At 47.8% G+C, this 57,671-nt stretch carries 52 protein-coding genes and 1 tRNA gene (2 of these 53 cut by a window edge); 29 read left to right on the top strand and 24 right to left on the bottom strand.

Annotation, left to right across the window (positions count from 1 at the left end; all coding sequences use genetic code 11):
* A protein-coding gene (gene lepA, locus LQ777_RS18500; protein WP_232559422.1) for a translation elongation factor 4 crosses the window boundary here: on the top strand, positions 1 to 181 show its end. 1,607 nt of this gene lie to the left of the window's left edge; 181 of the gene's 1,788 nt are visible here — the last part of the coding sequence; its start codon lies beyond the left edge, outside the window; the stop codon is at positions 179 to 181.
* 55 nt (positions 182 to 236) lie between these two features.
* Here lepA and LQ777_RS18505 read toward each other — a convergent pair whose 3' ends face one another.
* Positions 237 to 1,331: a 5-(carboxyamino)imidazole ribonucleotide synthase gene (locus LQ777_RS18505; protein ID WP_232562871.1), complete on the bottom strand. Its 1,095-nt coding sequence runs from the start codon at positions 1,329 to 1,331 to the stop codon at positions 237 to 239.
* Between the two features lie 145 nt (positions 1,332 to 1,476).
* Complete coding sequence (locus LQ777_RS18510; RefSeq protein ID WP_232559423.1) at positions 1,477 to 2,178, bottom strand: head GIN domain-containing protein; 702 nt, start codon at positions 2,176 to 2,178, stop codon at positions 1,477 to 1,479.
* Positions 2,179 to 2,456: 278 nt separating this feature from the next.
* On the opposite strand from LQ777_RS18510, the gene LQ777_RS18515 reads away from it, so the two are divergent.
* Positions 2,457 to 3,137, top strand: a complete 681-nt coding sequence (locus tag LQ777_RS18515; RefSeq protein WP_232559424.1) for an ABC transporter ATP-binding protein — start codon at positions 2,457 to 2,459, stop codon at positions 3,135 to 3,137.
* Between the two features lie 84 nt (positions 3,138 to 3,221).
* Here LQ777_RS18515 and LQ777_RS18520 read toward each other — a convergent pair whose 3' ends face one another.
* The 4 genes from LQ777_RS18520 to LQ777_RS18535 all read right to left on the bottom strand — a co-directional run bounded on the left by LQ777_RS18520 (position 3,222) and on the right by LQ777_RS18535 (position 11,905).
* Positions 3,222 to 3,608: a DoxX family protein gene (locus LQ777_RS18520; RefSeq protein WP_232559425.1), complete on the bottom strand. Its 387-nt coding sequence runs from the start codon at positions 3,606 to 3,608 to the stop codon at positions 3,222 to 3,224.
* A gap of 124 nt (positions 3,609 to 3,732) precedes the next feature.
* A complete protein-coding gene (locus LQ777_RS18525) occupies positions 3,733 to 7,059 on the bottom strand; it encodes a VCBS repeat-containing protein (protein ID WP_232559426.1) in 3,327 nt (1,108 codons plus the stop codon).
* 93 nt (positions 7,060 to 7,152) lie between these two features.
* Positions 7,153 to 8,706, bottom strand: a complete 1,554-nt coding sequence (locus tag LQ777_RS18530; protein ID WP_232559427.1) for a SusD/RagB family nutrient-binding outer membrane lipoprotein — start codon at positions 8,704 to 8,706, stop codon at positions 7,153 to 7,155.
* A 19-nt stretch (positions 8,707 to 8,725) separates the two neighbouring features.
* Complete coding sequence (locus tag LQ777_RS18535; RefSeq protein ID WP_232559428.1) at positions 8,726 to 11,905, bottom strand: SusC/RagA family TonB-linked outer membrane protein; 3,180 nt, start codon at positions 11,903 to 11,905, stop codon at positions 8,726 to 8,728.
* Positions 11,906 to 12,100: 195 nt separating this feature from the next.
* Between LQ777_RS18535 and LQ777_RS18540 the strand changes: the two genes are divergently transcribed.
* From LQ777_RS18540 to LQ777_RS18575, 8 genes are all read left to right on the top strand, one after another.
* On the top strand, positions 12,101 to 12,805 hold the full coding sequence (locus LQ777_RS18540) for a DUF1361 domain-containing protein (RefSeq protein ID WP_232559429.1): 705 nt from the start codon (positions 12,101 to 12,103) through the stop codon (positions 12,803 to 12,805).
* A gap of 80 nt (positions 12,806 to 12,885) precedes the next feature.
* Positions 12,886 to 13,251, top strand: coding sequence for a diacylglycerol kinase family protein (locus LQ777_RS18545; RefSeq protein ID WP_232559430.1), 366 nt, complete (start codon positions 12,886 to 12,888; stop codon positions 13,249 to 13,251).
* A 93-nt stretch (positions 13,252 to 13,344) separates the two neighbouring features.
* Positions 13,345 to 13,992 carry a hypothetical protein gene (locus LQ777_RS18550; protein WP_232559431.1) on the top strand — a complete coding sequence of 216 codons (648 nt, stop codon included), beginning with the start codon at positions 13,345 to 13,347 and terminating at the stop codon, positions 13,990 to 13,992.
* Positions 13,989 to 14,285 (top strand): winged helix-turn-helix domain-containing protein, encoded by a 297-nt coding sequence (locus LQ777_RS18555; protein ID WP_232559432.1) that lies wholly within the window; start codon positions 13,989 to 13,991, stop codon positions 14,283 to 14,285. Before LQ777_RS18550 ends, LQ777_RS18555 begins: the two co-directional genes overlap by 4 nt.
* 49 nt (positions 14,286 to 14,334) lie before the next feature.
* Entirely contained in the window at positions 14,335 to 15,210 is an 876-nt protein-coding gene (locus tag LQ777_RS18560) for a glycosyltransferase family protein (protein ID WP_232559433.1), read from the top strand.
* Between the two features lie 30 nt (positions 15,211 to 15,240).
* Positions 15,241 to 16,464, top strand: coding sequence for a low temperature requirement protein A (locus LQ777_RS18565; protein ID WP_232559434.1), 1,224 nt, complete (start codon positions 15,241 to 15,243; stop codon positions 16,462 to 16,464).
* A 25-nt stretch (positions 16,465 to 16,489) separates the two neighbouring features.
* The gene (locus tag LQ777_RS18570) at positions 16,490 to 17,851 is read left to right on the top strand and encodes a cytochrome P450 (protein WP_232559435.1); all 1,362 of its coding nucleotides are present in this window, start codon (positions 16,490 to 16,492) and stop codon (positions 17,849 to 17,851) included.
* Between the two features lie 214 nt (positions 17,852 to 18,065).
* Complete coding sequence (locus LQ777_RS18575) at positions 18,066 to 18,443, top strand: HPF/RaiA family ribosome-associated protein (RefSeq protein ID WP_232559436.1); 378 nt, start codon at positions 18,066 to 18,068, stop codon at positions 18,441 to 18,443.
* 63 nt (positions 18,444 to 18,506) lie between these two features.
* Here LQ777_RS18575 and metK read toward each other — a convergent pair whose 3' ends face one another.
* The 5 genes from metK to LQ777_RS18600 all read right to left on the bottom strand — a co-directional run bounded on the left by metK (position 18,507) and on the right by LQ777_RS18600 (position 23,369).
* A complete protein-coding gene (gene metK, locus LQ777_RS18580) occupies positions 18,507 to 19,784 on the bottom strand; it encodes a methionine adenosyltransferase (protein WP_232559437.1) in 1,278 nt (425 codons plus the stop codon).
* 263 nt (positions 19,785 to 20,047) lie between these two features.
* On the bottom strand, positions 20,048 to 20,215 hold the full coding sequence (locus LQ777_RS18585) for a hypothetical protein (protein ID WP_232559438.1): 168 nt from the start codon (positions 20,213 to 20,215) through the stop codon (positions 20,048 to 20,050).
* 101 nt (positions 20,216 to 20,316) lie between these two features.
* Positions 20,317 to 21,468 carry a lycopene cyclase family protein gene (locus tag LQ777_RS18590; RefSeq protein WP_232559439.1) on the bottom strand — a complete coding sequence of 384 codons (1,152 nt, stop codon included), beginning with the start codon at positions 21,466 to 21,468 and terminating at the stop codon, positions 20,317 to 20,319.
* Positions 21,469 to 21,556: 88 nt separating this feature from the next.
* The gene (lipA, locus tag LQ777_RS18595) at positions 21,557 to 22,435 is read right to left on the bottom strand and encodes a lipoyl synthase (protein ID WP_232559440.1); all 879 of its coding nucleotides are present in this window, start codon (positions 22,433 to 22,435) and stop codon (positions 21,557 to 21,559) included.
* 148 nt (positions 22,436 to 22,583) lie between these two features.
* The gene (locus LQ777_RS18600; protein ID WP_232559441.1) at positions 22,584 to 23,369 is read right to left on the bottom strand and encodes a hypothetical protein; all 786 of its coding nucleotides are present in this window, start codon (positions 23,367 to 23,369) and stop codon (positions 22,584 to 22,586) included.
* Between the two features lie 177 nt (positions 23,370 to 23,546).
* Here LQ777_RS18600 and LQ777_RS18605 point away from each other — a divergent pair, with 177 nt between their 5' ends.
* Positions 23,547 to 23,975 carry an OsmC family protein gene (locus LQ777_RS18605; protein ID WP_232559442.1) on the top strand — a complete coding sequence of 143 codons (429 nt, stop codon included), beginning with the start codon at positions 23,547 to 23,549 and terminating at the stop codon, positions 23,973 to 23,975.
* Positions 23,976 to 24,095: 120 nt separating this feature from the next.
* Here LQ777_RS18605 and LQ777_RS18610 read toward each other — a convergent pair whose 3' ends face one another.
* Positions 24,096 to 25,085 (bottom strand): GlxA family transcriptional regulator, encoded by a 990-nt coding sequence (locus tag LQ777_RS18610; protein ID WP_232559443.1) that lies wholly within the window; start codon positions 25,083 to 25,085, stop codon positions 24,096 to 24,098.
* A gap of 302 nt (positions 25,086 to 25,387) precedes the next feature.
* Here LQ777_RS18610 and LQ777_RS18615 point away from each other — a divergent pair, with 302 nt between their 5' ends.
* The 4 genes from LQ777_RS18615 (at position 25,388) to LQ777_RS18630 (ending at position 30,044) form a co-directional block, all read left to right on the top strand.
* Positions 25,388 to 25,966, top strand: coding sequence for a dihydrofolate reductase family protein (locus LQ777_RS18615; RefSeq protein WP_232559444.1), 579 nt, complete (start codon positions 25,388 to 25,390; stop codon positions 25,964 to 25,966).
* A 134-nt stretch (positions 25,967 to 26,100) separates the two neighbouring features.
* Entirely contained in the window at positions 26,101 to 28,386 is a 2,286-nt protein-coding gene (locus tag LQ777_RS18620) for a glycoside hydrolase family 20 protein (RefSeq protein ID WP_232559445.1), read from the top strand.
* 102 nt (positions 28,387 to 28,488) lie between these two features.
* A complete protein-coding gene (locus LQ777_RS18625) occupies positions 28,489 to 29,196 on the top strand; it encodes an SIR2 family NAD-dependent protein deacylase (RefSeq protein ID WP_232559446.1) in 708 nt (235 codons plus the stop codon).
* Positions 29,197 to 29,318: 122 nt separating this feature from the next.
* A complete protein-coding gene (locus LQ777_RS18630) occupies positions 29,319 to 30,044 on the top strand; it encodes an endonuclease III domain-containing protein (RefSeq protein WP_232559447.1) in 726 nt (241 codons plus the stop codon).
* Positions 30,045 to 30,100: 56 nt separating this feature from the next.
* Here the strand turns inward: LQ777_RS18630 and LQ777_RS18635 are convergent, their stop codons facing one another.
* The 6 genes from LQ777_RS18635 to LQ777_RS18660 form a co-directional block, all read right to left on the bottom strand.
* Positions 30,101 to 30,760: a hypothetical protein gene (locus LQ777_RS18635; RefSeq protein ID WP_232559448.1), complete on the bottom strand. Its 660-nt coding sequence runs from the start codon at positions 30,758 to 30,760 to the stop codon at positions 30,101 to 30,103.
* Between the two features lie 70 nt (positions 30,761 to 30,830).
* Positions 30,831 to 31,328 carry a hypothetical protein gene (locus LQ777_RS18640; protein WP_232559449.1) on the bottom strand — a complete coding sequence of 166 codons (498 nt, stop codon included), beginning with the start codon at positions 31,326 to 31,328 and terminating at the stop codon, positions 30,831 to 30,833.
* Positions 31,329 to 31,406: 78 nt separating this feature from the next.
* A complete protein-coding gene (locus tag LQ777_RS18645; RefSeq protein ID WP_232559450.1) occupies positions 31,407 to 32,393 on the bottom strand; it encodes an OmpA family protein in 987 nt (328 codons plus the stop codon).
* A 197-nt stretch (positions 32,394 to 32,590) separates the two neighbouring features.
* Positions 32,591 to 33,532, bottom strand: a complete 942-nt coding sequence (locus LQ777_RS18650; protein ID WP_232559451.1) for an ROK family protein — start codon at positions 33,530 to 33,532, stop codon at positions 32,591 to 32,593.
* A gap of 103 nt (positions 33,533 to 33,635) precedes the next feature.
* A complete protein-coding gene (locus tag LQ777_RS18655) occupies positions 33,636 to 35,249 on the bottom strand; it encodes a hypothetical protein (RefSeq protein WP_232559452.1) in 1,614 nt (537 codons plus the stop codon).
* A gap of 97 nt (positions 35,250 to 35,346) precedes the next feature.
* Complete coding sequence (locus LQ777_RS18660) at positions 35,347 to 36,219, bottom strand: carbon-nitrogen hydrolase (protein ID WP_232559453.1); 873 nt, start codon at positions 36,217 to 36,219, stop codon at positions 35,347 to 35,349.
* Between the two features lie 141 nt (positions 36,220 to 36,360).
* Between LQ777_RS18660 and LQ777_RS18665 the strand changes: the two genes are divergently transcribed.
* The 5 genes from LQ777_RS18665 to LQ777_RS18685 all read left to right on the top strand — a co-directional run bounded on the left by LQ777_RS18665 (position 36,361) and on the right by LQ777_RS18685 (position 41,218).
* Positions 36,361 to 37,455 carry a Gfo/Idh/MocA family protein gene (locus LQ777_RS18665; RefSeq protein ID WP_232559454.1) on the top strand — a complete coding sequence of 365 codons (1,095 nt, stop codon included), beginning with the start codon at positions 36,361 to 36,363 and terminating at the stop codon, positions 37,453 to 37,455.
* Positions 37,456 to 37,636: 181 nt separating this feature from the next.
* A complete protein-coding gene (locus tag LQ777_RS18670) occupies positions 37,637 to 37,867 on the top strand; it encodes a hypothetical protein (protein WP_232559455.1) in 231 nt (76 codons plus the stop codon).
* 187 nt (positions 37,868 to 38,054) lie between these two features.
* Positions 38,055 to 38,246, top strand: a complete 192-nt coding sequence (locus LQ777_RS18675; protein ID WP_232559456.1) for a cold-shock protein — start codon at positions 38,055 to 38,057, stop codon at positions 38,244 to 38,246.
* 153 nt (positions 38,247 to 38,399) lie between these two features.
* Positions 38,400 to 40,526 carry a Tex family protein gene (locus LQ777_RS18680; protein WP_232559457.1) on the top strand — a complete coding sequence of 709 codons (2,127 nt, stop codon included), beginning with the start codon at positions 38,400 to 38,402 and terminating at the stop codon, positions 40,524 to 40,526.
* Positions 40,527 to 40,588: 62 nt separating this feature from the next.
* On the top strand, positions 40,589 to 41,218 hold the full coding sequence (locus LQ777_RS18685) for a C40 family peptidase (protein WP_232559458.1): 630 nt from the start codon (positions 40,589 to 40,591) through the stop codon (positions 41,216 to 41,218).
* A 79-nt stretch (positions 41,219 to 41,297) separates the two neighbouring features.
* On the opposite strand, the gene LQ777_RS18690 is transcribed toward LQ777_RS18685, so the two are convergent.
* The gene (locus LQ777_RS18690) at positions 41,298 to 41,552 is read right to left on the bottom strand and encodes a GIY-YIG nuclease family protein (RefSeq protein WP_232559459.1); all 255 of its coding nucleotides are present in this window, start codon (positions 41,550 to 41,552) and stop codon (positions 41,298 to 41,300) included.
* A gap of 172 nt (positions 41,553 to 41,724) precedes the next feature.
* On the opposite strand from LQ777_RS18690, the gene LQ777_RS18695 reads away from it, so the two are divergent.
* A tRNA-Ala gene (locus LQ777_RS18695) sits at positions 41,725 to 41,798 on the top strand.
* A 459-nt stretch (positions 41,799 to 42,257) separates the two neighbouring features.
* Complete coding sequence (locus tag LQ777_RS18700) at positions 42,258 to 44,966, top strand: S8 family serine peptidase (protein ID WP_232559460.1); 2,709 nt, start codon at positions 42,258 to 42,260, stop codon at positions 44,964 to 44,966.
* 99 nt (positions 44,967 to 45,065) lie between these two features.
* Here the strand turns inward: LQ777_RS18700 and LQ777_RS18705 are convergent, their stop codons facing one another.
* From LQ777_RS18705 to LQ777_RS18715, 3 genes are all read right to left on the bottom strand, one after another.
* Positions 45,066 to 45,467: a DUF3299 domain-containing protein gene (locus tag LQ777_RS18705; RefSeq protein WP_232559461.1), complete on the bottom strand. Its 402-nt coding sequence runs from the start codon at positions 45,465 to 45,467 to the stop codon at positions 45,066 to 45,068.
* An 837-nt stretch (positions 45,468 to 46,304) separates the two neighbouring features.
* Positions 46,305 to 47,555, bottom strand: a complete 1,251-nt coding sequence (locus LQ777_RS18710) for an O-antigen ligase family protein (RefSeq protein ID WP_232559462.1) — start codon at positions 47,553 to 47,555, stop codon at positions 46,305 to 46,307.
* Between the two features lie 1,543 nt (positions 47,556 to 49,098).
* The gene (locus LQ777_RS18715; protein WP_232559463.1) at positions 49,099 to 49,599 is read right to left on the bottom strand and encodes a DUF3299 domain-containing protein; all 501 of its coding nucleotides are present in this window, start codon (positions 49,597 to 49,599) and stop codon (positions 49,099 to 49,101) included.
* A gap of 87 nt (positions 49,600 to 49,686) precedes the next feature.
* On the opposite strand from LQ777_RS18715, the gene LQ777_RS18720 reads away from it, so the two are divergent.
* From LQ777_RS18720 to LQ777_RS18745, 6 genes are all read left to right on the top strand, one after another.
* Positions 49,687 to 51,228: a sensor histidine kinase gene (locus tag LQ777_RS18720; RefSeq protein ID WP_232559464.1), complete on the top strand. Its 1,542-nt coding sequence runs from the start codon at positions 49,687 to 49,689 to the stop codon at positions 51,226 to 51,228.
* Positions 51,215 to 51,871, top strand: coding sequence for a response regulator transcription factor (locus tag LQ777_RS18725; RefSeq protein WP_483012342.1), 657 nt, complete (start codon positions 51,215 to 51,217; stop codon positions 51,869 to 51,871). Before LQ777_RS18720 ends, LQ777_RS18725 begins: the two co-directional genes overlap by 14 nt.
* A 158-nt stretch (positions 51,872 to 52,029) precedes the next feature.
* On the top strand, positions 52,030 to 52,665 hold the full coding sequence (locus LQ777_RS18730) for a peroxiredoxin (RefSeq protein WP_232559465.1): 636 nt from the start codon (positions 52,030 to 52,032) through the stop codon (positions 52,663 to 52,665).
* 171 nt (positions 52,666 to 52,836) lie between these two features.
* On the top strand, positions 52,837 to 53,082 hold the full coding sequence (locus LQ777_RS18735; protein WP_232559466.1) for a hypothetical protein: 246 nt from the start codon (positions 52,837 to 52,839) through the stop codon (positions 53,080 to 53,082).
* 116 nt (positions 53,083 to 53,198) lie between these two features.
* Positions 53,199 to 53,972 carry a glycoside hydrolase family 25 protein gene (locus tag LQ777_RS18740; RefSeq protein ID WP_232559467.1) on the top strand — a complete coding sequence of 258 codons (774 nt, stop codon included), beginning with the start codon at positions 53,199 to 53,201 and terminating at the stop codon, positions 53,970 to 53,972.
* Positions 53,973 to 54,050: 78 nt separating this feature from the next.
* On the top strand, positions 54,051 to 54,293 hold the full coding sequence (locus tag LQ777_RS18745) for a hypothetical protein (RefSeq protein ID WP_232559468.1): 243 nt from the start codon (positions 54,051 to 54,053) through the stop codon (positions 54,291 to 54,293).
* A 60-nt stretch (positions 54,294 to 54,353) separates the two neighbouring features.
* Here the strand turns inward: LQ777_RS18745 and LQ777_RS18750 are convergent, their stop codons facing one another.
* Positions 54,354 to 56,021 carry an ArnT family glycosyltransferase gene (locus LQ777_RS18750; protein WP_232559469.1) on the bottom strand — a complete coding sequence of 556 codons (1,668 nt, stop codon included), beginning with the start codon at positions 56,019 to 56,021 and terminating at the stop codon, positions 54,354 to 54,356.
* Between the two features lie 131 nt (positions 56,022 to 56,152).
* Positions 56,153 to 57,001: a 2OG-Fe(II) oxygenase gene (locus LQ777_RS18755; protein WP_232559470.1), complete on the bottom strand. Its 849-nt coding sequence runs from the start codon at positions 56,999 to 57,001 to the stop codon at positions 56,153 to 56,155.
* Between the two features lie 226 nt (positions 57,002 to 57,227).
* Here LQ777_RS18755 and pgi point away from each other — a divergent pair, with 226 nt between their 5' ends.
* Positions 57,228 to 57,671: the start of a glucose-6-phosphate isomerase gene (pgi, locus tag LQ777_RS18760; protein WP_232559471.1), read on the top strand. The gene runs 1,212 nt beyond the window's last position; the window shows 444 of its 1,656 coding nt (coding positions 1-444); it begins with the start codon at positions 57,228 to 57,230; the stop codon falls past the right edge of the window.

A 57,671-nucleotide genomic window follows, 5' to 3' on the forward strand; every position in this document is an offset into this window, starting at 1 on the left:
TATCGCCCGCGAAACGCTGAGCGCCCTTCGGAAAGACGTACTCGCGAAGTGTTACGGCGGTGATATTTCCCGGAAACGTAAACTGCTTGATAAGCAGAAGAAAGGAAAGAAACGGATGCGTCAGGTGGGTAACGTCGAAATCCCGCAGGAAGCATTTATGGCCGTCCTTAAGATTAATTAAAGCCGTAAAAAAAGCCCCGTTGATCGATCAACGGGGCTTTTTGTTTTTATTAGTGTTACTGACTTACTACTTTGATGGCTCCCTTCACGTCGGAGACTTTCTTGCGTAGTGCTTCCAGTGAGTTGTCCATAACAGTTACGTGCCCCATTTTACGAAATGGTTTGGTAATCGCTTTTCCGTAAAAGAATGGAAACACACCAGGCATAGCCAACAGATTTTCCAATCCTTCGTACACCGCTGGTCCCGTAAATCCATCTTCGCCCAGCAGATTGACCATAGCAGCAGGTTGATAATCCGCTGTATCGCCGAGCGGATAATTGAGAATAGCCCGCCAGTGCTGCTCGAATTGAGAGGTCACGTTGGCCCGGATGGTGTGGTGACCGCTGTTGTGCGGACGCGGGGCCACTTCGTTGATCAGCACATTGCCGGACTTATCGAGGAACAATTCAACGGCTAGCAAGCCAACGATTCCAAACGCTTCGGCCGTGCGACGGGCAATATCCTGTGCTTGCTGGTTTATCTCCTCCAAAATTTCAGCGGGTGCAAACAGGTATTCAACCAGGTTCAATTCAGGGTGAAAAACCATTTCAACGGTTGGGAACGTCTGCACGTCTCCCCGTTCGTTGCGAGCAACAATGACGGCTAGCTCTTTCTCAAAATCGACGGCTTTCTCCAATACACCGGGCGCGTCAAAGGCTTTACCGACATCGGCGACCGACGAAATGCGTTGCACTCCCCGTCCGTCGTACCCATCGCGGCCTAATTTGTGGAAGGCGGGAAAGAAATCAGGCTGGTGTATTTCAACCAACGCTACGTCAGCGCGGTTTTCGGTCAGGACAAAATCGGCAGTAGGCAGGTTGTGGTCGCGGTAGAACTGTTTCTGAAGCCGCTTGTCCTGAATAACCCGGATAACCGAAGGTTGCGGAAAAACTTTCTTTCCTTCGCGTTCGAGCGCTTCGAGTGCTTCCACGTTCACACGCTCGATTTCGATGGTCAGCACGTCAACCGTTTGGCCAAACTGGTAAACCGTGTCATAATCAATCAGCGATCCCTGCGTAAATTGCGTGCAAAGGTGGCGGCAGGGTGCTTCGGCGTCGGGGTCGAGAATATTGACGCGAAGATTCCAGTCGATAGCGGCCTGCAATAGCATCAGACCGAGTTGGCCCCCGCCAAGAATACCAATGGTAGGTGTCAAAAGAGTAATTGGTTGATTAGAAATTTATAGTGCAAAATTACCGCAATCAGCCAATTACCCTAATTACTCTGTACACACAAAGACGCTTTTAGGCGCTTTCTTAATTCTTTTGTGTAATATCAGATCCACCCGACTTGCTCTTTGCCAGCACTTTGGCAGACCCGTAATAGTATATATCTGAACCGCCCGATGCTTTCATACTTAACTCCCGAGAAGCATTAACGTACACGTCAGAACCACCTGACGAGATTGCATTGCAGGTTTCAACGGTCAGTTTACGCGCGTCGAGGTCAGCTCCGCCCGAGCCGTTTGCATTGAGCGTCCGCGCTGAACCCTGAATGATGGCATCGGCTCCACCCGATGCCGATACGTTCAGTTCATCGGCTTTAAGCTCTAGTTTTACGTCGGAGCCGCCCGACGCTTCCACGTTCAAATCATCAAACGACAACCTGCCTTGCCCAAATACGTCAGCCCCACCAGATGCGTGCAGATCCGTCAGCTGTTTAAACGTCAGGTGCGCTTTGACGTATGTATTCTTTCCAAAGCTCCAGTTCATCACACCTTTGCGGTCGATGTACAGTTTCAAAACGCCGTTTTTCACTTCTGACTTCACGTCCTCTTCATCAACCCCTTTGACATCAAAGGTTAGTTTTTCGGAACCGCCCTGGGAGAGATAAACATCAATACCGCTACTAACGCTCAACCCCGTAAACCCCGACACAGTGCGATCTTTTTTCCAGTCAGTGCTAGCCGAATGCATGCCAGACGCTATAACAAACAAGGATAGTACTATTGCTTTCATGCTTTAAGAAACGAGTTGGTTTATGTGAAGATGTAACAAAAGCGCATTAAGTTGCACAACTGCTCAGAAAATATGTCCGATTTCAAAAGTAGCTTTGTCCGCTGCCGGACGAGAAGTTAGAACGACCTAAACCTAATTTATTATTAGACAACCACTTACAAACGTGGCACGACAGTTGAGATTGAGTAAGACAGACGCAGACTTTGCAAGCGCAGGAATTATTCACGCAGGGCACCTAAATTCTCAACCTCGACTAACGCATTCAACGATAACCGATTATGATTCAGCTTAATAACGTCGCTAAATATTACCCCGCTGGCTTTGGCCGAATTTACGTACTCCGCAATATCAATCTGGAGATTGCTCAGGGTGAGTTTGTGTCTATCATGGGGCCATCGGGTTCGGGAAAGTCCACATTACTGCACATTTTGGGACTGCTCGAAGAACCGTCGGAAGGGGAATATTTATTTGATGACCAGCCGGTTCAAAAACTATCCGAGAAGAAACGAACGGAGCTTCACCGCACGCAGATCGGGTTTGTGTTTCAGGCGTACCATTTGATCGACGAACTGACCGTTTACGAAAACATCGAAACGCCCCTACTTTACAAAGGACTAGGTGGTTCAGAACGAAAAAGCCGGGTAGCTGAACTCCTCGACCGCTTCAATATCGTTGCAAAAAAAGACTTATTCCCCGCGCAACTATCGGGTGGCCAACAACAGTTGGTAGGTATTGCAAGGGCCTTAGCGGCTGAGCCGTCGGTAATTTTCGCCGATGAGCCAACCGGTAATTTGCACTCTGATCAGGCGCGCGACATCATGGAAATTTTCAGCGAACTGAACAAAAAGGATGGTGTTACCATCGTACAGGTAACCCACTCGGAAGCCAACGCGGCTTACGGTTCGCGGATCGTCCGGCTGAAAGATGGCTGGCTGGAACCTGAAGAAGCTAAAGTCTAGCTTGACAAAACAGGAAGACTACGGTGTCGGTTTTGAGAAACCGACACCATCACGATACCCGAAACTGACACGCAAGGCCGGGCTTTACTTTTCCGTACTTTTTAACGCCCAATAGATAAGCGCTGGCTGGAAAAGCAAACGAACAAAGCGTTTTCTGTCGGTATCTAAACCGAACGCACTTCGGTTGTTGACGTATTGAGAAATGTTTCCGGGAAAAACAGCCGCAAAGAACGCAGCCGCCACCTTACCAACCGTTTCCTGATGCTCTTCATCGGTGAAGATGAGGCTACTTCCCAGGGCGATTTCGGCGATGCCTGAATAAACAACTGTGTCATCTACATCAAGGGGAACCCAGTCCGGGACTTGTGCCCTGAAATCTTTTCTCAAAAAGGTCAGGTGGCCTATTCCGGCAAACAGCAGGTTTGCGCCAAGCAGAAGTCTCGCTGCTTTTTTTACGTTTTTCTCGGTCATAACGGTGAATTGTTTAGCACTGGTATTGAGCCGGTCATGTACCTGATAAGGCTACCACAAGGCTCGGTATGTTAACCGTACACTCTTCCGATTGTTGGCAGTCTCTAATGACAGCGCAATAGGTTTACTTCATAGTATACGTTTGCACGGGTTGACCCGTTACCCCTACCAAGAGCTCGGTTTGTCCAGCCACACGTACAACAGAGAGATCGCGAACATCACCGCTCCAACACAAACCCGACTGTGGCATGGGTACGTAAGCAAATAGGGGCTTTCCTGGTCGAGATCGGTTCAGAAACAGTTGCCCTCGATTGGCATCCGACCTACCCAGCCGAACCCGGTTGTACTCGCGGTTACCGCCAATGATCAGGTCGAGCAAACCGTCCTTATTAACATCAACAGCGGCCAATGCGTAAGCCGGAGTAACCTGCGCTTCTATGGGCAACGGTTGCGCAGTAAAGCGGTTCGACTCATTGTGAAACAGCACCGTTCGTAGCTCGGCAGCCTGAAGCTTTTGCGCCCTTTTTAGCTCATCTTCCGTAAACAAATCGGTAATCGTAGCTTTTGAGTAGCTCGTATAGTCGGTGAACTTCTTGCGTAGCGCAACTACCTGATCGAGCATTTCGTCGCGGGCGTTGAAAGGAAACGGTTCTTTGGGTGATTTAGCATTTCTATCATAACCGGCCAGCACGGGTAGCTGATTTCCGGTGATGCTTTCCATTCCGTACAAGGTTAACGGGTGGTTTAGGTCGGCCCGCAGTTGGCTATTTAAACCGGCATTAGCCGCTATAATATCGGGCTTTCCATCGTTGTCGAAATCGCCCACCAGCAGCCGGTTCCAGCAACCCGTTACAGCTGACAAACCGTTGTTCAACCGCTGCATCTGCCCTTTCTGAAACGTAAACGTCTGAATCGGTCCGAAGTCCGTCGCCACAATTAGTTCAGGTTTACCATCCGAGGTTAGATCGGCAAAAACAGCATCGGTGACCATACCAAGTTGCTTCAACGTGCCCTGTTGCGTCGTAATATCTGAGAAATTTCCTTTGCCATCGTTCAGCAACAAATGACTCACTGGCGATTCTGGATAGCGGCCCGACACAACCCGCGCGCCAATGAACAGGTCACGGTCGCCGTCGCCATCCACGTCAGCCGTGCGCACACACGATGCGCTAACGAGCACATCAGGGAAAGCATTAGCCTTCGTCAGTTTTCCAGTACCATCGTTCAGATACAAGCGCGCTTTCAGTCGAGCGTCATCGGCAGGCAATTCATAACCGGCGCTTGCGACAACCAGATCGAGGTCCCGGTCTCCATCCACATCTACCCATTCGGCTCCGGCATCTTCACAAGCCCGGTCTGCGACGAGCGCGGGCTGCGAAAGAGGAATAAAACGTCCCGCGCGTTGCACGAACAATTGTCCACCCTGTCCCCGTCCCCTACCAATGAATACATCATCGAGGCCATCGCCATTGGCATCACCAACCGCAAAACGGGGGCCTGTCTGCGACAGCATGTATGGTAATAATGGCTGAACTTTGAAATCATTGATCGTATCTTCCCGATGCAATGCGGGTAGATTTTGCGTAACGTCCCAGTACGGTTTAAGAGTAGCCATTAAAACAGTTTCCGTAGTAGGTTTGTACGAAATAATTAATTGCGGCTTTCCGTCGGACTGAACACGCTGCGTTTTCCCATCGGCCCACCGAACCGTGACCGAATCAACGCGTGTCGTATTTCCCAGGCCAAACAACAACGGTCCATACATCGCCGACTGGAATCCCCGAACCGGCATGAATTCCTGCATCTGCATCCGTCCACCCGCCCAGACACTCACGCGCGATCCGATCAGCTTAGCCGGATTAGCGCCCGTCAGTTGAACCGACAAATAATGATTTGATGCGTTTTTCTCCGCGTGATTCTCGTAAACAGTAGCTTCCGCGTTGACATTGTTGATGACTAAGTCCAGGTCACCGTCGTTATCCAAGTCCGCGTATACAGCCCCATTCGATAGTGAAGGCTCTTTAAATCCCCAGTCGGTAGTTTTGTTTTCAAACGTTAGCTGTCCTGTATTTCGAAAGATGTAATTAGACTCGTCAATGCTGGGCATTTTGGCAATTACCGCCATCGGGTCGGATGACTTGCCAGTTTCGCGCGTTTTCAACTGTTCATCCATCGTGAACTTCAAAAACTCCATGTTCGTGTAATCGCGGGCGTAGCCGTTGGTAACGAACAGATCTTTCCAGCCGTCATTGTCAAAATCAGCGAAGAGGCCAGCCCAGCTCCAGTCCGTGTTTGAGACACCCGCTAATTGCCCGATTTCGCTAAAAACAGGAACAGCAGGTTTCGTTTTTCCCTCACTATTCGCTTCTGGTTGATCACCCACGTTCAGTTGAAGCATATTACGCATCGTCTGGTGGTGAAATCCAGCGCGTAGCAGTTGCTCATATTTATCGTAATTATCGTCGCCCGACGTTAGTTTGATCCGCTCGTTGTTTTCCGGCAGCATGTCGAGCGTTAGCAGATCCGTTCGGCCATCGTTGTTGATGTCAGCCGCGTCGGAGCCCATCGAATACAGTGACGTGTGCCCCATCGCATTCCGCACCACTTCCTGAAAGCTTCCGTTCTGCTGATTGATGTACAAATAATCGTTTTCGTTGTAGTCGTTGGAAACGTACAGGTCGGGCCAGCCGTCGTTGTTGAAATCGCTTACCGCTACGCCAAGACCAAAACTAAGCACGTTGGAAACCATACCCGCTGAGGCTGATACGTCAACGAATTTACCGTTTTGATTTTGGTACAGTTTGCTTGAGTAGTTGGGGTTGTTCTGCTGTTTATAACTGCCGATCATACGACTGAATCCGGCAAACTCCTGCACCGAGTGGTTCAACAGAAAACAGTCCAGATCACCGTCGCGGTCGTAATCGAAGAAAGCGGCCTGGGTCGAATAGGCCGGATCATCTAACCCGTACTCGGCAGCTTTTTCCGAAAACGTTAAATTTTTGTTGTTGATGAACAGTAAGTTCCGGCGCAATCGAACATCGACAGCCGCTGACCGACAAACGTAAATATCGAGCCAGCCATCGGCGTTGATATCGACTAGCGAAACGCCGGTGTTCCATCCGTCGGCAGCACCAACGCCCGCTTTGTCGGTAATATCCTCAAAGGTTATTTCGCCGGAATCCGGTTCCGTCTTGTTTAGATATAGTTTGTTGGCATTGAGATTTCCGGTAAAATACAGATCCGTCAGACCGTCGTTGTTGAAGTCACCAGCGGCCACCCCGCCCCCGTTGTAGAAATAACCATACTTCAGGACGTTAAACTCGGGGGCTTCATCGAGTGTATTCTTGAAGGTGACGTTCGTTTGGGATGATGACAGTTTCTCGAACAACGTATCGTTTCCCTGACAACCAGCCAGCAACAATACAAGCAAACCTAGTTGATACGTCTTCATTGAATGCAATTTACAGTTACGGTTGGCCTTAAATCGTGAAAGCGGACGAGTTACCGCCCGCTTTCACGACCTATGCACTAAAGATAACGTCAATTAATTTTTATCCCACCATAATGGCGTAGTCACTTTATCGGGTCCGTTTAGCAATGACTCTGCTTTTTTGGCTTCGACGGCGTTGGTCTGCTGCTCGACGAGCAGAATAGGTATCCGGCGCAAGACACCACCCGCCGGAATATCCGGGTTGTCGGAGTTGGCGACCGGGTACAATTTCGGGAAACGCGTCCGGCGGTACTCGGCCCAGCCTTCAAACCCATCCGGGAAAATAGCCAGCCATTTCTGCGTACCGATCTGCTCCCGCTGGATAGCTTCGGTGCTGCCCCAGGCAACCGGAATGTTGCTCAACGGACTTGATTTCAGGTAGTCATTTGGCGCTACGGGCGTTTTGGTGCTATTCTGATAAGCTGTAATAGACGCGGCATCCGTTACACCCCACTGCTTTAAGGAGTTTTCGATTCCTTTGTTATACAGCTCCTTCGCGGTTCCGCCCATTTTCCAGCCGTTCAGGGCTCCTTCGGCCATCAGGAAATACGCTTCGGCAGTAGCCATCACGTTTTGAGCCGTTCCCAGACCGGTTGAAGTCCAGCGCTGGCCTACGTGCGAATTGTAATCAGCGGTATTGGTTGGATCGGTCAACTGAGTCGTCGTCAAACCGTTCCGCAGCCCTTCGTAGCTATTTGTTTTCACCGCCGGTAGAAAGTAGGTCGGCAGCCGTGGGTCTTCATACCCTTTGAGCACCGACTCCATAGCCGCACTCATCCGAAACTCGTTCCAGTCCGACATGATGGCCAAACCATTATTGTCGCCACCTTTCGTGCTACGCTGCACCAGGGCATCGTCGTCGGGGCTAGTCGTCAGGATTCCACCCGCAACGGCGGCTTCCGCTTCTGATTTAGCGCGGGTCGGATCAACTTTAGAGATCCGTAGCGCCAACCGCAACCGGAGTGTATTGGCAAACTTGATCCATTTGTTCACGTCACCGCCGTAAATCAAATCAAACGAGCCGTAGGGTTTCTCAGCTGTTTTCGCTTTCAGAACCGTTGTGGCAGCGGCTAATCGCTTGAAGAAATCGTCGTAAATCTTGTCCTGCGCGTCGTAAGCAACCGAGGTGGCCGGTTCGCCCGCTTTGAAATACGGAATAGGTCCGACATAATCTGTCCAACGGTGGAATGAATATACCCACCAGATGCTTGCCAGCGCATTTTCCGCCGAACTGGCATCGGTACTCGACAGAATAGTTTTCAACTGCGGGACAACCTCCGTGTACTGAGCGGTCCAGGGGCCTTGTAGCCAGTCCATGCGAATGACGAACCGATCTGATGGAAAGTACGTAGCGACGCAGGCAAAATACTGCGCGTACTGGTCAGAGAAAAGATTCTGCCCAACCTGGTAATTACCCGCCGGAAGCGTCGCTGCCGATTGCGCTTTGGAAAACAGGTAAGGAATTTCACCCGTACCAATGATGGTTACTTTTGTTTTGTTGGTATTGATCTCGTCAAAATTGTTGGTGCAGCCAACCGCCCAGAACAAAGGGGCTGAAAGAGCAGCTGCCACAACAGACTGACGTAGCCGTTTTTTATAGGAAGTCATAGTGACAATAGTTTCAAGTTTAGAAAGAAAGTTTCAGGTTTACGCCCAGACTGCGGTTGGATGGCAGCGTACCATACTCAACGCCCTGAAAGTTTCCGTTACCGATGTTAACGTCCGGATCAAACCACATCGTACGCTTGCCAACGCCGGGGATATCCAGTAGCGACTTACCCCGGTAAATCCAGAACAGGTTACGAGCGACAAACGACAGCTGTGCCGATTTGATGAAAATGTTCGACGGCACCGGAATTCGGTAACCCAGCGAGAGTTCGCGAACGCGGAAGTTGGTAGCATCGTAAGCGAAAAATTCACCCCAGCCGTAACGCTTACCCGATACGGTCTGCCAGAATTGCTCAGCCCGGATTGCCTGCGTGTTTTCTCTGCCGGCCCCTTCGATCGTTGTACCATCCGCACCCGTAACACCCCCTGTTACCGCTGGCAGTACCCAGTTTCCTTCCCGCTTCTGAGCGGTTGCTTCCGTGATACCGCTGAATGCGAGGTTCATTTCTGTACCCGACACCGCAATACCGCCTAACCGGCCATCGACCAGTACGCGGAGTGAAAAGCCTTTGAACGTGAAGCTATTCGTCAGACCCAGGAGCATCTTCGGGTTAAAGTTACCGATGTATTCCTGATCTTTCGTGGCAATTGGTAGTCCCGTAGACGTAATCGACCGGCTTCCATCAGCAGCCGTTATTGATTGAGAGGCAACCACGTAGCGGCCATTCGCATCACGCTGCCAGCGGTAAGCGATCAGATCGCCGTAAGAACCGCCTTCCTGCACGATTGGCGACGCTGACCGACCAAACCCACCCGACAGGAACGCCGTTTTGATATCGGGCGACAGACTAACGATTTTGTTGCGGTTCAACCCCATGTTGAACGTCAGGTCCCACGAGAAACGGTCGTTTTTGATAGCCGTTCCGTTGATTACAACCTCAAGTCCCATGTTGCGAATATCGCCCGCGTTGATGTACTGCTCTTTGAATCCGGATGCCGGAGCCAGACCCAGTTTCAGCAATTGGTTAATCGAGTTCGTTTTGTAGGCCGTAATCGTTGCCCCCAGGCGGTTACTCAGGAAACGGGCGTCAATCCCGATCTCCAAACTTTTCGTGATCTCCGGCTTGAGGTTACCAATAGCCTGCGTTCCGTCCCGGCTGATAAATCCAGAACCAGCCCCCTGCGAGTACGAGTAGTTTGTTTGCAGCAGGTAAGGATCTGCACTGTTACCCACTTGGGCGTACGATGCGTTTAGTTTCAGAAACGATAATGGTCCCGATAGCTTTAACAGATCGGACAACACGACCGAAGCACCGACCGACGGATACTGGAATGAGTACGGTTTAGGCAGCGTTGATGACCAGTCATTGCGCAAACTGGCATTGACGAAAATAGCATCCCGCCAGGCCAGCGATGCCTGTCCAAACAGCGACTGCGTCTGTACGCGCGTAAAATCGTCCGTCAAGCTCTGGTTCGTACCAAAGTTCAGGTTAAACCGGTTTGGTACATTCAAGCCATCCGCCAGCGCGTATGTCGACTGATAGCGGGTGTCTTGGATAATCGCACCAGCTTGATAATCGAGCGAAAAATCACCGCCGATTTTGTTTCTACCTTCGATCAACAAATCATACCAGCTTTGCGTATTGACAATGTTGTTGCGGGAGAATTTACCACCGGCCTGGTTAGCCCACAGGATTGTACCCTGCGAGTAGCTTTCTTCATTTTTATCGAAGTACTTGTCGAGGTTAGCCCGTCCCTGAATACTCAAGAAATCGGTCAGTTGGTATTTCGCCAGAACGAATCCGATAACACGGTCACGATACTGGTTGATAGCGGTCTGGTTCAGCATCCAGTACGGATTCTGGTAGATCGAGTTCAGCGTAGAAGGCCAGGCCGTTGGCGTCGGCTGGTCGAAGGCGTTGGGAGCCGCGTAATTCTGGGCATTAGCCAGACTAACGTTCCGGGGAATCTGGTAGATGTCCATGACCGGCGCGTTTTCTTCGCCCGTACGGGGCTTGTTCAATACCGACTGGTTGATGTAGGTCACTTTCGCGTCGGTCGACAACTTCGAGCTGATCTGGTTTGATAAGCGCAGGTTGATCGTGTGCCGCGTCAGGTTGTTGCCCGGTACCGTTCCCTGTAGCGCGTTGTTGGTGTACGACAAATACGTCTGCGATTTGTCCGATCCGCCCGTGATACCAACCGAATTGTTAAGGCTTACGGCGGTCCGGAAGAAATCACGGATGTTATTTGGCTGAGCCGAATACGTATCCTGCTGGCCGAGATAATTCGTGTACGACTGACCCGTCATGGCTGCTCCCCAGCTGTCGCCTTTTTCGGCGTTCAGAACACCACCCACACCTTGTCCATACTGGTTTTGTACCATGGGCAGGGCAAAGGGTTTGTCAACAGAAACGCCCGAGTTCAGATCGACCGAAACCCGCCCCGATTTACCTCGTTTCGTAGTAATCAGGATTACGCCGTTGGCCGCCTGGCTACCGTACAACGCGGCAGCCGAAGCACCACGCAGCACCGTTACGTTCTCGATGTCGTCGGGGTTGATGTTCGACGCACCGTCCGAATTGGCAACGCTACCAAAGTCGCTCGTTGCTTGTCCGAACGTGCTGTTATTGATTGGAACACCATCGACGACCATCAGAGCGTTGTTCGTTCCCTGGATAGAGCGGTTACCACGCAACACAATGCGTGAACCCGAACCCGGACCACCGGACCCCTGCGTAATGTACGCGCCCGCAATTTTGCCCTGCAATGTGTTCAGGACGTTACCGTCGCGCACTTCGTTGATTTGCGCAGGTTTGATGGTCTGCGTGGCATAACTCAGCGCTTTTGATTCCCGCTTAATCCCCAAGGCCGTTACGACTACCTCGCCCAGCACCCGGTCGTCAGACACCAACGATACCGTAATCTGCGATTGGCCGGGCGTCAACGCTACATCTTTCGTTACGTACCCTACCGATGAAACGGTTAACACGACATTTCCGCTCGGTACTGTCAGCCGAAAATCACCTGCCGCGTCGGTCGTTGTACCGCGTGTGGTTCCTTTGATGACTACGTTCGCTCCGGTGATGGGTTGCGTCTGATCATCGCGAAGTGTGCCGGTTATCTGCCTGTCCTGCGCTAACGCTATGCGCGTCGTGGCAACTATAAACAGCACACAAAAAAGTAAGTATTTTTGCATAGGACGTCAATCTGGTTTGGTTAAGTCAATATTTTAAAAAATATACAAAATGCATAGCTACAAATTTTAAAATTTTATTTTATCTGCAATCCATAAGAACCAAACTTTTTTATGCCGAAAAAAATATTTTCCATGTACTGCTTGACAGAGTGATATTTTCGCCCTTTACTTTGCAAAACAAAGTACTTTAAATACATGCAACAATCACTCTACCTCGCTGCTCGTCGGCCAGACGATCAGTACAGTCGCCCTAAAGTGGGTAAAGGTTTGACCGCACTAGCGGGCTTAACGGTAGCCGGTTTATGCTTAGTTGTCACGCGCGGGCTTCTCACTGGCAACTGGTGGTTTTTTATCATGCTGACCTGGAATCTGTTTCTCGCTTTTTTTCCATTAGGCGTGGTCCTTATCCTACGTGATTTGCGGTCGGCTGGCTTTACCAATCGTTGGCTACTCGGAAGTGGTTTGGCGCTCTGGCTGGCCTTCTTACCCAATGCTCCTTACATTATTACCGATCTTTTCCACATCAAACATGTGGATAACCCACTGCTTTGGTTCGACACGATGACGCTTTTTCTGTTCGCGCAGACGGGGTTGCTAGCGGGTTTGTATTCATCTTTGGTCGTGCACCGGCTACTGCGCCCGCTCATCGGCACTCGGCTAACCTGGATTATAGCACTATCCAGTCAGTTGCTATCCGGTTTTGGCATCTATCTGGGACGGTTTGGCCGGTGGAACAGCTGGGATGTCCTGACCAAACCATTGGCTTTGTTTGATGCGATTGCCGGGGCTGCCGATAACCACTTGAGCTTAAAATTGACAGTAGCCTATGGCTTCGTCCTGGTGGTACTGTATGTCGCTTTCTGGTGGTACGTTGACTATGAGCGCGATCAGGCCAATTGATACCGACTCATGCGTGCGTCATGTAAACCTTTTCTTGATTAGTCAACTACCACTACCCCATTTAGTACTATGTTTGTCTCATGATTAAGGTTCGTAAAGTTTGGCGTAGTTTTGGGTTTGCGGGGCAGGGTATTGTCGATTTGTTCCGTTACGAAAACAATGCTAAAGTCCATTTACTCATCGCAGCCCTGGTCGTTGTTGTTGGGTTATGCTTACAAATTAGCCGGTTGGAGTGGGCCGTTATTCTAACGCTGATCGGGCTAGTTTGGGCAGCCGAAGCCTTTAATACAGCGATTGAGAAGATTTGTGACTTTGTGTCGCCGGGTTTGCACCCTCAGATCAAAGCGATCAAGGATCTATCGTCTGGGGCGGTACTGATTCTGGCGATTACTGCTGTACTTGTCGGCTTGATTATTCTGGGCGGCAAATTGCTGACGATGCTTTGACGTTTATTTTTTGAGTAAGGTCTCTTTTTTTATTCCTATCAATCAGGACCTTCCATTACAACCGTACGGGCGATCCCGTAACTATTAGTTTCCATGCACGAATCGCGCGAACATCTACAGACGCTGACGGAAATCCGCAGTCTGATGGAACGCTCCTCAAAATTTCTCTCCCTAAGCGGTTTATCTGGCGTATCGGCGGGAATTATTGCGCTCATCGGGGCAGCTGTCGTTTACCTTCGTCTACAGACCGATACCTTTCAGCTGTTGAACTATCAGCGGCTTGAGCTTTACGATACAGCAGCGCACCAGTCCATCCGCGAGTTTTTATTAATCGTGGCGTTTAGCGTCTTACTCGCTGCGCTGTTAGCCGGGAGCTATTTTACAATCCGAAAAGCCCGTCGGCAGGGAGCAAGCGTCTGGAATGCGTCGTCGCAACGGCTGGTCTGGTCGCTGGCCGTGCCCTTGGCAACAGGCGGCTTCTTTTGCCTGGCGTTACTGCATTACGGGCTGATCTGGCTGGCCTTCCCGGCAACGCTTATTTTTTACGGACTGGCGTTGCTTAATGGAAGTAAATACACCATCCGTGATGTCGAGTCGCTCGGCTACTGCGAAATCGGGCTTGGCTTATTATCGTTGTTCTGGCCGGGATACAACCTGCTGGCCTGGACAGTCGGCTTTGGCGTTCTGCACATCGTGTACGGACTAGCCATGTATTTTAAATACGAACGTAACACTGCATGAAAGATCTGCTGGCTCAGTTTAATAAAGCTTTTGAGAGTAAAGCGCGGCTGAATATCATGTCAGTACTCATGGTTAACGACGCCATGAGTTTTAATGCGTTTAAAGAACTGCTCGGCCTAACCGACGGTAATCTGGCGACTCACCTGCGGGCGCTGGAAGAATCAGGTTATGTAGCCGTCCAGAAACAATTCATTGGCCGAAAGCCTAATACCACGTATTCGACTACCGACGCGGGCCGACAGGCTTTTGCCGATCATCTTACCGCGCTGGAGGAGTTTATCAGGAATATGTGATCGTCCCGCCGTATGACTAGTATCTTTACGGCAGCGCCATTTATACATTATGAAAGTAACCGGTTTCAGCATTGTCCGAAACGCCATCAAGTTCGATTACCCCATCGTAGAAGCCATTCAATCTGTTCTGCCTCTTTGCGATGAATTTGTCGTAGCAGTCGGTCAGTCAGACGATGACACGCTCGCGTTGATCCAGCGTATTGATTCCACTAAAATCCGCATTGTCGAAACGGTTTGGGATGATTCGCTACGATCAGGCGGGCAGGTCTTAGCCGTTGAAACCAATAAAGCCTTAGCTGCCGTTTCAGCCGATACGGACTGGGCTTTTTACATTCAGGGGGATGAGGTTCTTCATGAGCGGTATATCCCCGCTGTCCGACAGGCGATGGAACGGTACCTTGATCAGCCTGACGTAGAAGGGCTTCTGTTTAAGTACCTGCACTTTTATGGTTCGTACCAATACATCGGTGACTCTCCGCAGTGGTATCGCCACGAAATACGCATCATTCGCAACACGGGCAATGTGATTGCTTACCGGGATGCTCAGGGGTTCCGCACCAAAGACAATCAGAAACTGCATGTTAAGCCTGTCGATGCTTACGTTTATCACTACGGCTGGGTAAAGCCGCCTGAGGTGCAGCAGGAAAAAATAGCCGGTACGCGACGATTCTGGCACAACGACGATCAACCCGCCCAACCGCAGCAGGCCCCCGATCCGTTTGATTACAGCACGATTGATGCGCTGGCCGAATTCAAGGATTCCCATCCAGCCGTTATGCAGCCCCGCATCGATGCCCAGCACTGGCAGTTTAACTTTAACATCCGCGAAAAAAAGTATTCATTCAAAAATCGGCTCAAAATCGTCGTCGAACGGCTAACCGGCTGGCGCATGGGCGAGTATCGCAACTATAAATTGCTTCGGTAGTTTGATAGACAACTACTACTGAACAACTTTATGGCCGACAGCCAGCAGCAAACGCCTGCCAAGCCCCAACTACGGTCGATGGACGCGGACGGAGAACGACGGGCATCCTGGGCTGAACTACTCAACGACCTGGTTTTTACGGTGATCATCATGCAGTTGGCCCAGCGGCTGTTGACTTCGCTAACGGGTGAATCACTCGCTGAATTTTTTCTACTATACGTACCTATCTGGTGGCTTTGGAATGGCGAAACCCATTATTCTACCCGCTTCGACAATGAGCGGGACGTTGTTCATCGGGTGCTTAGCAGCCTGCAACTACTCGGTCTGATTATATTGGTGGCTTCTATTCCCAGAGCCCTTGAATCGAATCTATCCTCTGTTGTTTACGCGCTAAGCTATTCCTTTACCCGGCTGATTTTGCTGATCGAGTACGGTCGCGCCTGGTTTTACATTCCTAAAGCACGCCCTTACATCCAGCATCTTACGACTGGTTTTGCCGCTTCAATTCTGCTTTGGGTTGCCTCGACCTTCGTCGAAGCGCCGTATCGATACATCCTTTGGGGCGTTGCGGTGCTTATTGAGCTAGGCACTCCGTTGACCACGTCGGGTAATCGACTGTACAAAGATTTACCTCCTGATGTACGTCATCTACCCGAACGCTACGGATTATTTACGCTACTCGTTCTGGGGCAAACGGTTAGCAGCGCAGCCCAGGGTTTGATCGAAAGCGGCTTCGATCTTAAAACGATTGTCGCAACGCTGCTTGGTGGCATTATTATTATTGGGCTCTGGTGGGCCTACTTCGACCGCTTAGACGACGATGCCGTCCGCCAGGTCAGAGAAGGAGGTGATACCCGCTTGTACACAGCCTGGCTATATTTGCACCTGCCATTGACCGTTGCGTTGACGACGACAGGCGTTGGTTTAACGTTAGCTATAAAACATATCAACGCTACTGAACTCCCTCCTTCGACACACTGGCTATTCATCGGTTCGGTATCTGCTTATTTACTAACCGAGGGATGCATCAGTTTAACGACCTTAAAGGCTGGACCACCGCATCCAAGCTTTACGCGGGGTATTTATACACGACTTGGTATCGGTATTTTTCTACTTGTCGTTGGCGCACTAACTTCACTAAGTGCAATGCAATTATTGCTTCTTTCAGCAGTTAGTATCACAGGACTTATTTTAAGCGATCAACTTGGGCCGGAAGCTCCCGAAAGTGCCGAACGTATCGGGGGCACAACGTAACGTCTGGCTTCGTTTTAGTTTTGCTATGGAAACTACACTTTCTCCCATTCGTCCAATTCCCGTTCATCCGGGTTTACCCGTTGTAGGCAACACGCTTGAGTACCTACGCGACCCACTAGCATTTTTTCGGCGGCTCCAACGGGATTATGGACACGAGCGCATGGTACGCATCAATGTGGGTGGTCGTGCCACAACGCTCATGCTTAAACCCGAAGAAACCAAGCAGGTCGTTCAGGAAAATAACCGCAACTATGGACGAGGCAAATCCTTTGCGATCTTAAAAACGTTTCTGGGCAATGGATTATTAACGAGCGAAGGCGACTTATGGCGTAAGCAGCGTCGACTGGCTCAACCCGCTTTTCACCGGCAAAAACTGGCAATCCTGGCCGAAACCATGATTGAAGAAGCGGTAGCCTGGGCCGATCGCCTAGAAAAAGTAGCGGATAATAAACCCGTCAATTTCTCCACGGCTACTACCGACGTTACTTTACGCATTGTCACAAAAACATTGTTTGGCAGTAGTCTGGGCGACCAGCTAGACAGTCTTTCTACTGCCCTGGCGAATCTGAATCATTTTGCAATCAATGCCGTCGTTAATCCGATTCGAGCGCCGAAATGGGTACCAACGCCCAGTAAACGCAATTTTGAACGCGCAACAACGCAGGTCAATAACCTGATTTTCGGCATCATCGAATCCCGGCGTAAAACGGGCGAAACCCGCGACGACTTACTTGATATGCTGCTGCGCGCTACTGACGAAGAAACGGGAGAAGGCATGTCAGACGAACAGCTTCGAGACGAGATGGTAACGCTGTTTACGGCGGGCCACGAGACCACGGCCACGTCAATGGCCTGGACGCTGTACTTGCTGGCGCAACACCCTGGCATTCTTCAGCGAGCAAAAGCCGAAATTAGGGCAACACTTGGAGAGCGCAGTCAGCCGTCGGCGGACGATTTGCGGGCGATGCCTTATTTATCGCAAATCATTAATGAGTCATTACGGCTTTATCCGCCCGGCTGGGTAATGAGCCGACTGTCGCTTGGACCGGACCGCTTCGGAGACCACGCCATAGCTGCTAACGAAGGTGTACTACTCAGCCCTTACGTGTTGCATCATGATCCGGCTAGCTGGTCCGACCCCGAACGTTTTGACCCTGAGCGATTTGCGCCTGAACTCAGTAAAGAAAGACATCCATACGCCTATATGCCTTTTGGCGGAGGGCCACGGCTGTGCATTGGTAATCAGTTTGCGCTCATGGAAATGCAGGCCCTATTAATTGTTTTACTCCATCGCTTTGAGCTACGTCCCATACCCGGTTTACAGGTTACGGCTCAACCACTTATTACTCTCCGCCCAAGGCAGGCGGTCCAGATTTATCTGTCTTAAAAATTAAAATTATATTTTCTAAAGAATCTTAATATGTAACCGTTCCACGGCAATTGCTAAATCATTAAAAACTAAGCGGTACGGTTGCTTCTTGCTCTGGTAGCGTGAAACAGAATTGTATCTTTCGCAGCCAGTATTGACATTGTGGTCAAGATGCCCAAACTTAGGTAGTCCATTGATGTTCTTATTTCAATTCACTTTTAAAAGCGACACAATGAGACTACAAATTAATGCAGTGCGGTTCACCGCTGATCAGAGCCTGTTAGACTTCATTCAGGCCAAGTTGAACAAGCTAGATACCTTCCACGACCGGATTATTGGTGGAGAGGTTTTCCTTAAGTTGGATGGGGCTGATTCTAACAAAGTCAAAGAGAAAGTAGTCGAAGTTCGGCTCACAATCCCCGGCAAAGAACTGTTTGTAAAAGAACACGACAAAAGCTTCGAGAGCGCAACCGACAAGGTACTTGAGGTCTTGAAAGACAAGCTTGTTCGCTGCAAACAAAAACGAAATGATATTTTCAGCCCGGCTATTACCGAAGCCAAATCCCGAATGAGCGACGAAGAAGAGGTTCTCGAACCCGATGAGTTATAAAAATCCCCTAAAAAGCGAAAGCCACTCTGCGTAGAGTGGCTTTCGCTTTTTAAGAACATTGTGTTACAGGCTAAAGGCTTCTTTTACTTTGTCAACAAAGTCAAGCTTTTCCCAGGTAAACAGTTCTACTTCCATTTCTTTGGCGTTACCGTTCGACCCAAATTTCTTTGTTACGATCTCGTTCTTACGGCCCATGTGTCCATAAGCAGCCGTTTCTGAATAGATCGGATTGCGAAGCTTCAGGCGTTGTTCAATGGCATACGGACGCATATCGAAGATCGCTTCAACTTTCCGGGCAATGTCGCCATCGTTCAGGTCTACTTTAGCCGTACCGTACGTGTTTACGTAAAGGCCACAAGGCTGAGCGACACCAATCGCATACGACACCTGTACCAGTACTTGGTCGCACAGACCAGCGGCTACCAGGTTCTTCGCGATGTGACGAGTCGCATACGCAGCCGAACGGTCTACTTTCGACGGATCTTTACCGGAGAAAGCCCCACCGCCGTGCGCACCTTTGCCACCGTAAGTATCAACAATGATCTTCCGTCCTGTCAGTCCCGTGTCACCATGAGGACCACCGATAACGAATTTGCCCGTTGGGTTGATGTAATACGTAATATCGTCGGTAAACAGGCTATGCAACTCAGCTTTCTGAGCGGCTTTCACCCGAGGAATTACAATATTGATGATATCCTCTTTAATTTTATTCAACATTGTCTCATCATCCGCAAAATCGTCATGCTGCGTTGATACGACAATGGTATCAATTCGGATTGGCTGGTGATCATCCGAATATTCAATCGTTACCTGCGACTTGGCATCGGGCCGCAGATAGGGCATCAGCTGGCTTTCGTTGTTCCGGATGTTGGACATTTCACGCAGGATAGCGTGCGCCAGATCCAGCGGCAACGGCATGTAGTTGTCGGTTTCGTTGGTTGCGTAACCAAACATCATGCCCTGATCGCCTGCTCCCTGTGCGTTGGCTTTTGTTTCGAAGTCATCGTTGGCTACCTCGCGGTCAACGCCCTGATTGATATCAGCTGACTGGTCATGGAGAGCCGAGAAAATACCGCACGAGTTAGCCTCAAACATATACTCGCTCTTGGTATAACCAATTTTGCGAATCACATCACGAGTGATCTTTTGAACGTCTAAGTACGTATCAGTCTTGATTTCACCGGCTAACACTACCTGTCCAGTCGTAACCAACGTTTCGCAAGCTACTTTACTGGACGGATCAAAGGCCAGAAAATTGTCAATTAGCGCGTCGGAGATTTGATCAGCGACTTTATCGGGGTGTCCCTCAGAAACAGATTCGGATGTGAAGAGATAAGGCATTACTACTCCGTATGAGCTTGGTTTAACTATGCAAATCTACGAGATATTCCATACCGAGCAAGAATTCAGGACTTTGGGAGTACAACCTTATTATCCGGCTAAAATCTCACTCGCCAATTTTTATTTCTTCTCCTAATAATGCTATAACCATACCTTACCCATGCACATCGACTTTTTCATGTTCGAGTGTTCACCGAACGACTTACTCCATTCCGATGGCTAAGCAAGCAATGGGATGACAAAACAAACCAGATCGTAAGCTCTCAACGAATTTTGTTTCGGTTGGCCAACTGTTCTGTTTTCACGAGTGGCTTTATACGTTGGTGATCGCGCAGTAAAAAGCCAAGCAGAAAACCCGCTCCGGCGGCTAACAAAAGGCAGGCTAACCAGACAATCAGATAGAAAGTGTCAGGCTGTAAGTAGTAGTTCACGGATAGTACGTTTGGCTTGAAGCGAACAACGATACGATTTGTTCAGCTAGCTGTTAGGACTCCCCTATTCACTTACGGTAACGAACCTTGTCAAACTTTCTTTATCGAACTATTTTTCGACGTAGTACATCAAACAAAGCCGCCGTAAATGGCCACCACGGCATCGTTGTAAACAGTCGGATCTCATCCATTAGCCGTGTATCTTCATCCAGAAATGTAAAGACGCGGGGAGAATTTTTTGTGTAGATTTTGGTAAAAATGTCGTCGGCGGGGTGACGATGTTTCTGGAGAACGTTCAGAAAAATACTATCATAAAGCTTGAACCGTCCCTTAAACCAGGACCTCTTCCGATGAGGCTTACCCGTCTGATGTAAACTATGAACGATGTCCTGAAGATACCGTTGTGTTCGTTGGAATGTGTAGCCCGTTGACGCCTTTGTGTAACCGCCCGACGTGCCAATGCGGATAATGTGATCAGATGGGTTCTCTGTAGTCGTCTCGTCGGACATTGGAATTACGCCATACTCGGTTTCGCTGATTCGGTACGCTCCCGTATCCAGATACCGGTCGATATACTGCCTCAAGTCAGCTTCGTACTCCTCCTGCGAGAGAAGCTTGTCGTTGAAAAGCGTAAACTCAACTAGGGCTGTTTTTTCGTTGAATGGTAAGACGTAGAGAAAACGGCAGTCGCCATGCTGCTCCACCCGAAAATCCATAATTTCGGGATAGTTAGGATCGAAACACGCCTTTTCGGTAGTGATTACCCAGCCTTTGAAGTGCTGGAGTAGGTTATGATTTTCGGGCTGATCTAACTTGAGCGCAAACGTGCTGTCAAACACGTAATCGGCAATGTATGGCTCATCATCGGCAATGACAAATCCGCCCTGTGGCGTGTCTTTTATGCGATTGATCGTTGCTATTTTGCGCTCTACTGTCGGGTATTTAGCGAGTTCAGCCTCTATAAATGCGTAGAAGTCAATGCCTCGCAACATTTTATAGTGGTAGTCCACCATATCAATCGGCCCGGAGTACGTAGTACCGTGAAAACTAACGGTCTCCCATTTACGAAATACGATGGACTCGAACGGCCCTTGTCCTTTCTCCCAAAAACACCAGGTTCGATCGTTCTGGTTTTTAACATCACGATCAATAATCAGGATCGAGCGGTCGCGCAATGAGGACTGCGTAAGATAATACGCCAGACTCAAGCCTGCCATACCTCCCCCCGCAATGATGAAGTCGTATTTTTTCATGCACTAAACAAAAAGTCCGGACGAGCCGCCCGGACTTAATTAGTAAATAACAGGAACACTGAATTGTTTGCAAACAAGTAGACAAACTTTATACGTTCACGTGTTTTTCGGCGTGGTAACTTGAGCGAACAAGTGGTCCTGATTCAACGTATTTGAGTCCCCGCATCAAGCCTTCTTCCTTGTACATAGCAAACGTTTCGGGATGAATCCATTCGATTACTTCGTGGTGCATTTTGGTCGGCTGCAAGTACTGACCCAGCGTGAGAACATCCAGGCCATTAGCCGCTAAATCGTCCATCGCTTTAAAGACTTCATCGTGCGTTTCGCCCAAGCCAAGCATAATCCCCGATTTGGTACGCTGACCGTATTCTTTCGTACGCCGGATCTGCTCCAGACTACGTTCGTAGCGGGCCTGCGGCCGAACACGACGGTAGAGCCGTTCAACGGTTTCCATGTTGTGAGAAACCACTTCCTGCCCCGCTGAAATCATCCGCTCAAGCGATTCCCAGTTGCCTTTTGTGTCAGGAATCAATGTTTCGATCGTCGTTGTAGGCGACGATTCTTTGATAAGTCGTACGGTCTGGTACCATATCTCAGCACCCCGGTCTTTCAGTTCGTCGCGATTCACCGACGTAATGACAGCGTGCTTCACTTTCATGAGCACAATGGCTTCTGCCACGCGACGAGGCTCATCGGTATCATATTCGTTAGGCCGTCCCGTAGCTACCGCGCAGAACGTACAGCTGCGGGTACAGACGTTACCCAGAATCATGAACGTAGCCGTACCTGCGCCCCAGCACTCACCCATATTCGGGCAGTTGCCGCTCTCGCAAATCGTGTGGAGCTTATGCTCGTCTACTAGCTTACGCACTTTGGCGTATTCTGGCCCGATCGGCAATTTCACACGCAGCCAGTCAGGGCGTTTTTTCCGTTGTTGCTCGGAGGGTATTACTGGTAGTTCAATCATGGCTCCTCAATCCTTTCCAACAGAATTCGTTTTTCCGCCTTAAAGTTCAGCAAAAAAATGGAGAAAGCCGTAGTTAAGCAGTGAGGAAATGGCTTGCTGAACAAGAACATCATCCCTCTGCTTCACTACGGCTTTCTCTACGAATCTCTTATTTTTTATTGCCGAAAAACAGCGTTATGTAGCCCGAAGTAAAGAAATTCCGATTCCCATCTTCACGGCTGCCGTTGGGTCCTGGATTCGGGATAATAATGACTTTGTTCGGAAAGACTTCTGCCAGAAAGCCAATTTCAACGCCCGTAGTGTTGTTGCGAAAGGTACTTAACTCAAAGCTCATGGCAGCTTTTACGTTCAGACCAACCGTCAGCTTCGATTCGCCAAGCCCCTGAAAAAATCCACCCGATCCAATGGGTGCGCCCTGTGGACTTCCTGCACCCTGGTTCAACGAACTGAAAGCAACCGAACGGGTCTGGTTGCCTTCCTGAATTTTAACGTAGTAAGGCTTGATGATACCGATTGTCGGACCGGCAGCGAAGATACCGCTTACGGCAATGCCGTCATCGCCACTGCGGTCGAACAGTTTGATCTCACGTCCGTACTGCCCCCGCAAGGCAAAGAGGTAGTTCTCTTTACCATAAATGTAGCGCGAACTGGCAAAATTGCTGGTCGTCTGAAGCTCCTTTGGGTGTTTGACGTTAACGAGTTCAATGCTCAGATAACGGTACTGCGGCAGGCCAAAAAAGTCGCCCGACAGCAGCTTAGACTGTCGGAATGATAAGCCGCCCAAAATACCAGAGTTCGTATTGGACGTAATGCCATAGGTCGTAATGACTCGATACGTTTCGTCCTCCGAGTCCGTATTTTGTGCCCATGCCTTGCCGCCAATCAACAACCAACTTGTTAAAGCGATTGCCGTCAATTTGTATATCGTTCGCATTTTGTATAATTCTTGATTAAAACTACATAATATACATTAAATCCCGCTAAAATCATTCGGCACATTAGCGTAACCAGCTGATATTTTTTATGTTTAGGCAAATTAGTCAGTAGATAAAGCGGATGCGTTGCGGCCCCTTTTATTGATTTACTGGCTTACAAACTTAATTATTACTTCATGGCTACAATTCACATTGACTACCTGGGCGATCTGCGCACCGACTGTACCCACCTGCAATCGGGCACTCATATCAATACCGATGCACCTACCGACAACCAGGGACGGGGCGAAGCGTTTTCGCCGACTGATTTGATTGCCAACGCCCTTGGCACCTGCATTATTACAACGATGGCCATCTTCGCCCGGCGGGACGGTATCGAACTGAAAGGCAGCGAGCTTGAAGTGACGAAGATCATGAGTAGCCAGCCACCACGGCGTGTCGCTCGGATCGAAATTGATTTGACCCTCCGGGCTGAGGTTTTGCCGGACGAGGCTACTCGTGCTAATCTAGAAAAAATCGCCCATACGTGCCCCGTCGCCATTAGCCTCCACCCCGATCTCGAACAAGCAGTAACGATTCGGTGGGAAGAAGCGGTGAATGCGTAGATTGACCGATTGTAAGCAGTATAATGTCCGTTTTTTTACATTATACTGCTTAGCTACCCACACGTTACGAGCCTGCAAAAATTCACAAAAGCAGTTGATTATTCCTATTATACGTCCGCTTTAATTATCAGAAAATAAAGCTTCTTTATTATATTTATTTCTATACTCGATAGGCGACAAACCCGTGATTTTTTTGAATACTGTCCTGAATGATTTTGAATCGGAATAACCGACATCAAACATTACTTCATTAACATTTTTCCGGCTTATTTCTAAGTCTTTCTTGGCGGCTTCTATCTTAACTCGCTGGATGTATTCGACAACGGTATTAGCAGTAGCACTTTTAAAACGACGTTCCAGACTCCGGCGTCCTAAAGCCAGCAAATCAGCTAATTGATCGACGGTTATTCGATCCTGAAAATTAGTTTCTATATACTCCTGCGCTTTTTTTACGGATTCGTCTTCATGCGCTTTCTGCCCTTGAAATATAATGAACGGAGATTGACTGTTTCGGTCGATGTCGATCATAAAAGCCTTAGCAATTAGAATAGCTACATCACGACCAGCGTGTTTCTCAATCAGGTAAACGAGCAGGTTCAGGTACGAGTAAGCACCACCACTGGTATAAATACCATCCTCCTCGGTCATGATCTTATCATCGACCAGATTTACCTCTGGGAACATCGCTCTGAACTCGTTCGCGAGTCGCCAGTGCGTCGCACACTGCTTGCCGTTCAGCAAGCCGGTAGCCGCCAGAAAAAAGGCCCCAATGCAAAAACTGGCAACTTCTGCCCCTGCTTTGTACTGTTTTACAATCCAAGGAATCAGCGCTTGATTACGGGTCAGGGCGCTGGTCTGGTCGCCGAAAAGAGCCGGGATGATAATAAGATCCGTCCTTTTTACTTCTTCAATAAGCAGGTCAGGAGCAATTGTAAACAAGCCGTTTCGCTGCCTTGCTTCACGGGACAGCCCAACCAGTTGAATAGTAAATAAAGGTGCTTTCCCCATGGCCTTCTGTGTCTCATTTACTTCGGCCAGAATTTGGTAAGTACCTTCAATATTGGTTAAGCTGGTGTGCCCACCCGGAACAAGTATCGATACGTGTTTCATATACCAAAAATAAGAAAACCCTGTCGGAATCAACCCTGCTATTGCCGGAAATCACCCCGGACACCCGAAGTATTTTCGTCTACATTTGTCTTATAAAATTAACGATTAAATCCTTGTTATTCACGAAACGAATCACACAATTACCGCTGAGTCATTATCAAAGTTTTTTCAAAAAAATCGACTTCTTACTCCTGATTTATCAGTAAAGAACGTCTGGAACATTGATGCGGGATATTTCCTGTTCAGTGCTTCACTTGAGGAGCTTTTAATTCACTTTAGAATCAATATTTCACGTACATCACATGAGAAAAGTAAAGTTACAAATGCAGCTATCCTTGGATGGGTTTGTCGCTGGTCCGAACGGAGAAATGGACTGGCTGGTATGGAACTGGGACGACACGCTTAATCAGTATGTAACGGACCTGACCGAATCAGTAGACTGCATCTTACTTGGTCGAAATCTGGCCCAGGGTTTTATTCCCGCCTGGGCATCGAGAGCCCAAAACCCTGAAACCGCTGACGCTGGCACACATAAGATGAACGATTTACCCAAAGTCGTTTTCTCCAAAACACTGGACACCGCTGAATGGACGAACGTAACGCTGGCAAATGGCGACATTACGGAAGAGGTGAACCAGTTAAAACAGTTACCGGGTAAAGATTTGATCCTGTATGGTGGCGCCGAACTAGCATCTTCCTTCATCCAGCGTGGCTTAATCGATGAGTATCACCTGTTTATCAATCCGACGGCTTTAGGCAGCGGGATGACAATATTTAAGAAATTAACTGACAGGCTATCGTTGAACTTAATTAAAAGCCAGTCGTTCAGCTGCGGTATTGTCGCCCTACACTACGAACCCGTGCGGGATTCAATCGCCTAGAGTACGCTTTCCCGGCAAACTAATTGTGCGTTTGATTCGGCTTTACAGCCCTGACCTTCCCCGACCGGAAGGTCATTTGTTTTACGGCCTTTCTAAAATCATCGCTATTTTGCCGTCTGAACTACCCGTCACGAATGAAATACCTGCTTTTTTGTCTGCTTTTTTCCTTCTCCGCGTTTGCCCAAACCAACAACCAATACAATCTGATCCCTTTTCCAGCGCGATTTGTCGGGCAGGATGGTCAGTTTACGCTTACCGCCAGCACCCGGATACTGGTTTCACCCGCTACCGATGCCACCGTTCGCGCTGTAGCGCAAACCTTTGCTAGTCAGGTTAAAGCCGCGAACGGTTTATCGCTGGCCGTTGCACCGACCAGTACCGCTCTGGCGAAAGGGGCTAACATTTCATTAGCAATCAACAAAAAACTAGCGCTCGGTGACGAAGGCTATAAACTAACCATCACCTCGGGTCGAGTAACGGCCGAAGCGTCTACACCAAAGGGGTTGTTTTATGCGGCCCAAACGATGCGTCAACTGCTGCCACTTAGCCAGTCGGCTCCCCTGACGATGCCAGCCTGTGCTATTACCGACAAACCCCGCTATGGTTACCGAGGATTGCATTTGGATGCATCACGGCACTTCATGCCAGTAGCCTTCGTCAAGAAGTACATTGACCTGATGGCGATGCACAAACAGAATACGTTTCACTGGCACCTGACGGACGATCAGGGCTGGCGCATCGAGATTAAAAAATACCCGAAGTTGACGCAGATCGGTAGTAAACGCGCCGAAACGCTCATTGGCCAGTACAGCCAGAACTACCCGCAGCAATACGATGGGAAGCCACACGGTGGGTTTTATACGCAGGCCGAAATTCGGGATGTCGTACGCTATGCGCAAAGCCGGTTTGTAACGATCGTTCCCGAAATTGAAATGCCAGGTCACGCGCTGGCAGCGTTAGCGGCCTACCCCGAACTCGGTTGTGAACCTACGAAAGCCTATCAGGTAGCCACAAAATGGGGCGTTTTCGATGACGTTTTTTGCCCGTCAGACAAAACGTTCGGCTTTTTACAGGATGTACTAACCGAAGTAATGACCCTTTTTCCCGGTAAATACATTCACATTGGAGGGGACGAATGTCCTAAAACGGCCTGGAAAAATAGCGCGTTCTGTCAGGAGTTGATGAAGAAAAATAACCTCAAAGACGAGCATGAACTGCAAAGCTACTTTATCCGGCGTATCGAGAAATTTGTCAATAGTAAAGGGCGGGCCATCATCGGCTGGGATGAAATTCTCGAAGGCGGCCTGGCTCCTAATGCGACGGTGATGAGCTGGCGCGGTACAGCGGGCGGTATTGCGGCTGCCAAGCAGAAACACGCGGTTATTATGACACCAGGCGAAACGTGCTATCTCGACCACTATCAGGGCAATCCAGCTACTGAACCACTCGCTATCGGCGGCTACCTTCCGCTCGATCAGGTATACGGCTACGAGCCGACGCCCGCTGAACTCTCCCCCGCTGAACAAAATTATGTGCTGGGTGTGCAGGGAAATGTGTGGACGGAGTACATGCCTACGTCCGAAGATGTTGAGTACATGGTATTTCCACGAGCTATTGCGCTGGCTGAAATCGCCTGGATGCCGAAGGGACCGCGTAATTTTGAAGACTTCGCCCAACGGCTCAAGAACCACTTGCCGCATTTGAACCCGATTCCGGTCAATTACGCCAAACGTTTGTTCGACATTACCGCCACCACGCAACCCAACGAGCAGGGGCAACTACAGGTGAAACTGAGTAAACTCGACAGCGACAGTCAGATTTTTTACACGACTAACGGCAAAGAACCTAACGAGCGCAGCAACCAGTATATTGGCCCGATTACGTTGACCAAGACAACCACTCTTCGGGCGATGACTCCTACGGGCGGCCAGTTGACACAGACGTTTACACTGCACAAAGGTAAAAACAAGTCATACACGTTTGCTACCCCAACCGGCAATAAAAGCGATCCAAACAGCACGAAGCTGACAGATGGTGTACGGGGAGAAACCCCGCGTGACCGGCGGCAGTGGGTCAACTTCTTCGGTGATATGGATGTAACGGTCGATCTGGGCGACGTAACGAGCGTAACTAAAGTATCGCTTAACTTCCTGAAAGTAATTCTAGACAAAAGTTTCCCCCCAACGTCGGTATCCATTGCCATTTCCCGCGACGGTCAGGATTATAAAGAAGCGATCGATCAACCTGTTAAGTATGAACTGACTGGCCCCTGGGACATTTTACCGGTCGTGGCTGACTTCAAAACTGCCCGCGCGCGCTACGTTCGGATTCGGGCGAAGAATGCGGGGGTATGCCCGAACGACCATCCTAACGCAGGCGAAAAAACCTATTTTGCTACCGACGAAATCGTTGTTGAATAATTCGGCTTTGATCGTCGAGTAAAAAGAGCTTCGGCGTAAATTTTGACCAAATCAAACGGGCCTTTAGTTACGCTGAAGCTTCACAGATCGACTAGTAGAAATATGGAATCACGTCAGAAAATAGTTGTTTTATCGGGTGCAGGCATCAGCGCAGAGAGCGGTATTCCCACCTTTCGTGCGTCGGACGGGCTTTGGGAAAACCACCGGATTGAGGACGTAGCAACTCCCGAAGCCTGGCAACGTAACCCCGATCTGGTACAGGATTTTTACAACCAGCGTCGAAAAAAAGCACTAAGCGTCGAGCCAAACGCGGGTCATGTTGCGTTAGTAAAGCTGGAAGATTTTTTCGACGTAACCATCATTACGCAGAACGTCGACAACCTCCACGAAAGGGCTGGATCCTCAAAGGTGATTCACTTACACGGCGAGTTGTTCAAATCGCGAAGCACCAAATACCCAAACCTAGTTTACGATATTGACGGTTGGGAGCTTAAGTTGGGAGATCTCTGCGAAAAAGGTTCGCAATTGCGTCCACACATTGTTTGGTTCGGTGAAGCAGTGCCGATGATGGATGTTGCTCAGGACATAACCGAACAGGCCGACATTTTTATCGTTGTTGGTACGTCCCTGAATGTTTATCCCGCTGCCGGTCTCGTGTACGCAGTTCGAAAAGGGGTTCCTGTCTACGTAGTAGATCCCAACAGTCCAGCCGTTCACGGACGTTCGAACGTGACGTTCATTGCAGAGCCTGCCACAACCGGACTCACTCAACTCGCTGATCAACTGATAGCCGGTACCCTTTCATCGTAAGCGTACGAAGTCTACCAGTAAACCGGGTCATTTACAGGGCGATTGTTTTCTCCCTGCTAAAGCAGTTAGCAACATTTCTCTTAAAAACGAGGTTCACCACGAACGCTCAACGTTTGTGATTTATGGAACCCACTGCTGACTCAAGGACCCGAACATTGTCGGCACACGCCCGCCTAAACGACCTTTACGGTGAACAGGCTGTCTATGGTCGGGCTGATCCGATGCACGAACTGGTCGGAACGATTCTGTCCCATCGCACGACACATGCCAACGAAGTAACCGCTTACCGGACCATGCGCGAACGCTACCCTACCTGGGAAGCCGTTCGCGATGCTCCGCTCGCCGACTTGATCGACGCCATCAAAACAGCCAATTACCCGGAAGTCAAAGCTCCTTACATTCAGAACCTGCTGACCCAGCTGATTGGGGAAACAGGAGCGGCCAACATTGACTTTCTGGCTGACCTATCCACGGAAGATGCAATGAGCTGGCTCACCAATCTCCCTGGAATTGGCCTTAAAACGGCAACGCTAGTCTTACTTTTCAATTTCAAAAAACCCGTGTTGCCGGTAGACACCCACGTTCATCGGGTGACTCAACGGCTTGGCTTAATTGGCCCCAAAGTAAGCGCAGAAAAAGCGCACACCATTCTGCTGTCTTATTTGCCGCAGGACGCTACGGTACTGTTCAATTTTCACAAGCACTTTTACTGGCACGGTCAACGAGTCTGTACGTGGTATTACCCAAAATGTAACGAATGCGTCTTACGCGATCAGTGTGACTTCTATCGATTAGGCGGCAAGATGGTGCTGAGTAGTACACCGGTCAGAAGCAAGTCGGTTAAATAACGAACGGGTTGCTGAACAACTGCCAACAACCCGTCTTTTCGCTAAAGAAAGCTTTGTCAGCTGCTAGCTCCGTATTTCCGTTCGTGAAACTGTTTCGACTGTCCTACCCAATTGTCCCGTTCGATGCGACCGGGGAAGAACTCGACAATTTCATTTACTTTATCAATATCCTCTTTAGTGAAGTTCGCAATCTGACGGAATGTGTAAATGCCTAAGCTGTGTAGTTTGCGCTCTAGAAAAGGTCCGACGCCGACAATATCCTTTAAATCATCCGCTTCTACAGCAGCCGCTCGCCCGATTCGGTCAAAATTAAGTTCGTCGGCTCGGGCAGCAATGCGGCTTAATACAGCGGCTTCCGGATCTTGACTAGTTGCCGAATCATCGGCGTAGCTACCAGACAAGTCTGTTGGGTTCTCCTCTACTAATATCTCCGGTGTATCATCGAGCGTAAGAGCGGGCAATAGCGGATCGGCATGCACGAACGAAGGGGGCGTTTCAGCCGGACGCCGAACAACCGTCCCTGGCCCACCCGTTTCCTTCGCGCGTCGGCATTCGTCTAGTTCTTCTTTTTGCTTGGCGATAGCCGCCCGTAAGGAACTAACGCGACCACTGAGTACCAGGCGGCCAAACAGCCAGCCAACAAAAGCAATAAACGCTAACAGCAACAGGATTTCAGTAACTGCTACGGACCGACTTAAGGGATCTAATCCAAACATGATAGGCTTACGGTGTAGTTAAATCTTTACGATTAATAATGATTCTCGCGATTTCCACGGTAGGTATAAGTCACAAATTCGACTTTTTGGCTAACTGAGCGGCCTGACCGACCCAATTGTCCCGTTGAATACGGCCAGGGAAAAACTCGATTATATCGTTTACCTGATCGATATCCTCCCCAGTAAAGTTTGCAATCTGACGGAATGTATAAATGCTGATTGCATGAAGCTTTTTTTCCAGAAAGGGCCCAACACCAACAATTTCTTTCAGATCATCAGCCTCTGTGAGTGAAGCGTAGCCAATACGACTGAAGTCGATTTCGTGGATACGGCTACTGATTCGGTTTAATACCGAGGCTTCATCATTGCCGCTACTAACCACGACAGCGGGTGTACGATAACAATCCTCAACGTTGCGCTTAACGATAGCTAACTGGCTTTCAAGTTCACGGACAATGTTCTGCCGTGATGCATAGCCAATAATAAAACCTAACACCAGCGTAACGACTCCCATGACCAGGTGTTGAAGTGAAGCGTCAGGGAGATTAAGCGGATTTAACTCAAACATGGTTTCCGAACTTTATGATTTAGCTTCTGTTCCAAACAGGTGTTAGGATACCAAAAGCGTAAACGGTTAAAACTAAATTTATTCAACCACGACCGATACCCGCCGATTTGCTTTACGACCAGATATCGTACCGTTATCGGCCTTTGGCTCACTTTCTCCTTTCGCTTTCACCGTAATTTGATCCGAATTGATACCGGACTTGCGTAACTTATTTTTTACAGCGTTGGCCCGTTCCCGGGAGAGGTTCATATTTACGTCGTCAGGACCTGAGTTGTCGGTATGACCAGTAAGGATGAGTTTTTTATCCTTGTGATCGCGTAAATACTGAACAGCTTCGTCAAAAAACTTTTTTGTTTCGGGCGTACGAATGTAGTTAGCTTCGCCAAGTAAGAAATACAGATCGATTGGCTCAAAAACCGATTTAAACTTCTCCGAAGCGGCCAGTTCTGTTTCTGTGGTAGGAGCCGTCATCGTAAGCGGAGCGGGTGTAGTAGTTGTCGCTGCCGTTAGCGGCTCAGGGCTGCTGCTTGTCTCAATCTCTCCAAATGCGAAGTCAAGACCACCCTTTAGCGAATCGCCCTCAGCGATAAAAGGAAGGTTGCGCTCGATTCCTTTCGTCGTTAGTGATGCGGCTGGAATTCCTTGCTGGATAAGATACTGCTTCATTCCTTCGGCACGGGTAAGTCCCAGGTTGGCAAATGTAGTTGTGTTGCTTTCAGTGGGCGAATAGTAGCCACTGATTTCGAGCGTACGATTCGGGTTTGTTTTCAGGTAGGTCAACAATGGTTCAAGCGATCCCCTCAGGGTATTCATGTTGGCGTCGCTACCAGATTTGGCAAAGCTGAAATTACCGGGCAGGTCAAGCCGAAAGCTATTTCCGTCCGCAATTGTATAGCCGTCGGCTCCGGGTGGCGTTGTTTCGAGAGACGGATCGACAGGGACAACTTCGGAAGAAGGCTGGCTATCGTCAGCGCACAACTGTTTGATTTTACAGACATGCCACCACGTTGAGCCGATCATCCAGAGCACCAGCAGGACAACCCAAGGAGTTTTGTTGGCAAACATAAAAAATAGAGATTAAGTAAAGCGCACCTGCCAAGTGTCTTACAGAGTAGTCACTTATTTGTAAGTCCAAAAATACAGGTAAGGCACACAAATTCAAGGATATTGGCCGTTATGACGTAAATCCAAAAAAAAGTCTCCATTTGCTGTATAAATTTATACAAATTACATACAACTACCTGTAAACCAAAAAACTACGCTTAAAGAGCGTTTGCCAACTGTAAGGCCCCAACGGGTACTGCATCTTCGCCCAACTTTGCCAGTAAAAGAATCGGCACCGGATGAAACGCTTTCATAACAAAGCGGGGTAACGCCTGACGAACGGCTGCCCGTAGCGGTTCACCGATCAACGATAGCCCCCCACCCAGTACAATAGCGTCTGGATGAAACAGGTGGATAATATGCGACAACCCCAACGCAGCTACTGACCCAATCTGTTCGATCAGCATACGGGCTACCGGATCGCTGGCCTCGTAGGCCGGGTGTAAAAATCGGGCTTCTCCCCCTACCTGATTAACTGCGTGCGCGTCCTGAACAAGCTTCTTTAAAACTGAATCGTCCGGCAGTTGTGGTAATAAATTACGAATTTGCTCATCGACGGCCCAACCCGAGATTGTCTGTTCTATCGTTTGCCCGGCTGACCCTGACTCATCGGGTGGTACCAGCCACAAATGGCCAAGTTCAGCCTCGCCCGGTACAGCTCCGTGATAAATCTGTTCCTGTTGCACAAACCCTCCACCAACGCCACTACCAAGCGTTACGTAAAAGACATTGTCAAAACCAGTGGCTACCCCCCGACGTGCTTCTCCCAAGGCGGCTACGTTAGCATCGTTATCGATCTGGACAGTTGCGCCCGGAACTCGTTCACGCAACCAACCCGCCAGATCGATGCCCGACCAACCGCCAATCTGGTGAGACGTAGCAATATGCCCTGTCTTCCAGTTGACGGGCCCTCCAAAACCGACGCCGATGGCAGTGGGTACCTCTGTTAACTGAGCCAGTGTTGCTTCGATCTGGTTCAGAATACCCTTGGCCCCTTGAACTGGCTCAACTGTATAGCGAAACCGTTTGTCAATTTGACCACTCGCATCATCCGTAACCAGTTGTAGCTTCGTTCCGCCTATTTCAATGCCAAGATTCATGCTAATCAAAGTATAGTTCGTACCAGTCGGACACTAGCCGCCGATTCGTGCTTCAATAAAGTTACTGATTTAGCCAAACTACTAACCACACAACCTAATTCGTTTAACGACTCCCGGCACTACGACCCATCGTAGACCGGCCCAAAAAGATTTCGTCTCCTTTGAGCGAGAGCGTCGTGTAGAAATTATAGCCGTTTTGAATGTACCGCAGCATTACCTTAGTAGTTTGCTCGGGTCGGGCGTACGCTTTCGTAGCCGCTATTAGGATCTGATTTCCGTTGACGATGGCTCTTACAAAAGGTAAATCGCGTGTTTTGATCTGATTCGCGTTATAAGCGATCCATGTTTTACCACCATCGTACGAACACTCTGTTGCCTCGTTCAGATAAATTTCTTTGCCGTTGAACAGATCGCCGTGGTGTTTGAACAACCGCCAAAGACCATGCATGTAATGTTCATAACAAGCATAATTCCGATCGTTACCAAGTCCCTGCTGCTGTGGATCGGCGGGCGAAGGCTGATCAGGTACTAAGTCTTTGTGATCGTCCCAGAACAGCACTCCGTAGGCACCTGTAAACCAGTAAAAGACAGCCATCCCTTCGGCCACAGCGGGGGGAGCAGCATGTTCGGCTTTACCACTCTTTGGGAAATCAGCACTCTGCGTATTGAAAACCCAATGCCAGGCAATCCGCTTCTTGGCCGATAGCTTTCGGTTAACTTCCTGTTCGGCCAATAAAGATGCTAGCCAGTGACGATCGCCATCACCCGTGTGTTGCGCCGAATAATCAAAATCTGGATAAAGGTAGTAGGTACCCGGCATCTGAAAATCAGCGTAATCAGCATAGGATTTGCCAACTATGTCGTCGGGCATACCGCGCTGTTTACTGGTATTGGTCTGACGGGCGGGTGTGTTCCAGAGCCAGTCCGGTTTGACCATGTAATGCTCTGCTTTTGAATTACCGAAACTGTTATGCGGTACGGGCGCGATGGAGCCAACCTCAGTTTGCGGGCTAACGTTATCCTTCAGCGTTTTCATCATGAAGGTGTACAGATTAGCCTGCTCCTGCTGGTTGCCACTGCTGGTACCTTCATTTTCAATGTCGAGAAAAATTTTACTAAACGTACTCTTCATCGTGCCCGGCGGACAGTCACCAAATCCGTAACACCCACCCGCCAGTTCCGAAGATGCCTGAAATAGCGTGTTTCGCATGGCACGAGCCCCCGGAGGTGTCCGATACGTTACGTCGCGGGCCAGTTCGCTGTTCTGCGCCCAGGGCAGGTTGAAACTGTTCGCAAAATAAGCCTGATAAACAATCAACGACCGTTGGCTCTGCTGAAGGCTACTTTTCCAGTTTCTCGGTGGATCACCATCGAGCCATATTTCAACGTTAGGAACCATCCGCGTCTGTTCGATAGCCGAAAAGCCCCGACGCAATAATTTCGTACGATCCTGCTGAACGTGTAGATTACGACCGGCTCCGCAAAACGTAACTGTCTTTGTCGGAGGAATCGTGAAGTCGCCGACTACGTCGATGTTGTAATAACCTTTGCGCGTACTTGGCGTAAACCGCGAACGAGGAGTTGGTGTGAGTGGTGATTGATTGGGTAAAGGACCTTGCCACACTACCGCAACAGGATCGGCGGGTCTGGCAGGACGCGTGTACCAAAAGCCCAGACCAGCCAGGCTAGCTACTAAAAACGAGGCAGCTATTTTCATAGTAGGCTTCACGATGGATTTGGGAGTAGGATACACAGTCGTAGTTAAGCCGCACACCCAGAACAGAGCGACTTAACCACGAACAAAAGCAAGACGACTATTCGTCGATGTACCGTCTCGTAATCGGCTGGTAGGAATCAATGCGCCGATCCCGGAAATAAGGCCAGGTTGTCCGGTATCTTTCAGACAAACTCAGATCAACCTCCTGCACGTGAACGAGTTCCTGATCGTGCGGGGCCAAATAGAGCAATGAACCGAACGGATTTGCTACGAACGAGCCACCCCAGAACTGCTGATCAGCCTCACGCCCAACCCGGTTGACGGCTACAACGTGAACACCATTGGCAATGGCGTGACTGCGTTGAATGGTTTGCCAAGCATTGTACTGTTCGGTATTCTGAGCCGGATCGGGCTCGTTGGTATCCCAGCCAATAGCGGTTGGATAGAACAGCACCTCGGCCCCCATCAACGCCGTAATGCGGGCAGCTTCTGGATACCACTGGTCCCAGCAGATCAAGACGCCAATACGGGCGAATTTTGTATCAAATACTTTATAACCCAGGTCGCCGGGGGTGAAATAGAACTTCTCGTAATAGCCCGGATCGTCGGGGATGTGCATCTTCCGGTACTTACCCAGATACGAGCCATCTGCATCTAAAACGGCGGTGGTATTGTGGTACAACCCCTGCGCCCGTTTTTCGAACAGCGACGCAACGATAACAACGCCAAGCTCACCGGCTAACTTCCCTAATCGGTCGGTCGTGGGACCCGGAATAGCTTCAGCCAAACTGAAATTATGGTGGTCCTCTACATCACAGAAATAGAGCGATGTAAATAACTCCTGTAAACAAACGATCTGAGCACCTTTCTGAGCAGCCTCGCGGATACCCTTGATCGCCTTTTGGACGTTAGCTTCGACATCGGCCGAGCAACTCATCTGCACTAAACCGATATTGACTTTTTTAGACATGATGCAAAAGTAGGGCGTTCTGTGTTGTTAACGCCTAAAACCAACAAAACTCTTATCGGGTGGGTTCGGCAAAACTTGTAGTTTACAGCTCGATAGTCGTAGTTTACTCTTGAAACTCGTTATTATAACTGTTCCAATCCTATGACCTCTCGTAGAAGCTTTCTACACGCGGCAACGCTGACTGCTGCCACAACGGCAATTGCCCCAAATTCCCTGTGGGCCGCTACCCGACCCGCCAAAGACAAACTCGGCGTGGCCCTGGTTGGCCTGGGGTATTACAGTACGGACTTACTGGCTCCTGCTCTGCAAAAAACAAAGAACTGTTATCTCGCCGGAATCGTGACGGGTACACCCGAAAAGGCTGAGAAGTGGAAGAAACAGTATAATATTCCCGATAAAAACATCTACTCGTATCAAACCTTCGACCAGATTGCCAATAACCCCGATATCGACGTCGTATACGTGGTTTTGCCTCCATCCATGCACGAAGAATACGTAATTCGGGCGGCTAAGGCTGGCAAACACGTTTGGGTTGAAAAACCGATGGCTGTAACGGCTAAAGAGTGCCAGAACATGATTGATGCCTGCGCCAAAAATAAACGGTCACTGGCTGTTGGCTATCGGCTTCACCATGAACCCAACACGCAGGAATACGTAAAAACCTTACGTGACGGCAAAATTGGCAAAGTGCTAATGGTGAGCTGTGCCGCTGGTTACTACGACGCCCGGACTACGCACTGGAAGCAGAAAAAAGAAATGGGTGGCGGAGTGATGTACGACATGGGCGTTTACGTATTACAAGGAGCACGTCTGGCAACCGGCGAAGAACCGATAGCCGTAACCGCTCAGCAATACACCACCCGACCGGATGTCTATAAAAACGGACTCGACGAAACGACGATGGCTCAACTTGTTTTTCCGAGCGGGGCGCGGGCAGCGGTACAAACCAGCTATGGCATGAACATGAATTTTCTGGATGTAACCGGCTCAAAAGGAAAAATGCGGATAGAGCCCTATTCAGCCTACAACGGTCAGAAAGGTATTTGGAGCGGTGGCACAATTGAACACCCTTACGAGGTGCCCTACCAGCAAACGCAGCAGATGGACGATGACGCGGCAGCCATCATGAACAATAAACCGGTACTGGCCCCCGGCGAAGAAGGACTGCGCGATATCAAGATTGTTGAGGCTATTTATGCAGCAGCCCGATCAGGGCGAGAAGTCAAAATTGGTTGAAAAATTTTCCGGAGGCAGCTATACCGTTGCCTCCGGAAACCTGCCTGTTTTGTAGTTAGTTAGCCAAGGCACTATTTTAGTTATGCGGCAACTATGTTTCAATTGTCACATACAAAGTAAGGACGATCATTTGGCTAGGCGGCTGGTTTTTGCGTACTTCGCTTGTCAACCCCCGTATGTTATGCAACCCGCTGATTTTACTAAGCTGCCCGCTCAGCAACAACTTGATACCCTTTACTTCGCCGGTGATGTACTAGCCAATCGCTACGAAGGCGACAATATATTCTTGCTCTATAACCTGCGGGATTTCTACGTCGAACTTCGCTACGACGCTTATAATAGCCATCTTCATCAGGTCACTGCCTTCCGAGATACCGATCACTTAGAGCCGTATCTGCCTTATTTGGCCTAACACGGTCGGTCGTATACGACTCCTGTTTTGAATCGGATTAGTTGTCGTATCATAGGTTTATAGCTAAGGCTCAAAAACTTATAAATCGGTTTTTACGAAAAATTTTTCCACTTGTGAGGGAAAAACCTCATATATATTTGGAATTAATCTTTATTGTGCCGTCCTTCGCTTAAATTTTAAACAAGCAATGCAAACAGGAACTGTAAAATTCTTTAATGAAACCAAAGGGTTTGGATTCATTAGACCCGATGAAGGTGGCGAAGACATTTTTGTACACGCTTCTGGCCTCATCGATCAAATCCGTGAAAACGACAAAGTAAAGTTCAACGTCGAGCGCGGTAAGAAAGGCTTAAACGCCGTTAACGTCGAAATAGCTTAATTGTAAGATATAAAGACACCCGTAGTAAAAACATGCCACTCGGCATGTTTTTTTTTGCCCCTACAAGCCTACTTAGTGGATGAATGAGCAACCACAACACCCGTTTTTTCGCCAAATTGCCCATTCGCTTTCTTTCCATTTATTTTATTACCAATGCCCCAATCACCCGAACAACGTACAGCCGTACGTCTTGGACTGAACCTCAAGTCGGTAACCGCCACGATTGACCTGCTTACTGGTGGAGCTACCGTCCCTTTTATTGCCCGATACCGAAAAGAAGCCACGGGACAACTCGACGAATTACAAATCGGACAAATCAAGGATACCTACCAAAAAATAACAGAGCTTGATAAACGTCGGGATGCAGTTCTAAAAATCATCGACGAGCAAGGCAAACTAACCGATGATCTGCGCCGAAAGCTTGAAGCCGCCGACTCGCTAACTGAACTTGAAGATCTTTATTTACCCTACAAACAAAAACGTAAGACCAGAGCGACAATCGCGATTGAGCGGGGACTCGAGCCATTAGCGAATCTGATCATTGCCCAGCGAGAAACAAACCTTGAACGGGCGGCTCAACGCTACCTCACCGATGCGGTATCGACCATCAGTGACGCTTTACAAGGGGCCCGCGATATTCTTGCCGAACGGATCAGCGAAGATGCCGACGCCCGGCAGCGTATTCGCAACGTGTTTGAACGCGAAGCGATTATCCGCTCCGTTGTCAAGAAAGGGAAAGAGGTCGACGGTATAAAGTTTAAAGACTATTTTGATTTTGCGGAACCGCTACGGCGTGTCCCATCCCATCGACTACTGGCGCTTCGCCGGGGCGAAGCGGAAGGATTTCTCTCGGTAAGCATCGGTCCCGACGAAGAGGTTGCTATCGAACGGCTCGACCGGCAGTTCCTGTACAATCAGTCAAATGCTCTGGATTGTCGGCAACAACTTACTCTAGCTATCCGCGATGGCTATAAACGACTCCTTAAACCATCACTCGAAACTGAATTCGCAAACCTATCGAAAGAGAAGGCGGATAGCGCTGCAATCACGATCTTCGCGGACAATCTGCGGCAGCTTCTCCTGAGCCCTCCGCTCGGTCAGCAACGCGTGCTAGCCATTGACCCCGGTTACCGCACGGGCTGCAAAACCGTTTATCTGGACGCCCAGGGAAATTTGCTAGCTGATACGGTATTATACCTTTTTCAATCAGAGAGCCAGAAACAGCAGGCGGTAAAAACCGTTCAAAGTTTATTGGAGCGCCATAAAATCGACGCCATAGCCATTGGTAACGGTACCGCCGGACGGGAGACGGAAGAATTTGTTCAAAGCCTGAATGTCGGTAAACCGATCTTTATGGTTAGCGAGCAGGGGGCTTCGGTTTACTCAGCCTCCGAAGTAGCCCGAGAGGAGTTTCCCGATCAGGATGTTACAGTTCGGGGGGCCGTTAGCATCGGACGCCGGTTGATGGACCCGCTGGCCGAACTGGTCAAGATTGATCCAAAATCAATTGGCGTAGGGCAATACCAGCACGATGTTGACCAGACCGATTTAAAAGATAGCCTGGATACGGTCGTTGAAAGTTGTGTCAACCAGGTTGGCGTTTCCCTCAACACCGCCAGTGCTTACTTACTCCGGTATGTATCGGGACTCGGGCCCCAGCTAGCAGGTAACATCGTTGCTTACCGCGCGCAAAACGGCGCGTTCACCTCCCGCGAACAACTCAAAAAAGTCCCCCGGCTCGGCCCGAAAGCCTTTGAACAGTGCGCGGGTTTTCTACGCATTGAAGGAGCCAAGAATCCGCTTGACAACAGCGCCGTACACCCAGAACGTTATGCGGTAGTCGAACAAATGGCGGCTGACGCGAAAAGCACGGTGATGGACCTTATCCAAAAGGCTGAATTGCGTAAACAGATTAGCCCCGAACGATACGTAACCAACTCGGTTGGTCTACCTACCCTACGCGATATCCTGGCCGAACTCGAAAAACCTGGTCGAGACCCACGCGAGCAATTAGCAGTGTTTGAGTACGACGCCCGCATTCGGACCGTAGAGGATTTGCACGAAGGTATGGTACTAAATGGTGTAGTGACCAACATCACCGCTTTTGGAGCTTTTGTCGATATCGGTGTCAAGCAGGATGGTTTGGTTCACGTTTCTCAGTTGGCCAATCACTACGTTTCCGATCCAAAAACAGTGGTTAAGGTGTACCAGAAAGTAAAAGTTAAAGTTTTGGAAGTAGACAAGGCTCGCAAACGGATTGCGTTGTCCATGAAAATTTAATAGGTTGCACTTGTATCGTCGTTGGATGACTGCGATAAACGTGCACTACAAATCCCATCCATATGCAACAATGCTGGTCACGGAGCTTACAGCGCTCCGTTCTCCTGAGCACTTGCCTGCTTTCATTACTTACCTCCTGCGAGGTGCTACGCTCTTCGGGACCGTCCCATTCGGTCAGTCGTCGCTCGGCTGGGTCCAGCACAGTGGCCCGCCGAACACCGACGGGTAAAACCCCGGCCCGACCGCCAGCAGTCCCTGCCAAGTCGGTCGGTAAAGTGGTCGATTCGCGAACGTACGAGAACCGGTACGTTCCGGAAGTCGTGAAGATAGCCCGAACGTATACCGGTACTCCCTATCGATCAGGTGGAAATACAACGGACGGTATCGACTGCTCAGGATTGGTATTTGCTGTTTTTAATACGGTAGGTTTGCGGATGCCCCGAATTTCGTGGCAACAATCGGAAGTAGGCCGGGAAGTAGAAGTGACTGATATACTGCCCGGCGATCTGATCTTCTTCGTTCCCGATAAGGGGCAGGCTGGTTATGTTTCGCACACAGGTATTGTAACGGAGGTCAACGGCAGTAGTAATATTCGGTTCATTCACGCATCATCGTCGCGGGGTGTTCGGGAAGATAATTTGTTTGCGGATTACTTCAAGGGGCGCTTTGTCAAAGCATTACGGCCATTTTAAGTCTACAAGACGAAAAGAGGACGCTCATTAATGAGCGTCCTCTTTTCGTTTTACAATTATTTTATCTCGCCAGCAAGAACTATACGGCTGGCTGCGGATTGTTGATTAGTTCTTCCCAATAAACTCGGTCCTTGTTTTTGAGCTTCATCTCTAAGCTTAAGGCTTCATTACGCGTAGCAAACTGCCTTGTGAATTTAACTTCCCACGGCTTACCCTCGGCTGTAGCTGGGTTTGTTTTGGCATTGTGTTGCCACAACGTGATTTTCAGGTCTTTCGACTGACCGATAAAATATTGATCAGTTGATGGGCTGTAGATGATATAAACCGTATGCATGAGATGTCGTATACTATTATCAAAGCTACGTAATTGTTAACATAAAACAAACCTGGTCAAGTGTAAGCGGTTTCAGGTATCGGCCGATTTAACTTTTTTAACCAGCAATTTGGGCTAGTCTATTTTTTTTCTAATCTTTGCAGCCACAAAACCGCCACCAAGTGGTTTTTGAGGGGGTATAGCTCAGTTGGCTAGAGCGCTACAATGGCATTGTAGAGGCCGTCGGTTCGAATCCGACTATCTCCACCCTACTGCATACTATCGGCTTTTAAGTCTGCTACATACCGTGGCAGACTTTTTTTATTGCACGTTCATTAAATATAACTTTCTCAATATTATTTATTCATTATCAAACTATCACTGTATAAATATTTATAAGTAATAACTGCAAACTCAATATCACACTTTCATCATATTTAAAATATTATACCAACAATACTTATTTATCTAATATAAAATTACTCTACTTAAAACTATTAAAGCATAATTTTTCTCATAAGACGAAAAAGATTAAATCCGTATTAATACTCCTTCCGTATGTGTCGTCATTAGAGAAGTAGTTCCTCCCACAGACTGCAGCTGTTTACAGGTTCGCTACACGCTCCACTGAGTTGATGAAAGTCTGATTCTGTCCTACTCAACGGACGGCGTGTCTTTCATACCCGAAACCAATCGTTCCATAGTATCAATCAGCTCAATAAGCCAATGAAACAATTTCTAACATTGTTAGTGCTCTTTATTTTGTCTGTTCAGTCTATTTGGGCACAGGCAGTAGTCGATCCAGAGTTGCAAGACGCATTACGTACCAATCCACTGGCCCAAGTCATCGTTACGTTTAAAGGTGACGCAGCACCATTACCAACTCAGGTTGATCTTCTGCGCCAGATAGGGATTACAAAGGGCGTAACGCTTAAATCCCTTCCCATTGCGGGTATCTTGGCAACTGCTGCCCAAGTAAACGCATTATCGATGAGCGCAGAGGTCAAATCACTTTATCTCAACAAAAGACTTAATTACTATAACTACGACGCCACTCATCTAACGGGTGTAAAGCGGTTACGGGCTGACAAAACGATGACCGCGTCGAACAAAGGACTACCTATTTCCGGAAAAGGAATTGGCGTGCTTATCAACGACAGCGGTGTTGACGGTACGCACGACGACATCAAATTTGGGACGCATCTGGTACAAAACACGCTGGGCACAACCAATTTGAACTCGCTGAATTCGCTTCTCCCGGTCAGCTATATCGAAGGCGTTCCCAATACAGATTCAAACTCAGGTCATGGAACGCATTGCGCTGGCACGGTAGGCGGGAATGGGGCAAAATCCAACGGAAAGTACGAAGGTGTTGCTCCCGGTGCCTCTCTGCTTGGCTACGGTTCAGGGAGTGCCCTGCTGGTGCTCGACGCTATTGGCGGTTTCGATTACGCCCTGACGCATCAGTACCAGTACAATATTCGGGTGATTAGCAATTCGTTCGGGACCAGCGGGCGGTTTGATCCGAACAGCCCGATCAACCTAGTTACTAAAAAAGCGTACGATCGCGGGATGGTCGTTGTTTTTGCCGCCGGAAACAGCGGTCCTGGCTCAGACACGCACAACCCATACGCCATCGCGCCGTGGGTTATATCGGTAGGCGCTGGCGACAAATACGGCCGATTGGCTGATTTTTCGTCACGGGGCGTAATGGGTCAGGGAGGTACGTTCAGCGTAGATGGCGAAACGTGGACTTATAAAAACGAGCCAACGATTGTAGCACCTGGTGTAGACATTATATCAACTCGTGTGATCGGTCCGGTAGCCTCACTAGGTATTCAGACCGACATTGCACAGCTAGAGGCCGCGCATGTACCTTTCTATACGTTTATGAGCGGTACTTCTATGGCAACTCCACACGTAGCGGGTATTGTTGCTCTGATGTTGGAAGCTAAATCTTCCCTGTCTCCGGCGCAGGTCCGTCAGATTATTCAAAATACAGCGACTAATATGCCTGGCCGGCAATCCTGGGAAGTAGGATCGGGATACGTTAACGCCTATGCCGCTGTCGATTACATTTACCGGGGTGCTAGTTTTGGGACAACGCTCAACAGCACACGAAACTTCAACAGCTCGGTTGATTCGCAGCTTTCTACACAAGCGTTCACCGTCAACTACAACCCAGTAACCAGCAGCAGCAATCAATTTACATTTTCGGTACCTGCGGGCGTAAACAGCCTCGAAGCTAAAATAGCCGCTTTCGGATTGCTGGAGCAAACAGGTAATACGGTTGGTCTAGTGCTAGTTGATCCCAACGGTACTCAGTATCGTTCGGGAGTACCTCTTACCTTCGCCCTGTCTACGGATCGCAATGTGGCCGTGTCATCACCCCTGGCGGGTGCCTGGACGTTGAAAGTAACCGGTATACAAGGATACGTTGGGGTGACTGAAACAATCAACGGCACGATTTCTACCCTGACGGCTAGCGGCACCAAAGGGCTAGGAGACATTGCCGGTCACGCAGCCGAAGCATCCATTAAACTAGCGATAACCAAGCGCCTGGTCGACGGATTATACGGTGAGTTCAAACCAAACGAGTCGCTTAAGCGGATTCATTTAGCGGACTACTTGAGCATGGGCCAGGCTGTTCGTCAGTATTTTCCAACCAATGGTACAAAATCATTTTACGATGTGAACGATAGCCAGGCTTTACTAGCCGAATCGGTAACAGCACAAGGTGCATCCTTGCGGGATGGCGAACAGAAATTTATAGGCGTGATGCTGCCCCGGAGCCAGAATAATTTTGCGCCTTGGGATGATGTCAATCGGGTTTCGCTGGCTTATTCACTTGTTCAAAGTCTGGGATTACAGGAAGCAGCGCTGGCACGTTCGGGCAAACCGGTTAGTCTGACGGTTGATGGAAAAACGTTAACTCTCGATGATGCAGCCAGCATACCGGCAGGCATGGAAGGGTACGTGAGCGTCGCGCTGGCCCTGAATCTGATCAACGCCTTCTACAGCGTTGCGCAGGGGCCGTATGACTTAAAACCAACTCTTCGCGCCGTTTTCAAACCTTTGCAGACCGTCAGTCGCGCTGATTTCGCCGTTATTGTTACCCGCACTTTCTCGCAGTGGGAAGCCTTGGCGAAGGCGCGGGTAGCCGCCAGCCAGCCTGAATACGTATACCAGGTATCGGCGTCACCCAATCCGTTCTCGGGGCTTACAACCATCAACTACACGCTGGCGAAGGAAGAACACGTTCTGGTAGAGGTATCCAGCCTATTGGGCTATCGGCTACAAACATTGGTCAACGAGAAAAAATCAGCGGGCAGTTATCAGGTCAACTTCGACGGAAATAATCTGGTACCAGGAAGCTACATTCTGAATGTGAAAACACCAACCAGTCTGTTATCCAAACGTCTGGTTGTCAACTAAGCGATTCATTAAACAATTAGACAAGTAGAACAGTGATAAAAATAAAAGCCCGGAAGACTATGTGTCCTCCGGGCTTTTGTATTGACTGGTAAACTTTTTCTATTGCTCAACCATCTCGGCATCAGCCAGGATGTAGTTCAGTTCGTAGATATTGTCAGCGTTCAGCTTGAGCGTTCCATGAAAAGTCCGGCGCTCGTCCGTCTTGAACTTCTTGCCTGCTTTCTTAAACTTTAGCGACACCACCGACTCAGGACCCGCTCCTCCGCAGAAGAAACACGCGCTGTAGGGGAAAGCCGACAGTACGTACAGGTTTGACTCCAGATCGACGGGCAACACGTAGCCGGTCAGCTCGACGGTTTTGCCGTTAAGTTTCTGGATACCTTGTCCAAATGTTGGATAAAGCATGTATACTGATTCTTCAGCGTACCATTTCTTTTTGAACGTAACATCGCGTAAGACCTCCCACGACAGTTTCACTGGCTCATCCTTCTTACTGAGCAACGATATCAGCTAGTACTAAAATAAGTAACGGTTATAATCGAAACAAACGATCCACGATCTGGCTATTCAGATTATAAACCAGACTCAAGGCATTTATAAGAAAAAGATAAGTTCTCATTTCAATAGAACACTGGAAGTGCGAAACCAAGTTGTTTGGCAGCTAAATCACATATCTCGCATAATATTAAAAAAATATTATAAATAGAGTAAGAAATAGAATATAAATGCCTCATTATAAGAAGGCCATATCTATATAGAAAACTTACCAGGTTTTAGTTAAATTATTGACCTAGTTGAATTTATGTAAAAACATCTGAAACATGTCCTAAAAAATCAAGTCTTCTTAATCCTCTAAGAATTAGAACAAGCGTTATTAGACTAGCGGATATCTCATAAGTCAGCTCGAAGTCAGTCTATAATTTTCCAGAAAAGGCATTATATTATTTAAAGAATAAATTATTAAAAATTAATTTAATTATAGGATAGAACTTCGGCATTTTATAACATTGAATAGTCTGACTATAACTGTTCTATAGCAGAACGTTATATGTATATAAAGAGCACAAAGGTATTATTTTACCAAAAACACCTTACCTATTTTGTTAATTCTATAATTAATAAAGATTATAAACTTTTACAAACTCAATTACTTCACTAAATATCAAGAGATAAACAGCATAAGAACTATTCTGCAAACTAAATAAAATTCTGCTGCTCAATTTTCGGATATATAGTTAACCAGTTATTGATGTAGCGTTAGTAAAGTCTGTATATACATGACACTACCTACTGATTTACGCCAAAATTATAGGGACAGCAAAACACGTTTATAAGCAACTATCTAAACAAATTCAGCTTATAAACAAACTTATTTTTTGGGTAATAGTATCCAATCGTAAGAAACAAGAAGGCCATGCATTTGTAGGACATGTGAATATCAATCATAAGCATATTAATTGAGATTGTTATAACAATCATTCTGATGGCTTGATTGACTCTGGATATCTCAAGCAATAGTGATACATAAATTAGTAATCCTAGTAGCCCGCTTTCGGTTAATATTCTTAGCCAAGATCCATCTAAAGCAGGACCCCACATACCTGGCCCTAATCCAATAATATAAGATATATATGATTCAGACCAATACTTAATAGCATACGACCATTTAGAAGCTCTGATTGACCAGCTTATATCTGAAGTATAATAGTCAATTGGCATTTCAGGAAACTCAATGTGTATAGGGTCAATGTATGTATTATCGTAATACTCAAAAAATTGATCAACGTTATTATAATTAAACAAATTAGAAGACCTAGCAAGTATTGGGTTCTCTAGTTGAACTATCAAAGTAAAAGATAGAGGAATAATGATAATAGCACTTACTAGTACTAATAATTTATTTTTAATCTCTTTATAAAAATAAGCAACCACAACTATAAAATAAGCTAGAGTTGGCATACGAGCACCGGTAAGTATAAGCAGAAAGAATACTACTATTAATATTATGTGTTGATATATTTTATAAGTAAATGATGTATTATATATAATAATACAAAGGGCACACACAAGAATAGTTCCTACCTCCCATGGACCACCAGTAATTCCAATAGCTCGATTCGAAACGTCTTCATCATATCCCTCAGATGAAAACCCACCAACGATTTGCATTCTCTGCAATATAATTATCACGAAGTTTATTACTATATACCAGTAAGATATTTTTACTAGAGAAAATTTAGTTTTTGCAAGATAACCAATGTAAAAAAAGCTAAAGTATTCTATAAGCCTTAACGAATATAATATATTAGATCGCCCGTATAATCCTATATTAGCTAAGTTTGACAAAGCGCCAAGGCTTATAAAGCTAAATAATAATATTTCTATCTTTGAGAAATACGTGTATTTTTTGATTGCATATATAGCTAATATAAGTAATATAACATAACTAATGAAAATGTCATCCAGACGAATACCTGTGGATTTTTCTTGCACAGGTATAATATTTATTTTAGGTATAAATAATAAAACTACCCCTATCCAGTAAATATTATCTACTAGGTTTATTCTACTTTCCTTAAAAGGTTTCATTACTAGAAATGTTTGTCTTGATGTGGATATGTGTTGGCGATAGGTATAGCACGAATTAATTTTTGCTATACCTATTGTATTTCCCTTAATATCGGGTTTGTATAAGATAGAAGGGACAAATAGTTTATATTCAATCAGCTAAAGGTAGTAAAGCATAAATTAAAATAAACAAATAGAGATAAACAATAATAAATATATCACTATTCAATATCATTGACACAACACTCCCACATTTTTTAACTATTTTACCTATATTATGAAATTTATTTTTGTTTTTTGTAACCTTAATTATTTATAAGTATACAAATTAGGTTGAAGTAGAAACGACCAGCCAATAGCCGGGCGTTTCTATCAATCAACTCTAAAATGAAGTGATTAATTAAGACTCGTAAGTAAAACTAGTTACTTGACCTATCACAATGTAACCTCCTGTTTTCTTCCCCGTAATACCACCTTTGGTAGTTACACTGATAGGTAAACCACGGTTGTCACACTGGTATATGAGGTCTACTACAGATGTACCACTACCTTCTTCCGTTGTAATCTTGGTGATGTTATTGCGACTAAACTGGTGTCCTATGCCAGGCAGCATTTGCAGACGAGTTGCGTAGTAGGGGTTATCATCACGGAATAGCAGACCATAAAAAGGGTTCAGCTTAGAATCGTGTTCATACAGCACTGTAGCGTGATTGATGTTACCTATTGACGATGACTTAATTCTGAAAATATTATCGTTACTATACTCATATAATACATAGTCATAATCAACAACTCTCACATAACCGCTAGATGTAGAAATTGGCCGCCCTTGTATGTCCAAGTTACAGATAAACAAGGTATTTGGTGTGTATAACACGCTATCAATCTATTGGTAATAGTAAGCGTCACTCGGCTTACCGTTCGTGTAATAGTTAAAAATGGTGGCACTCCCGACTCTGTCACCCGGAGAAAGGTAATAGTCTAAACATTGGTATTGGCCATTTGGGCTATATTTTACTAAACCAACAGAGTTGTTCATCAACCTGAAAGAAGATAACCGATTATTTAAATCGTAAGAAAATGAAATGCTGCTAACTGGATTACTAACAGTTTTCAGTCTTACCCGAAGTGGCGACAATGTATTCATCCTATGATCTATACAAGACCATGTAAAAGCTGACAAACGTAATACTAGTAGCGTGTTTCGAAGAAAAAGTTGCATAAGTGGATATGATAAAAGATTTGTTGGCAAATCTGTGTGAAGCACTTTCCGGAAGATATAGAATAGCTACCTACGTTTGTTTCAGTTTTTCGATTTATTATTTTTTCTTTCAGTAACCCAATCGACGATCGACGTTATCCTATGCAACTTTATTCTTATTACAATTAATGAGGTTCTGTACTTAATTTCATATGTGATATTAATTCAACTGTATGTTTGAATAGAGATCTAGTAAATATAGTTGGTTGTAGAATTCAGCTACCCCATCAATCAGCCATTAAAATATGAAAGCCCGGAAGACTATGTGTCCTCCGGGCTTTTGTATTGACTGGTAAACTTTTTCTATTGCTCAACCATCTCGGCATCAGCCAGGATGTAGTTCAGTTCGTAGATATTGTCAGCGTTCAGCTTGAGCGTTCCATGAAAAGTCCGGCGCTCGTCCGTCTTGAACTTCTTGCCTGCTTTCTTAAACTTTAGCGACACCACCGACTCAGGACCCGCTCCTCCGCAGAAGAAACACGCGCTGTAGGGGAAAGCCGACAGTACGTACAGGTTTGACTCCAGATCGACGGGCAACACGTAGCCGGTCAGCTCGACGGTTTTGCCATTAAGTTTCTGGATACCTTGTCCGAATGTTGGATAAAGCATGTATACTGATTCTTCAGCGTACCATTTCTTTTTGAACGTAACATCGCGTAAGACCTCCCACGACAGTTTCACTGGCTCAGCAGCCGCAGCAACGGTCTTTGAAGTGACTCCACGGCCTGGGGTGACGGGTTCCAGCGGCCGGAAAGAAAATGCAACAAAACTGGCGAATAGCAGAGCAACGAGTAAGCGGTTCATGGCGTTATACACAGTATGTGACAAGTGTGAAGTAAAATTACGAAATTTACTACATTTACTCAATTATTTGCTTCGATCCAACTGACGGTGTCCGAACTACTCAACGATAACACAAAAAACGACCAGGCAATTCCATTTCGGTTTACGCGCCTGTATGTAACTTTATTTGTTGTCCTCGCTGTGCTGCTTACCGGGGGGCAAATTCTCACGCAGTGGCGTCTTGGTACGGTACAGGATGAACTGTGGATTATTCGGTACACCGCTTTACAACGACATCAAAGTCAGCAGATTGTCAAGCAGGCACTTCAGGTAACTGATATCAACGAACGGGCTAACTTCGACCAGAACCTTTCGGAATTACGTCATGTATTCACCACGTTTGAACGGTACCATCTGCAAAGTCGTGAAGGTAAAGTAAGCGATCACAATGTAACGATTCCCAATTCGGCTAATGTACAGGTACTCTACAATGAGATCAATCCTGAATTCACGGCCTTTCAGCGCAGCATTAGGCGCTTGATAAACCTCCGTAGCCCAGACGAAGTGGTACAGCCTGACGTACAGGCCAGTTTAAAATTGCTTCTGGCCAACGAGAAACCATTTCTGGAAGAGATTGACGCTATCGTACGTCAACATACGGGGGATCTTCGCAATCAGCTTACGCGACTCGAATCGATTGAGCTTTATCTGTATATAGTTTCAATCCTGGTACTGCTAGGTATTGGGGTACTTATCTTCCGTCCTGCCACACGCCGTCTAAAGCAGACCATTGCCCAACTAATTGAAGCAGAACAACAGGCTAGTATAGCCAATAAACAGTTATTGAGCGTAAACAAATCGCTCAGCGAAACGCGGCAGAAACTGTTCGAAGCGACCCGGCTTCAATACCAGCAGGAAATGGACGAACAAAAATTACGCACGTCGTATTTAATGGCTGGCCAGGAAGATGAGCGGAAACGGTTATCGCGGGAATTACACGATGGATTGGGCCAGATGCTAACGGCGATCAAACTTCAGATTGAGGGTTTGGAAGCGGGTCTCAAGCGGGCGGCTCAACAGGGAACAAGTGATCTAACGGCCCACTCTAAAAATATTAGTAACCTTAAGAAACTGGTTACCCAAACTATTCAAGAAACCCGTACGATCTCTAATAATTTGATGCCGACGGTTTTAAGCGATTTTGGGGTTATTCCAGCCATCAAAATGCTGGCCGAAAATGATCGTAGTGAAACAATAGATGTAACTTTCGAATCGAACCTTACAGCCGATGATCCGCGTTTAGATAAAAATGTGGAGATTATGTTGTACCGCATTACGCAGGAAGCCATAAGTAATGCAGTACGTCACGCACATCCTTCACATATTCATATTGAGTTGATCGAACGCCAGAACTATGTACACCTGATCGTCAGCGATGATGGGCGGGGATTTCGTCCGGAGAACCAGCGTTCGAAGCTTTCGCACCAAACCCAAGATGGCCGTGCTCCATCGCAAGGTTTACACAACATGCAGGAACGGGCAAAACTGCTCAACGGCAAGTTGAAAATTAATTCGGTACCCGGAAAAGGTACAAAAGTACAAGTTAGTATACCGTACAAGATGCAATCTGCGCACTATGACGCCAATTAAATTAATGCTTGTGGATGATCATTCGATTGTCCGCGATGGGATTCGGCTGTTGTTGGAACAGGCCGATGGCTTGGAAATTATCGATGAAGCCAACGATGGCGAAGAAGCGTTAGAAAAGCTCAAAACGCATCAGCCCGATCTGGTCCTTATGGACATTTCTCTGCCCGGTATGTCGGGTATTCAAACAACACAAGTTATCAGCCGACTGTATAAGAGCGTGCGGGTCTTAATGCTGTCGATGCACAACAATGAAGATTACATCCTGCGCTCGGTAGAAGCCGGAGCCTATGGCTATATCCTCAAAGACTCTTCCTCGGACGAAATGATCAAAGCGATACGCATGATCGCTGGTGGCGAAAAGTACTACAGCTCGCCGGTGGCTTCCATTATATTAAGCGGCTACATGCAGCAACTTAAGAAAGGCAGTAAACAAGGCCGGGAGGTTCAACCCTCCCGCTTATCGAACAAGGAGAAGGAGATTCTACAATTCCTGGTCGATGGGATGAGCAGCCGGGAAATTGCGGAACGACTCCAGTTGAGCGTTCGTACGGTCGACAACCACCGCGCCAACATGATGCGTCGCTTACAGGTTCGCAATGCTGCCGAGCTGGTTCGAATTGCGGTTGAGGAAAAACTTATTTGAAAATGCTCCGCGCTTTTCGAATGAGATGAATCAACGCATTGCGAACTAGGAAAATCTTTTCTACGTTTACATCGAGAAACCGGTCGTATAAGCCGGTTTTTCCATTTCATTACTACTATATTAAGTATATCGAGTTAATCAATAAAACCATCTCAACTATGTCACTTCGTTTAGGAGACATTGCCCCCGATTTTGAGGCCGATACAACCCAAGGTCACATTCAATTTCATGAGTGGCTCGGTAATTCATGGGGAATGCTTTTCTCGCACCCCGCCGATTTTACTCCTGTTTGCACCACTGAGCTGGGCAGAACAGCGTTATTAAAGGATGAATTTGGTAAGCGTAACGTGAAGGTCATCGCTGTTTCGGTAGACGATCTGGAGTCACATAACCGCTGGACGCCTGACATTAAGGATGTAACAGGGTCAGAGGTAAACTTCCCAATTATTGCCGATGCGGACCGTCAAGTGGCAACGCTTTACGATATGATTCACCCGAATGCCAGCGAAAAAGCAACGGTTCGTTCGGTGTTTGTGATTGGCCCCGATAAGAAAATCAAGTTAACGCTGACCTACCCGGCATCAACGGGCCGTAACTTCAATGAACTGCTGCGCGTTATCGACTCGTTGCAGCTGACGGCTAACTACCAGGTAGCTACCCCCGCCGATTGGCAGGAAGGTGACGACGTTATTGTTACGCCAGCGGTAACGAACGATCAGCTGGAAGAAAAATTTCCCAAAGGCGTAACGTTTGTGAAACCTTACCTGCGCACAACGCCACAGCCGAATAAATAAATTTCTTTAAACGAAAAGTCGTTGGGTATCGTCAAGAAGTACTGTTGTTGGGACAGTATCTGGCCGATGCCTAACGACTTTTGTTTTATTGCTCAAAGACTAACCCCCGATTCAAACAAACCTTTTTGCTTGCTGGTTAAGCCTTCGTTATCAACCAAACATATCAACGTTATGTCTAAGTTACAAAACTCCAATCCAGAACATAAAGAAGGTCCAGTAGCCACTGCCATCGAGGAACAAACCGCTAAATTACCATCTGACCTGTTCCTATGGTCGGCACTGGGTTCAATGGCCGTGTCTTTGTTTTTGCAATACCAAGGTGATCAGAAGCGTAGCCTCTTTGTTGGACAATGGGCAGCACCGTTCCTACTTTTGGGCTTGTATAACAAACTGGTTAAACTTGAAGGCCACGACTAATCCAGGTCTAGCCATTCCATATGATTCGGCCTCCTGCAAACTTGCAGGAGGTTTTTTTATGTTCGCTCATTCAATTGTAAACCTGTAATTTCGTCCAAAAAAGTAAGTACCTCTTCATGAAGATACGCGTTTTGATCAGCATCATTTTTCGGCGGTATAGTCTCTGGATAGCGGCCTTCATGGTGTTGCTCTTGGGCTATCTGATCTTTAGAGCCTATCGGCGAGAGGACATGGACTGGCGTTTTGTTCAGGCTTTTGGTATTCGCTTGCCCATGCGCTACGGCATTCACGGTATCGATGTATCGCGGCATAATGATCGGATCAACTGGAAGCGAGTGCGGCAGATGGAAGCCGAGGGCGTACGTTTGCAGTTCGTTTTTGTCAAGGCGACGGAAGGTGCTACAATGACGGATAAACACTTCGATAAAAATTGGCGCGAGGCTAAAAAATCAGCACTGCGCCGGGGAGCCTACCATTTTTACCACCCCACCCGTGACCCGCTTAAACAGGCTCAGAATTTTATCCGTCACGTCGAACTAGCCACTGGTGACTTTGCACCCGTCGTCGATTTTGAGGTTACCAATGGTCAATCCGACGAAACGATTATTAATGGTCTACGCCAATGGCTGGCTACAATTGAAGAACACTACAAGGCTAGGCCGATTATTTACACTAATGGCAATCTTTATAAGCGATACATCAAAGGTAATCTGGACGACTATCCCCTCTGGATTGCCGATTATTCAACCAAACATCTTCGATCTTACGATCCCGACTATTTATATCTCTGGCAGCACAGTCAAAACGGCTGGGTGCAGGGCATTCGCGGACAAGTAGATTTCAACGTCTTTGTGATGGACGAAGACCGCCTGGCCGAGATCTGTTTGTGACTTATATGTTAATTCTGCTACCTACCCGAAAACAAAATAAAAAGTTGACGGTTATTAGGCTGTAACAATCTAACAATAATGAAAAGCAAACAATTTATACTGGCAGTGGGCTTTGCCTTCTTGAGTGCTACATCGCTAATGAGCTGTGATTCGAAAAAAGAAAACAAGGCTGAAGAAGTTCAAGATCAGAAAGAAGACGTTATCGAAGCCCAGAACGAAGGTGACACGGCTAAAGTAATGGAAGAACAAAGCGAACTAGACTCAGCTCGCAAAGACTACCGCGAAGCCGTTCGTGATTCTGTTAAGAGCGCAAACAACTAGTCACTTCATATTTATACAAACGAAAGAGCCAGTTTTATGCTGGCTCTTTTGCTTATGTACCTAGGGCTTGTGCCTTCTTATGTAGAATACAAATCCGTTTTCTTCACCCGTCTTCTTGATGTCTGGCAAGGAATCAAGCGGGGTCTGAGTTTCGACGTTCTTCTTGATGAACCACACGTCTTTGTCAATCTTGCCGCGTAACAGCCAGTTTTCGTCATAATAATTAGGGTTCGTGACGGCCGGTTTCTGTGTGTAAAAAAATGGTCCATAACTCCGATACCCATAGGTTTTTACGTAAACGTCCTGCCCCTGCGCCCGCTCAAAAAAGCGCATAGCCGCATCCTGCGAAATACCTTCGATGCGACCGATAAAAAACCATAACGTGAGGGTGATGAACACGGCCATTCCGCCAAACAAAACGACAATGGCCCGGTCTGTCTGCCGCTGGTTGAACCAGGTTAGACTCAATACCAGTACAACAAGCAACCACACACCCGGTATTACCTCCCAGCCTGTCCAATTGATTTTTGCGTTCAAATTTGCCTGTGTGAACGCATCCTGATCAGCCACGGATTTAACGATGTCCATGTGATGAGCCAAAATCGGTAAGCCAATTGTCGCCAGGACATAAATTCCACCAATCACAATGAGGCCCGCCCGAAGCCAGTTGTTGAACCGGATCTTATTTGTTTCGAGGTGGATCAGTGTCAACGTCGCTATGTACGTCAGCGGGAAGTAACACATCGACGAGTAGTGAACAATCTTGGACTGTACAATGCTGAAAAGAATCAACACGACCCAGAACAAAATGAGCATCCACCGTCGGAACTCGCGCTGGTAGTTTCGTTCAATCATCAGTGAGCCAAACCCCCGAATGGCAAAAATCGACGCTGGAAAGCAGCCAACCAACAGGATAATGAAGTGGTAAGCCGGAAAACCAGCGTGACCGGCGTCAGGGGTGCTGAACAGGCGGAAGTTATATTTGATAAACTCGGTGATGAAAACCGGACCGTGCAAAAACGTCTCAAGACCGTACCAGGCCACTGATACAAGCGTTGCCGACAGCGAATAAAACAAAAACTGGACGGGTGTAATAAACCAGCGAAAACGGCTCAGTATCCAATAAACGCCTAACGTCAGACACACGATCAGGTAGGCGACTGGCCCCTTTGTATTTACGCCCATCCCCAACACGAAGCCGCCAATAAACAAGTAGCCCCACACGCCCCTTGGCAACAGCAGATTACTGGCGGTTCCTTCCCGCTTCCAGGAGGCAAAGATCAGATTGACTAATCCGATAAAAATAAACAGGTTGAAGAATGGGTCGATGATACCGGACCGAAAATACAAGTGTGGTGTAACCGAGCCTAAGTACGTCAGCGCCCAGATCAATCCAAACCGATGACCATGCAGTTTTGCACCCAAATTATATAAATAGATGAGTGAAATAATCCCGCAGATAGCATTCGGCAAACGAGCGGCAAACTCATTGGTACCAAACAAATTCATCATCAGCGATTGGCACCAGAAGAAAAACGGTGGTTTCTCGTAAAACGGCTTAAAATCGACGTGCACCCGCAGGTAGTCGCCTAGCACAACCATTTCGCGCGAGCATTCTGCGAAATTAATTTCGTCCCAATCGAAAAGCCGGACACCTCCCAGAAAGGGAATAAACAACAACGCGCCCGCCACCGCAAATAGCAGCGAGTAAAACAGTTTTTGATTCATACGCTACACAAAAAAGCCCTGTCCACGTGGGTGAACAGGGCTGTAAAAGTAAGTAAAAATGTTTGAGGCATCACCTCCATAGAGTTTGTTCGAACCAGTTTTGTTGACCAATAGCTACTAATCAACACGGCTTACTTCTTGCCACTCAGCCGGTTAAGGATATTACTAACAAATGCGTCATCGATACCCAGCGCCCGTTTGACCGTCGTATAAGTAGCCACCAGCTTTTTATCCAACCAGATCAAAATCGCTTTCGCACCATCTTCCGGGCGGGCTTTGTAATTGGTAGCACGCAGCGTCGGCGTTACCGATTCTTCCGTAAAATAGTAGAGCGCGATAGATTTGCGGGTCATATTTTCCGGACACAGAATCGGATCGGGCAGACCGTGGTACGAATCTTCGTCGGTATTAAAAACAACGCACCGGTTAAAGATAGGTGCTATCTTTTGCACTACTCCCTTCATCTGTCGGTCCCACAATTCAAGATCACCCCGGTATTCGGGTTTCCAGTCGTGATTGAGGTAGATAAGCAGATTTACGCGCCGACGCCAATTACGCTTGTGCGGGTGAACCGTAAAGTCGGCGTGCACATTCAGAAAGCCATTTCGCTTCGATTGGTGTAACCCTCCTCCTTCAAGCGAATCGTCCGGAAGCAGGTTTGGAATACCCGTGAGTTTGCTCAAATAAGCAACAAAGCGGGGCGAGTTCATTTCACGAATAACGTCCTGAATGGCAGATGGCAGCAAGTCCATCTTGTTTAGACCGTGCTTTTTCTCATTTACATGAACGTAATGAATCCAGCCCGCGTCACCGACGGCAGGAAAAGACGCGAGTGCTCGTTCGGCTGCCGCAGGTTCCAGAAAATTCTCTAGCGCAATATGCGGGTAAGGTTGGTTCTGTTGATACCGTTGAGCGTCAGCGGGCAGCGAAACCTGCCAGCGGTCGTAGTCGAAGAGCGTATCGGTCGAGATAGTATTCATACCGTAAAGGTAATTCGATAATTAGACCAGTTTACAAGGAAACCGATTTATCCGGAAAAAGATTGCGTGGGAAATACGATATTCGCGCCGACAAAATGAGTTTGCTGGTTGACGTTGTCGTTTTCAATGGGTTGCTAGCCAGGCTGGACTATTTTGTAAAAATCCGGACCGGGCATCGCACCAGAAACTATAATCGTAAACCTGTAAACCGAAAACTTTCTTTCCCATGCTTCCGAATCATCGCTTTACGAGTCTCCCGGCCTACGCTCAACTACAGGCTCATTACGACGTACTGAAAAACAGGCATCTCCGCGACTTGTTCGCCGACGATACCGAGCGCTTTCCGAAGTTTACCCGGCAGTTTGAAGACATCCTGCTTGACTTCTCCAAGAACCGTATCACTGACGAAACCTTTGGACTACTGCTCCAGCTGGCCGAACAGGCAGGTTTATCGGAAGCGATCCGCAACATGTTTTCGGGCGACAAAATCAACCGGACCGAAGACCGCGCCGTACTCCACGTAGCCCTACGCAATCGTTCGAACACGCCCGTGCTGGTCGACGGTCAGGACGTGATGCCGGAGGTAAACGAAGTGCTGGATCACATGAAAGAGTTTTCCGAGCGCATTCGGTCGGGTGAGTGGAAAGGCTACACGGGCGAAGCTATTACC

Origin of the sequence: Spirosoma oryzicola, from assembly GCF_021233055.1 — a bacterium.
Lineage (GTDB): Bacteria > Bacteroidota > Bacteroidia > Cytophagales > Spirosomataceae > Spirosoma > Spirosoma oryzicola.

Excerpts from the sequence above, each read along its gene's own strand:
- LQ777_RS18505 (WP_232562871.1), bottom strand. The coding sequence starts at position 1,331 with ATGCTATTGCAGGCCGCTATCGACTGGAATCTTCGCGTCAATATTCTC.
- LQ777_RS18510 (WP_232559423.1), bottom strand. The coding sequence starts at position 2,178 with ATGAAAGCAATAGTACTATCCTTGTTTGTTATAGCGTCTGGCATGCAT.
- LQ777_RS18515 (WP_232559424.1), top strand. The coding sequence starts at position 2,457 with ATGATTCAGCTTAATAACGTCGCTAAATATTACCCCGCTGGCTTTGGC.
- LQ777_RS18520 (WP_232559425.1), bottom strand. The coding sequence starts at position 3,608 with ATGACCGAGAAAAACGTAAAAAAAGCAGCGAGACTTCTGCTTGGCGCA.
- LQ777_RS18525 (WP_232559426.1), bottom strand. The coding sequence starts at position 7,059 with ATGAAGACGTATCAACTAGGTTTGCTTGTATTGTTGCTGGCTGGTTGT.
- LQ777_RS18530 (WP_232559427.1), bottom strand. The coding sequence starts at position 8,706 with ATGACTTCCTATAAAAAACGGCTACGTCAGTCTGTTGTGGCAGCTGCT.
- LQ777_RS18535 (WP_232559428.1), bottom strand. The coding sequence starts at position 11,905 with ATGCAAAAATACTTACTTTTTTGTGTGCTGTTTATAGTTGCCACGACG.
- LQ777_RS18540 (WP_232559429.1), top strand. The coding sequence starts at position 12,101 with ATGCAACAATCACTCTACCTCGCTGCTCGTCGGCCAGACGATCAGTAC.
- LQ777_RS18545 (WP_232559430.1), top strand. The coding sequence starts at position 12,886 with ATGATTAAGGTTCGTAAAGTTTGGCGTAGTTTTGGGTTTGCGGGGCAG.
- LQ777_RS18550 (WP_232559431.1), top strand. The coding sequence starts at position 13,345 with ATGCACGAATCGCGCGAACATCTACAGACGCTGACGGAAATCCGCAGT.
- LQ777_RS18555 (WP_232559432.1), top strand. The coding sequence starts at position 13,989 with ATGAAAGATCTGCTGGCTCAGTTTAATAAAGCTTTTGAGAGTAAAGCG.
- LQ777_RS18560 (WP_232559433.1), top strand. The coding sequence starts at position 14,335 with ATGAAAGTAACCGGTTTCAGCATTGTCCGAAACGCCATCAAGTTCGAT.
- LQ777_RS18565 (WP_232559434.1), top strand. The coding sequence starts at position 15,241 with ATGGCCGACAGCCAGCAGCAAACGCCTGCCAAGCCCCAACTACGGTCG.
- LQ777_RS18570 (WP_232559435.1), top strand. The coding sequence starts at position 16,490 with ATGGAAACTACACTTTCTCCCATTCGTCCAATTCCCGTTCATCCGGGT.
- LQ777_RS18575 (WP_232559436.1), top strand. The coding sequence starts at position 18,066 with ATGAGACTACAAATTAATGCAGTGCGGTTCACCGCTGATCAGAGCCTG.
- metK (WP_232559437.1), bottom strand. The coding sequence starts at position 19,784 with ATGCCTTATCTCTTCACATCCGAATCTGTTTCTGAGGGACACCCCGAT.
- LQ777_RS18590 (WP_232559439.1), bottom strand. The coding sequence starts at position 21,468 with ATGAAAAAATACGACTTCATCATTGCGGGGGGAGGTATGGCAGGCTTG.
- lipA (WP_232559440.1), bottom strand. The coding sequence starts at position 22,435 with ATGATTGAACTACCAGTAATACCCTCCGAGCAACAACGGAAAAAACGC.
- LQ777_RS18600 (WP_232559441.1), bottom strand. The coding sequence starts at position 23,369 with ATGCGAACGATATACAAATTGACGGCAATCGCTTTAACAAGTTGGTTG.
- LQ777_RS18605 (WP_232559442.1), top strand. The coding sequence starts at position 23,547 with ATGGCTACAATTCACATTGACTACCTGGGCGATCTGCGCACCGACTGT.
- LQ777_RS18610 (WP_232559443.1), bottom strand. The coding sequence starts at position 25,085 with ATGAAACACGTATCGATACTTGTTCCGGGTGGGCACACCAGCTTAACC.
- LQ777_RS18615 (WP_232559444.1), top strand. The coding sequence starts at position 25,388 with ATGAGAAAAGTAAAGTTACAAATGCAGCTATCCTTGGATGGGTTTGTC.
- LQ777_RS18620 (WP_232559445.1), top strand. The coding sequence starts at position 26,101 with ATGAAATACCTGCTTTTTTGTCTGCTTTTTTCCTTCTCCGCGTTTGCC.
- LQ777_RS18625 (WP_232559446.1), top strand. The coding sequence starts at position 28,489 with ATGGAATCACGTCAGAAAATAGTTGTTTTATCGGGTGCAGGCATCAGC.
- LQ777_RS18630 (WP_232559447.1), top strand. The coding sequence starts at position 29,319 with ATGGAACCCACTGCTGACTCAAGGACCCGAACATTGTCGGCACACGCC.
- LQ777_RS18635 (WP_232559448.1), bottom strand. The coding sequence starts at position 30,760 with ATGTTTGGATTAGATCCCTTAAGTCGGTCCGTAGCAGTTACTGAAATC.
- LQ777_RS18640 (WP_232559449.1), bottom strand. The coding sequence starts at position 31,328 with ATGTTTGAGTTAAATCCGCTTAATCTCCCTGACGCTTCACTTCAACAC.
- LQ777_RS18645 (WP_232559450.1), bottom strand. The coding sequence starts at position 32,393 with ATGTTTGCCAACAAAACTCCTTGGGTTGTCCTGCTGGTGCTCTGGATG.
- LQ777_RS18650 (WP_232559451.1), bottom strand. The coding sequence starts at position 33,532 with ATGAATCTTGGCATTGAAATAGGCGGAACGAAGCTACAACTGGTTACG.
- LQ777_RS18655 (WP_232559452.1), bottom strand. The coding sequence starts at position 35,249 with ATGAAAATAGCTGCCTCGTTTTTAGTAGCTAGCCTGGCTGGTCTGGGC.
- LQ777_RS18660 (WP_232559453.1), bottom strand. The coding sequence starts at position 36,219 with ATGTCTAAAAAAGTCAATATCGGTTTAGTGCAGATGAGTTGCTCGGCC.
- LQ777_RS18665 (WP_232559454.1), top strand. The coding sequence starts at position 36,361 with ATGACCTCTCGTAGAAGCTTTCTACACGCGGCAACGCTGACTGCTGCC.
- LQ777_RS18670 (WP_232559455.1), top strand. The coding sequence starts at position 37,637 with ATGCAACCCGCTGATTTTACTAAGCTGCCCGCTCAGCAACAACTTGAT.
- LQ777_RS18675 (WP_232559456.1), top strand. The coding sequence starts at position 38,055 with ATGCAAACAGGAACTGTAAAATTCTTTAATGAAACCAAAGGGTTTGGA.
- LQ777_RS18680 (WP_232559457.1), top strand. The coding sequence starts at position 38,400 with ATGCCCCAATCACCCGAACAACGTACAGCCGTACGTCTTGGACTGAAC.
- LQ777_RS18685 (WP_232559458.1), top strand. The coding sequence starts at position 40,589 with ATGCAACAATGCTGGTCACGGAGCTTACAGCGCTCCGTTCTCCTGAGC.
- LQ777_RS18690 (WP_232559459.1), bottom strand. The coding sequence starts at position 41,552 with ATGCATACGGTTTATATCATCTACAGCCCATCAACTGATCAATATTTT.
- LQ777_RS18700 (WP_232559460.1), top strand. The coding sequence starts at position 42,258 with ATGAAACAATTTCTAACATTGTTAGTGCTCTTTATTTTGTCTGTTCAG.
- LQ777_RS18710 (WP_232559462.1), bottom strand. The coding sequence starts at position 47,555 with ATGAAACCTTTTAAGGAAAGTAGAATAAACCTAGTAGATAATATTTAC.
- LQ777_RS18715 (WP_232559463.1), bottom strand. The coding sequence starts at position 49,599 with ATGAACCGCTTACTCGTTGCTCTGCTATTCGCCAGTTTTGTTGCATTT.
- LQ777_RS18725 (WP_483012342.1), top strand. The coding sequence starts at position 51,215 with ATGACGCCAATTAAATTAATGCTTGTGGATGATCATTCGATTGTCCGC.
- LQ777_RS18730 (WP_232559465.1), top strand. The coding sequence starts at position 52,030 with ATGTCACTTCGTTTAGGAGACATTGCCCCCGATTTTGAGGCCGATACA.
- LQ777_RS18735 (WP_232559466.1), top strand. The coding sequence starts at position 52,837 with ATGTCTAAGTTACAAAACTCCAATCCAGAACATAAAGAAGGTCCAGTA.
- LQ777_RS18740 (WP_232559467.1), top strand. The coding sequence starts at position 53,199 with ATGAAGATACGCGTTTTGATCAGCATCATTTTTCGGCGGTATAGTCTC.
- LQ777_RS18745 (WP_232559468.1), top strand. The coding sequence starts at position 54,051 with ATGAAAAGCAAACAATTTATACTGGCAGTGGGCTTTGCCTTCTTGAGT.
- LQ777_RS18750 (WP_232559469.1), bottom strand. The coding sequence starts at position 56,021 with ATGAATCAAAAACTGTTTTACTCGCTGCTATTTGCGGTGGCGGGCGCG.
- LQ777_RS18755 (WP_232559470.1), bottom strand. The coding sequence starts at position 57,001 with ATGAATACTATCTCGACCGATACGCTCTTCGACTACGACCGCTGGCAG.